Source organism: Sulfurihydrogenibium subterraneum DSM 15120 (assembly GCF_000619805.1).
GTDB classification, from domain to species: domain Bacteria; phylum Aquificota; class Aquificia; order Aquificales; family Hydrogenothermaceae; genus Sulfurihydrogenibium; species Sulfurihydrogenibium subterraneum.
Window position 1 is genome coordinate 1 of sequence record NZ_JHUV01000009.1, and the last position, 56,704, is coordinate 56,704.

A 56,704-nucleotide genomic window follows, 5' to 3' on the forward strand; every position below is an offset into this window, starting at 1 on the left:
TTTCAATTCCTCATAGGCACGCTAAAAACTAAGTATAGAACAAATAAAATTTACGACACTAACAGGTTTCAATTCCTCATAGGCACGCTAAAAACCCTTCTTTAACCTTATTCGGTTGTCAAGGTTAAAATCGTTTATTATCAACTGTTAGATAGTATACTATACTTTTTTAAAAAGTGCAACAGGAATGTAAAAATTCCAGTCGACCTCCAATCCTGCAAAAATCCCTGGAGTTCGACAGTGATTATTTTTCAATTACTTAGATTAATTAATCTCAATTAGCTCACTCTAATTGAGACTCAAAAACTGCCAATTTCGATAGGACGACGACTGCAACTCGGTTTTTTTACTCTACCTATTTACAAAATATTGAAAAATGAAGTATGCAATGGCTATAAATATTAATGTTTTTACTATCATTCTTATGGCAAATCCTACCACCTTCATAACTACAAAAGCCACTATTAAAACAATCACCAGTTTAACCCAATCTAAGTTTTCCATTTTAAATCTCTCTTCCAATATCCTTTTTTAAATACATAATACAGTATTCCAGCTTTTATAAAAGTTTCCATAAACATTGCATAGTAGATGTATAAAACACTTCCAAACATCTTAGAAAAGATATAAGCAGGTATTATTCTAAAAAACCATAAGGAAGCTGTGTTTATTATAAGTGTTAGTTTGGTTGAGCCAGCTCCTCTTAATGCCCCGCTTAAAACAAAACCTATTGCAAGTGGAACTTGTGTAAGTCCTACAATTTTTAGATATAAAATAGCTTCTTGAATTACTTTTCCATCGTCCGTAAACACCATAGCAAAATACTGCGGAAATAAAAACATTAAAACACCCATAAAACCCATAAAAACCGATGCTATTTTTGCGGTTTGCCAGCCTAACTTTTCAGCTCCTTCGTAATTTTTTGCCCCTATACTTTGACCTACCAAAGTCATTGCTGCTATTGTAAAACCAAATCCTGGCATAAATGCCAGCCCTTCTATCCTAAGTCCTACTTGATACCCTGCCAATGTATAAGTGCCATACTCTGCAATCATTTTAACAAACAGTAAAAAAGAAAAGTAAGTTATGACCCTTTCAGCTCCTGCTGGAATACCTATACTTAAAACTCTTTTAGCGTAATCTTTTACAAACTGAGGGTATATAGAGATTACTGTCTTCTTTGATAAAAATACATAAAGATACAATACAAAGCTAATATAATAACTTATAGCTGTGGCTATTGCAGCTCCTTTTATTCCAAGTGCAGAAAAACCAAATTTACCAAATATTAAAGTATAAGCTAAAACTGTGTTTATAACGTTTGCAACAATAACTATTTTTAAAGGAGTTTTTGTGTCTCCTGATGCGTTTAAAGCTGAGTATAGAGCAAACTCTATAAAAATAACAGGAAAGGTTAAAGATATGATAGATAAGTAAGTTTCTCCCGCCTTTACAACTTCTTCAGAAGAACCCATAAATATAAAAACATACTTGGAGAAAAAAACTCCAAGTATAGTAAAAGGTATAGATATTAAAAAAGCTATAACAGAAGACGTAAAAGTGGTTTTTCCTGCTTCTTCTATCTCTTTTGCACCTACAAACCTTGATACAACCGCAGAATTACCAACAGAAAAAGAAGCCATAAATGCGTATAAAAGTCCTAAAAACTGCATAGATATACCAGCTGCAGCTATTGCAACAGGAGAGACCCTACCAAGCATAATCATGTCTACAATAACCTGAATCATATCAAAAAGATTACTAAAAGCAGCTGGGACGGCTAAGGAAAGAATCTTTTTATTTGTTTGACTTAACATTTTTTAATTGCTACCAGCGAAGCTTTATAGGCACTTTCTTGATTACAAGTTATAACTTGTTTTTCTTGATAAAATACAATGTGTAAAGATAAAAATGAGTGTAAAAGCTCATTTTTTCTCAGTAAAAAGTCTTTATTGGTTTTACTTGGAGAGCCTTCTAAAAATGTTTCAAAAATCAAAACTCCACCTTCTTTTAGAGCTTCCCTTATGTAAGGAAATAAAGACCTTTCTAAAAAGTTTAGATTTACAATCAAGTCATAACTGTTTTGCGCAGGTCTATACTCTTTCAAATCTGCGTGAATAGGATTTATGTTAGGATGAAGATTTTTAAGCTTTTCTATCGCAACGTCTGATATGTCCACCGCGTCAACTAAAAAGCCATTTTGAGCTAAAAATAAAGCATTTCTTCCAAGTCCAGCTGCTATGTCAAGGGCTCTTCCTTTGTTTGATAAATGGATAAAATCTTTTAAAATTTGGGAAGGCTCTTCTTTTGGCAAAAAGCCTTCAAGATATTTTTTGTTCCATCTTTCTCTGTCTTTATCGTTCATTCTAAATTACAGTACTTTTTTATTATATCTTTGTATTTACCTTGTATTTTTAAAACAAGGTCTATCACTTCTCTTACAGCTCCGTTTCCACCTTCTTGTTTTGTTATGTATATACAAAGCTTTTTAACTTCTTCTGGAGCTGATGGAACAGTTGCGGGAAAACCAACCCTTTTTAAAACGGGAATATCAACTATATCATCTCCCATGTATAAAATTTCTTCATCTTGTAGGGAGTACTTTTCTTTAATGTATTTATAATGTTGAAGTTTGTTAGAAGAGTTTTGAAAAACTTCAGTTATACCAAGTTCAACTGCTCTTTTGTTTACTATCTCAGAGTTTCTTCCTGTTATTATGGCTGTTTTTATGCCTGATAGATGAAGCATATGTATTCCTATTCCATCTTTTACACAAAAGTTTTTAATCTCTCTACCTTCACTGTCATAGATGATTTTTCCATCTGTAAGGACACCATCTACGTCAAAAATAAACCACTTAATCTTTTTAGCTTTTTCTTCTAACATAGGTAATATTTTATCATAATTAGGAAGGTGGCTTAAAAGCCACCTTTTTGATTTACATAAGAGATTTTATAGCTTCATCTATTCTTTTTTCCAACTCTTCAACAGCTTCTTTAGCCTGTGGATATTTTGTTCCATCTAAAAGTAGAGAAGGTCTTGTTCTGACTATGTAAGTTTTGTCATCACCTTCGTACTGGTATATTGTTATAACAAACGGGGATAAAGCTATAGCGTTAGGGTCGTTAGTTACGATTTTATAAAGAGTTGCCATGCTTGTAACTAAGAAGTTTTGCATGTAGTCAATTTTTAATTTTTTGTAATCAGGGAAGAGTTTTATGTTGTTTGCAAGTGGAGCCACTGGGTCTGTTGTTGTAACTACTATTATCTGTGCAGCTTCTAAGTTTCCTTTTAGAGCTATCATAACATCTCCTGGGTCTCCATCAACTTTATAAACAACCAATCCTTTTCCAGAGTCTGAGCCTTCAGTTTTACTTTGTGTAGAGGAGGTTTGTTGTTGAGGTTTGGTTTCTTTTTTTTCTTTTGCGTAAGATATGGATACTGTTGTAAATAGTAAAAGTGCTAAAAGAGCTCTTAACATAAAAACACCTCCTATTTTTTTATAAAATTATATCAAAATATATTAATGTATTGGAATATAAGCGTACCCTTCGTTTTGCCAGTTGACAAGACCTATAAAGGCATTAGGGATAAGCTCTACGAATGGGTATAAGGTTTTAGGGTCAATTTTTTTACCTTTCATTCCTTGTTCACACATCTGAAACCTTACGCCGTAATTTTTATGAAGGTATTCTAACTTTGCTTGTAATTCTTTTTGTGCTTCTATTAAAGTTTTATCGTCTTTGTAAGGAGAGTTTTGAAGGTCTTTTATGAAAAACTTGTAAGCATCGCCGTGTATTATAACTACTACTTTTAACTCTTTTAGATTATTTTTATAGTATTCTGCAGAATTTGCTACACCACTTAAAAGATACATTTTAAACCTGTTTAAATCCCCTGTGGTAAGGTTGATAACCGCTTTTGGATTGTCCTGTCCAAATGAAAAACCTATAAAAAGAAGGATAAAAGCTAAAAACTTTTTCACAGTAATACCTCCCAAATTATTCAAAATCTTCTAAGTCTAAATCGTTATATATTTTATAAACGTTGGCATCGTTAAATACATCGTACATAACATAATTTTTATAAGGAGAGTTTTGGTTTATGTAAGCTTTTATCTCGTCTAAGGATTTGCCTTGTTCTTTTAGTTTTTTAATTGTATTGCGAGTGTATTCTAAGTAGTTATAAGTAAAGTCAATAGCTTTTTTATCCATAGGTTCGTTATGTCCGCCTAATATTACTTTAGGGTCTAAATTTTTCATCTCATTTAAAACTTTTAGCCAGTTTTTAGAAGAAGCTCCTCTGTCTCCTGCAAAAGGTATTCTGTTTATATAAACTAAGTCCCCTGCAAATAGGACTTTGTCATTTTTTACAAAAACTACTATATCGTTGTTTGTATGGGCTGGGGTCAGAGATATAATTGATAATTCGTATTCTCCTACTTTTAAGGTTTTTTTGTCTGATATCTCAATATCTGCAGGAATAAGTTTTACATTTTTGTATAATCCTCCAAACCTTTGGTTTGAAGCTTCAAGGGTCATTTTTGCTTCTGGTGAGTTATAAAACTCGTTAAGTTTTTTGTGGGCTATAACCGTTGCACCAGCTTGCTTAAATGTAGAAGCTCCATACCAATGGTCTGGGTGATAGTGTGTAATGATAAGGTATTTAACAGGCGATTTTTTTACTTTCATTAGCTCGTCATAAAACTCTTTTGAAAGATCTGGCGTTGATAGGCTGTCTATCACTACCCATCCTTCTTTTGTTAAGATAGCGTAAGCGTTTGACATAAAACCTCTATTTTCTACAGATGGCATAGCATCAACACCGCGAACCATATACATGTTCTTGTGAAACTGCTTTAATTCCATAGCAAAGGTGTTTGATACTACCAAAAGTAGTAAAGCTAAAATAATTTTTTTCATGGTTTACCTCCATTTATTGAGTTGGTAAAATAGGTGGTTTGGTATACTCTTTTGGAATATCTCCTGTTAAACTGTTTAGAAAAGATTTTATAAATTCTACTTGTTCTTTATTCAACTCTTTATTTAGCTGAACTTTAGCCATAATCCATATTGCATCTTCAATATTTTTTACAGAACCATCGTGAAAGTATGGAGCTGTCATCATAACATTTCTCAAGATTGGAACTTTAAAAACATACTTGTCTTCTTCATTTTTAGTAACAACGTATCTACCTTCATCTATATTTTCACTTTTTGTGTAATTCCAGTAAGGTTGGAATATACCAAATTTCTGATACGTATTTCCACCCAGGAGAGAGCCATTATGACAAGATACACATCCTACTTCCATAAAAAGCTTTAAACCCTTCTTTTCTTTTTCTGTTAATGCTTTTGTATTTCCTTTTAAAAATTCGTCAAATCTTGAAGGAGTAGACAGGGTTCTCTCAAATGCACCTATGGCTTTTGCTATGTTTTCTGCTTTTACTGGGTCGTTTTCATTAGGGAAGGCTTTTTTAAAGAGCTCTACGTATTCAGGTATAAATTTTAATTTGTTTTCTACTTCTTCTTTTGATTTATTACCAAAGGCTGCGGGTCCTGTTAAGGATTGTAGAGCTTGGTCTTCTACATCTTTTCTATTTCCTATCCAGTGTTGAACAAACTGACCAGCGGAATTTAGGACTGTTGGAGCATTCCTTGGTTGTAATGCTAATGCACCCATCTGTCTGGCAGCTGGAGATGAGTAGTAGTATTCTATAGCATGGCAAGTAGCACAGCTTATCATATCGTTTGTTGAAAGTCTTCTTTCAAAAAAGAGTAATCTACCTAAATTTACCTTCTCTTTTGTTATCTCATTATCTTTAGATGGAAATGTTTTAGGCAAGGGAGAAAAGTAGTTTTGAGCTTGTTTTAATAAGTCTTTATCTGAATAATCTTTTGATATTACAGTTGTAGCTAAAGCTAAACTTACAATTAAAACTTTTTTCATGGTTTAACCCCTATTTATAACTTTCTTTAACTTTATTTAAATCGTGGACAACTGCTGGTATTAATCTATAACCTTCTTCTTGTAATTTTGCAAGTTCTACAACACCTGCAGGGACAATTATAATAAAAGGTTGCATGTCTTCTTCTTTTAAACCAAAAAATCTCATGGTATTTCTACACACGTAAATTTTAAGTCCGTAGCTTTGTGTCATTGATTTAAGCCTATCTATTACTTCTTTGTGTTTTTCGTAGTTCTTCTTTGCAAATATTAAAACTTCTGCACCGTGGCTTACTATTGCTAACTTGTACTCTCCCATTGGGTTAAACTCATCGTAGGCTTTGATAAAGTTAGATATAAAGTTAGTAGCCATAACGCTGTTCGAAGGATTTTCAAGCGTCCAATCAAAAACAGCTTTAATTTTGTCTGGAAGTGTAGAGTCAAACTGTGGTTTTTCTTGAGAAAAGGATTTTAGAGAAAAAAGCAAAACTACAAAAAGCACAAAAAATTTTTTCATGTCTTTCCTCCTACAAAAAAACCCTTCCTAAAAAGGAAGGGCTGGTAAATCCTTCAGAATATTAATTGTAATCCAACACCTATGTAATCTCCAGCTTTATCTGTTCCGTACCAAGAGTATGGTGATTTCGAACTTCCATCTTGGTTAGCATAATGAATATTTAACTTCATATTGTTTCCTTTTATATACCAGTTTAAACCAATATCAGTAACTTTAAACTTACCATCACCATTTGGACTTGAATTACCACCAGCTTTTAATTCAGAATAGGTTATAGCAGGTTCTAAGATTGTTTTGTTCGGTAATGTAAAGTTATAGCCAGCTCTTATGTGCCATACTTTGTCTTTGTAGTTTAAAGCTGAGTTGTCAAAGTTTCTTTTTAGCTCGTCATACTCTGCGTTAAATGTAAAGTCTTTGTAGTTTGCCAGTATATCAAAACCAAGTAATTGATTCGATTTAAAATCATCTGTTTTTCCTTGATAAGCGTAGTTAATAGCTACGGTTGCTCCATTTCTTTTCCCAAAGTAGTTAACTTTATATCCCATTCCGTATTTTTTCATTTCAGGGTCTCCAAGAGAAAGAGCTACTCTTGCAGTTAAGAGTGGATTCCAATTTTTATCAGTTTTGTATTTATCAGTGTTAAATACTCCAAAGTTGTAGTTTATTCCCCACTTTGCTTTTTCATCGTTGTAAAGACCACCAATATTTATACCTGTTTCACGACCTGGTCCTGTTTTGACTAAGTGCTGTCTTGGATAAAAGTTTGTAAGTGCCTTTTCAAAAGAAGTAACTTCAAATCCTGCTGTAATGCTTTCTCTACCTACCTGTGGTCTAAAATAACCTACCGTAATGTTAGCCCAGTTTTTATGAAGTGCATAAGTGAAAAACGCATCCCAAAGATAGAATTGTTGATTGTTTGAGTTTAGCCCTACTAATCCTATGGATTTTGATGTTTTTGATTTATTTGGACTTTGAGCTGTTTGACTTTGAGCTAAAGCTGTATGTGAATCCAAACCAACGTTATCATAGGCAAACCATACTCTCCAAGATAAATCTTCATTAATTTTACCTTGAAATCCTACTCTTGATCTTCTTAAAAGAAAATCGGCTCTGTTTTTTTCAGAAGTGAAATTTGTACATTTGCCTGTATTGTCTATAGCTGTACATTCCACCCTATCCATCGTGTAAACGCCCCAGAGCTGGTTCATGAAGAAGATTTCTAACTCTTTTCCATCTCCAAAGTAAAACTTAGGAGCTGCTTGAGATGGGTTTGCCAGTAAGGTTGTTGCAGCCAATCCTACAGCTGTTGAGAGAACTACTTTTCTCATGATAACTAACCTCCTTAAAGTGATTTTATTTGGTTATAGTATCTATTACTTTTTTTATTTCTCTGTCTAAGGTTTTTAATGCTTTTATTCCATCTGCGTCAAGGTTCCCCATGTACTTTATAGCGGTTGAAGGTTTAAAAACGCCTATAACTAATCTTCCATCTTTTTCATATGTATAGACTCTTATAGGGAATTGAGATGCAAGTTGTGGATTGTGCTTAAGTATTTTAGAGCATTCTGAAAGTTTACAGACTAAGTAAATGTGCATGTGCTTCCAAAAGTCTTTAACTCCTTGCTCTTCTACTCCTTTTGTAATGTTTAAAACGTGGACTATTTTAAAGTTTGCGTTTTCAAGCTCCGTTCTTAAAAGTAGGTCTAACTCTTGATAGGACATAGTGGTTGACCTTTCGTAAATTTCAGACATATCTTCGTCATCTTCACTACCTGATACGACAGCAGAAGATAAAGCAGAAAGGAAAGATTTTTTTTCTACAGGCTGTTTTTCTTTATTTTCTTTTTGTAATGTAATCTTTTTTTGAGGCTTTTCATCATATCCTGTTCCTAAGTAGTCTCCTGTTTCAAAAGATACGTCTTTTATCGTTCCACCACAGGAAAATAGTAAAATGCTACTACATGCTAAAATAAACTTTTTCATAGACATTTACCCTCACTTGTAGGACATCCACATCCAACGTCAAGTATTTTTACGTTGGATTTTAAAGGTGGATTTACGACTTTAACTCTTTTAAGATAATCAATTGTAATGTCGTAAACTGGTCTGAATTTCTTTGCGTTTTTACCTGCTCTATATAGATTGCCACCCCAAGATGCAACTACATAACTTCTGTTTGGGTCAAGGTCTTTTCCGTTTACTTTGATATTTGATATTCTTTGACCTGTAGGAGCTGATATTTTTATCTCATAATCAAGTCCAAGAGTTCTACTCATATCTCCACCTTGCTGATAAAGAGGATTAGAGTTAAATACGTTGTCCGCTATGTCTTCTAAGAGGTTTTTAATCTGCTGACCTGTAAGTTCAAACCTGTAAACGTCAGGATATGTTATGGCTGTCATACTGTAAACGTCATCAACTGTAATATTTCCTCCCGGAAGAACGGTAGTTCCCCATCTATAACCGGGGTTAAACACTATTTCACAGTCTGTCTCTTCTTTTAAAGCGTCCATTATAACCCTATCAAAGGTTGAGTAGAATGTATCTCTCTTATACAGTATAGTTTGGGTTTTACCTATTACTTGAGAGAGCTGGCTTTCGTATGGTTTATAAACTTCTTCAACTAACTTTTCAACTTCAGGGTCTGGTTTTATAAAGTTTGATGCTACAGGATAGAGTTTAAATGCAAAATTTGTTATTTTTTTGTTTTTAACTTCTAAGTCAAGCCTTCCTAAATATTTACCGTGGCTTCCTGCTATTACTATTATCGTGTTATCAACTATTACAGGTTTTGGAGCTGGGTCGTGAGTGTGTCCTGATAAAATAACATCTATTCCTTTTACCATCTTAGCAAGTGCTTGGTCTAAGGTAAATCCATTGTGGGATAGTAAAACTACAACGTCAGCTCCTTTGCTTCTGACTTCATTAACAAATTTTTGTAATCTTTCTGGTTGAATACCAAACGTCCAACCTTCTATAAATTCTTTTGGGTTTGCAATAGGTGTGTAAGGGAAAGAGTTTCCTATAACGGCAACTTTTACTCCACCTACTTCTCTTATTGTATAAGGTTTAAATATAAGGTCTCCCCACATTTCATCTGCTATGTTTTGAGATATAAACTCTGCTTTTAAGTGTTTGTTTATAAGTTCTAAGACTCTGTCTTTTCCGTAAGTAAACTCCCAGTGTCCTACCATTATGTCTATACCAAGTGCATTTTGAGCGTCTACTATGGCTTTTCCTTGTGTGAAAAGACCTACTGCAGTTCCTTGCCAAGTATCTCCTGAATCCATAAATAAAACTTTGTCAGATCCTCTTTCTGCTTTTATACGGTTTACGAGAGATTTTATGTAAGATACACCACCCATTTTGCCATATTTTTTTGCCAATTCTTCAAAACCTATGTAAGTATCAAAGTAAGCTCTAATAGTGTTTGGTTTTATTCCATAGTACTGCATAAATGATTTTCCACATAAAAATCCCGGCGTTCCTATAAGTTCTTTTGCAGATATTAAAGTAGATGGCTCTCTCCAGTAAAGTGGTTTTAAGTGAGCGTGAAGGTCGCAGATGTGTAAAAGTGTAACGTTTCCAACCCCCTTAAATTCAAAAAAGCTTTCAGGGTTTAATTCGTTCAGCTTTGCAAAAACATTAGATGAGGTTAATGATAATCCCGAAATAGCCGCAAGGTGGAAAAGGTCTCTTCTTGATATGTTCATTGCTGTTTATCCTCCTGTTATCTTACTAATCCTGGAGCTTCTATAGTTGATCCGTTTGCTAAAGATGTAACATAAAGCTCTAAAGCGACCATCTCTTTTGACCCAAGAGGTAAAACTTTCATACTGGCTTGAGACATGCATTGTTGAAATCTTTGTTCTATAGTAACTACCTTACTTTGAGTCATTCTATAACCTGGCCAGTGAGCTGCGGCGTTTGTTCCCTTTATTCCGTTGTATTCAGCTCCTAATGGGTTTAATTTCTGCATTCTTAAAACCATTCCGGCTGCATTTTCGTGACAGACTGCACAGGAAAGATTTCTTTTTCCTCTTTTAAGATTAAAGACATACTTTCCATATTCGTAATATTCTTTTACTACTGAATTGGAAGATGTATCTACGTTTATTTTTTCTCCAGAAGCTATGTATTTAAGGTATGTTAGTAGAGCTGTGTTTTCTTGACTTTTTAGTTCAAATGGTTTATCTACTCCTTGGTTTAGCTTCTGACACATCTGTATTCTCTGTTGTAATGATATTACAGCGTTTAATTTTGGTTCATACTTTGGATAAGTTCCTACTACCTTTTTTAATTTTTCTTCACTGTGGCAAGAAGCACAGGATTTGTTTGATGTTCCCATAGGTTTGTTAAATAATGCACCACCAACTTCTTGAGCAAAAACTTCTCCTGGGTTTATACCTGATTTATAAAGTGCCAAGTCTTCCTCTGATATTGCCTGTCCTGCCTCTTGTGATATAGCTTTATTTACACTGTATGTAGCTATCGCTAACGTAAGTCCAAAAAGCAAGACTTTTCCCTTTAATCTCATAGCTGGTATTCCTCCTTGTTAGAAAATTTTAGAAAAGAGGGCTTTTAAGCCCTCAAAAGAGATTAATCTACTTTTATATCTATTACTTTCTCTGTTACATCACCTTTGTTATCTTTCCAGACAATTTTTAAAGGAGCTGATTTTGTAGCTTTTACATAGAAAGATATAAACGGGTTTGCACTAACAGATCCAGATACTTCCATCCATGTTATCTTCTCATCTCCATAGTAAACTTCTACACTTGTGATGTGATGTGCTGCAATATATTTCCCAGACTCTTTATCTTTTACCAGTCCAGTATCCATAGGATGCATTATTACAGAGTCAACTCTTACTAAATCATCTTTCTTATATTCTTTTGGATTTATTTTTACTAAAGCTTGTCTTGCCATTGTTTAATCCTCCTTTTTTTAATTATCCACATCCACCGATTGTAACTTTAACCGGTTTTTGTGCTTTTATAAAGCTACCGTCTGCAAGTTGAGCAACCGCAACTACGTTCATAGTTTCTGCAAGCCTTATTCTTGTAGATATGTAAGCTTTTCCATTTACAGGAGTAAAGTAAACACTCATAGTTCTTGCATTGTGGTTTTTGTCTGCGAGAATATGTATAGCTTTTACTTGTTCAATAGGTAGTTCTACTTCTACAGTGACAGGCACAACTGCTCCGTTTTCTGCAATTTCAGGAGCTACGAGTTTAACTTTGTCTGAGTCTGATACAGCTTTTCCACCTGTTATCTCTTTTAGAGCCTCATCAAAAGGCTTCTTAGGTGGAGGGTTGTCAACTAATTCTGCTGCTCTAACATTCGTAAACACACCACTTCCTAAAACAGCTGTTGATACAGCTGCTACTGACGTTGCTTTTAAAAATTCTCTTCTGTTCATAAAATACCTCCTATTTTTGTTTCATAAAGTATTCATCCATTGTCATCTCTTTATAGCTTCCAGATGCAAAGTAATTAAGTATTTTAACAAAGTCTTTCTCTTCCCAGGCTCCAAAAATCGTTTTTATTTTACTTCCATCTGGATTTAAAAAGTAAAACATCGGAGTTCCTACAAAGCCATACTTTTTCCTTACTTCTATTCCTTCGTTGCTACACTTTCTAATCTTTACTGGAACAAAATGATTATTAAGCAGTTCTTCTACTCTTTTACTTTCAAATACTGTAAAGTCCATAATATCACAGTAATGGCAAGAAGGAGAGTATATGTAGATAAATACAAGTTTATTCTCCTTCTTTGCTTTTTCAAAAGCTTGGTTATAAGGAACCCAGTTTATCTGGGCATTAGAAAAACCAATTAATACAAGTAAAGCAAGTAAAACCTTTTTCAACTTATCACTCCAAGCTTAAAAGATAAGCAGTTAGCTGGCATACTTCTTCGGCTGTTAACTGTCCTGTTGTGAGCTGAACTGTCATTATGTTATAGTATGGTACACTTTGAAGTTCTTTTGGGATTAAAATTCTTCCGTCGGCAATTTTTTGATGAAGCCAGTCAACTGTTTTTGGCTCTCCTCTGTAATTTGGAGCTTTAAACAGTCCGTTTCTATAACCTGTAAGATCTGGTCCTATGTTTCCACAACCTTTTGCTTCAGGGGCACAGTGACAGGCAACACAGTTTCCTTTTCTCACTTCCATAAATACCTTTTTTCCTTTTTCAGCCAATTTTTTTATGCTTTCTTTATCTGATAAATTACAAGAAGGGTCGATAGCGTATAATCTTGGTTCAGGAGGTACATCTTTTAGCATCATACTTTTTGCTTCTGGATTTTCTATACCAGCATCTTGAAGGGTTAAAGCAAATGCTAAAGCTGAAATCCCAGTTATAGCAGCTGCTGTTGTTAGTAGTAATTTTTTAAATTTCAACTTAATCCTCCTGCATAAGTATTTTGTATTATACTTACGCAACTTTTATGCCAAATTGTAAACATGTATTTACAATTGTTAAAATCTCTTAACATGTCCATAAAAGGACAGAAACTGTCCCAAATGGAACAGTTTAACCAAACATCTCTCTCCATAACCCTTTTGCCCATTCGTGATATCTTTTGACTGTAGATTCTCTTCTTGTGTTGTCTTCTCTGTGAATAGGTGTAATTACATTTTTTTCTCTGTTTATCTTGAAGCTTGTCTCTGACATTATAGCTTCTTTATCACTAACCATAGAGTAGCAAAGTACCATTAAAAGCTCTTCTTGTTTTAATTTTTTACCTGTTATTCTTTCCGCTATGATGTTTGCTACTATCTTGCCTTGCATATTTGCACCAAAACCAGACTTTGGTAAGAATGTTCTTGCAGAGTCTCCTATAACGAAAACGTTTGGAACTTTTGTCTCAAATGTAAACGTTTCAACTTCTACCCATTTTTGATTGTTTTCTAAAAATCCTATTTTTTCTAAGAGTTTTGATGCTTTCATTGGTGGTATTACGTTAGCGAGATCAAATTTAAAGTCTCCGTTTGTTGTTTTTACTACATTATTTGCAGTATCTATCTCCTTAACAGTTGTTCCAGTAATGTAATCTGCGTATCCTTTGTAAAGTTCGTAGTAAGCTTTCATGAATCCTTCTGAGTTAATGACAGGTCTTTCGTTTGCATCTATAAAGTATAGATGGGCTTTGAGTTTTCTTTTTGTTATGTAGTTTAGTATAAGTGCAGCTCTTTCGTAAGGAGCTGGAGGACATCTATAAGGGTAAGAGGGGACAGTTATAACAATATCACCACCATCAAAATTCTCTAACAGCTTTTTTAAATAAAGATGTTCTCCGCCGGGTTTAAAAGCAGGTGGATACTTTACAAAGAAATCTTTCTGAGATTTGTCTATATCGTAGGAGATTCCGGGAGATAAAACTAAAAAGTCGTAAGATATTTTATCGTAAGGAGTTATAACTAACTTTTTGTCTAAGTCTACATCCATTACTTTCGTATTTATAAAATCTATGTTATACTTAGCCTTTAAAGGTTCATATGGAAAACAGAGATTACCAAATTCGTAAAAGTCTCCTAAATATAGATTACTCATAGGACAGGATACAAAGAAAGGATTTTTGTCTATTAGTGTGATAGATATGTCTGGTAGTAGTTTTCTTAGCTGTTTTGCTGTAGATACTCCACCGTATCCTCCACCTACTATAACTACTTTTGCCGATTTTGTAGCCTTAAAATCCGCTTCGTTTGCAAGAGATACATTTGGCATTAGATTAGAAGCTGCTAATGCAGCACTGCCAGCTAAGAACTGTCTTCTGTTAACATTTAATTTGTTCTTTAACATACTTCCCTACCTCCATAACTGTTGCGGTTTCTACTAAACTTTTTGCTTTTTTTGTAGTTCCATATTGTTCTCTTAAATCGGATTTATAGTTATCAAAAAATTCTTCAAACTGGTCTTTACCTAAAACACCTTCTGCATAAAATTTTCCATCTTCAAATGTTAATATGATATTCGCTAAAGGAAGTGGTGCAGGACCCTCTAAAACTATTCCTCCTTGAGAAGGGTCAAAAACAGAAAGGTGAGCACAACATTGAATTACGTTTGATCTGTTTGTGGTTTGGGATTTCTGTTCTGGTGAGTAATAGTTTATAAAAGCGTAATCTTTAGTTGGATAGCTCCACTGGTGAGAACAAATAGCCGAATATGCAACTATGTTTTTCTTTATTCCAACACCTCCTTTAAATTTATAAATACTACCATCGGATAACTTTACATCACATGGAGGAACTTCTTTGTCAAGGTTAATTAAATAGCAAGGTGTAGAAACAAAAGGATAGAAGAACAAATAGTAATTGTATGGTTTTATATCCTCCTCTTTTAAAGGAGTACCGTCTTCCTTTATTAATAGAGCTTTGTTGTACTTTTTTACTAAATTAATCTCTTGAGCAAAAAGTTGATTAAAAAATCCTGGATTAATAGTTGACATAGCCCCTATAACTGTACAACTTTTTATAAATTTTCTCCTATCCATTCTTACCTCCTTATTATAAAACAAAAATGGGTGGTCTTTAAGACCACCCTCCTTTACTTGAATTTTAGGAATAAAAATGTAAAAATTAAAATTAACCAAACATATCTCTGAATAAACCTTTTGCCCATTCTATATAAGCTTTGTAGTTTGATTCTGTAGCGTTTTCGTCAACTTTTGGATCCGCAAAGGAGAATCCTTTTTGAGGATCATAAGCGTATTTAACGTCTATCCATCCAGCTTTTTCTTTTTCAACAGCAGAATAACATAATGTTTCTGGAGATTGCCATGGAATATCTTTACCATTTAACTTAGCTACTATTAGTTTCGCAATGTAATGACCTTCTGAATTTGAAGTGTTTCCACTTTTTGAGAATGGCTGATTTCTTGCATCTCCTGTTACGTATACTCTTTCATCTCCCATAAAGTGATACTTCAACGGATCAATAGATGGCCATTTTTCACCTTTTTTAACAAGTCCAGCTTTATAAACAATTCCAGCAGCTTTACAAGTTGGATAAATACTTCCATCTGTAAAATCCAAATCTCCCCATTGTTCTGTAATAATTTTCTTTTTATACGTTGAGTGAGAAATTAATGCCATAATTAAACCTCACAGTACCTGAAAAAGCTATAACCTATTGCATAAGCATACAAATAGGAAAGAAGCGTTATACCTTTTCTCCATCTACTAAGAGCGTTAAATTGTTTTAACCTTGAAAATATGCTTTCAATAATCTGCCTCTGAGCTTTATCCTCTTTTGTCTCACATACGATAACATTCTCACATCCTCTATACCCTTTGTCCCCTATTACTTCAAAAAAGCTTATAAGTCTTTTAAACCAAATACTGGTTTTTGCTCTTAATCTAAAAGATTTAACTTCATGATAACTTGCTGGATGAAACCAAATATCATAAACTCTTCCCTTTGTATCACAAATTACCATAACAAGCACTCCATAGTATATCTCTTCAAATTTTACTCTTTTTTTGTAGTGTTGACTGTATAGATTTCTTTTTCTTCTTACCCAAAACATCTTTCCATTAAATCTCTTTATTCTCTGGGTTCTTGCTCTGTTTAAATTAGCTACTGGAAGTATTGTACCATCTACTATAAGTCTTGGTTTTTTATTAGATACCAAAACTTCTATAATTACAGACAGTATTCTCATTTGTAGATATATTCTAAGCAGTTCGTATATTCTTTTAATTCTTGACTTTCTAAATATGTGATAAGACTTTATAGAGTCATCAATAAATTGTCTTGCTATTTTCAAAACAGGCATTCCAGTCATGTATGATAAGATGAAAGCTGCTGCTATTTCTTCATCGGTAATTTTTGGTTTTCTACCAGCATTAGATTTAGCTGTATTTTTATAAAAAGAAACTTTAAATGATTGAAAATTTTTGAGAAGTATGTTATAAAACTTTTCCAGTTGCATTTTTGACCTCCCAAAAGTAGTTTGGGTATATTATAACCCGAGCTACTTTTGGCTTTTTATTAGAAATAAAATTGAAAAAATGAATTTCTCACTCAAGGTATTGTTCTGTAATAATTTTCTTTTTATTTACATCAACAGCTTTTATAGTTGTGTTTGGATAATACTCTATATAATCTTTTAGTTTGTCATAAGCAGTTTGGAACAGCTTTGCTTTTACAGGTGCTTGAGCATGTGGGTCTACAAGTACAACTTTACCTTTTATCTTGTTTTCTTTGAAGTACCATGCTATTAATGCAGCTCTTTCATATGGACCTGGTAAACATCTATAATCCATCCCTGGAGGTACTGTTAAAGCAAAAGTACCTTCTTCAAATTCCTGAATTTTTCTTTTTAATGCTAAATGCTCAGAACCTGGAATAAATGCAGCCGGATACCTTTTTCTTGCTATCTCAACATCCTTTGGATCTTTTATCCATTCAGAATATTCATAGGCTATACCAGGAGCAAGTACTAAGATGTCATAGCTAAGATATCCTTTGTCTGTATAAACTCTTCTTTTTTCCCTATCAACATCGTAAACGGTTGCATTACAGAAATGATATCCATACTTATCAGCAGGTTTTAAAAAGTCATGTATAAGGAACTCAAAAGGAAGAAGGTCAACTAACCATAAATTACTCGTTGGACAAGAGAAAAATTCCGATCTTTTATCAACCAAGACTACATCGATATTACTATCTTGAGTTTTGATGTACTTTGCAATAGTTAATCCTGACCAACCAGCACCAACAATTACAACTCTTGGAGAATTGGGACTTGGTTTTTGGAATTTAAGTTCTTCTTCCGAAACATGAGAAGCAAAAACCTTGTTAGAAAAGCCAGTTTCTAAACTTGCTGCAACAATTCCTACACCTGCTGCTTTGAATAAATCCCTTCTGTTTAAACCCATGAGAAATACCTCCTTTTACATTTATTTTTCATGACTTTGGGGCCCCACAAAGCCACTACTTTTATATTTATATTTATGATAATACCTGTGTAAGTTATTGTCAAATACATATTTTCCTTATAATTATTTTTATATGCTAATATCATGATATTAAAACTTTAGAATAATTACAAAAGACCAAAGTTTTTCATCTTGGTTCTAAGTTGTTTTCTTGATATTCCAAGTCTTTGAGCTGCTTTTGTTTGATTAAAATTTTCTTCCTGTAAGACTTTTAGTATTATGTTTTTTTCTATCTCGTAAAGATTTAAACTTTTTTCCAAATTTATCTCTGATACTAAAGGCTTTTCTTTTATTCTTTGAGGTAAATGTTGAGAGGTTATTATCTCTCCTTGGCAAAGAACTACTGCCCTTTCTATTATGTTTTCAAGTTGTCTCACATTTCCAGGCCAGTCGTATTCCATAAGAATCTCAAGAGCTTCTTCATCTATATCGTATATGTTTTTATTGTTTATCTTACTAAATTTCTCTATAAATCTTTTTACAAGTAGAGGAATGTCTTCTTTCCTTTCTCTTAAAGGTGGGATTTTTAAGTGAATTACGTTTATTCTATAAAATAGGTCTTCTCTAAATTCTTTGTTTTCTATCATCTGTTCAAGATTTCTGTTAGTTGCAGATATAACTCTACATCTCATCTTTATCAAAGATGTTCCACCTACTCTGTAAAACTCTCTTTCTTGTAGTACTCTTAAAAGTTTTGCCTGCATAAAAAGAGGCATCTCTCCTATCTCATCTAAAAATAAAGTTCCTTCTCCTGCTAACTCTATCTTTCCTATCTCTCTGTTTCCAGCTCCTGTATAAGCTCCTTTTTCGTGTCCAAACAGCTCATTTTCAAAAAGTTCTGATGGTATTGCAGAGCAGTTAATAGGTACAAAAGGATTTTTCGCCCTTCTTGACCTTTTATGAATAGCTTTTGCCACAAGCTCTTTTCCTGTTCCACTTTCTCCTTCTATTAAAATGTAAGACTCACTTTTACTAACTATTTCTATTTCGTTGAATAACTCTTTCATTTTTTTACTTTTTCCGATAATACCCTCAAATTCTTCTACTTCAAATGGGTTAGATTGTTTTTCTTTGTAAAACTGAATAAGTTTTATAAGGTTGTCTGTATCTATAGGTTTTGGTATGTAATGATTAGCTCCTTTTTTTACAGCTTCTACAGCTCCATTTATAGACCCGTAGGCTGTTATGATTATAAAAGGTGTTATACTATCTTTTTTTCTAAACGCTTCTAAAATCTCTATTCCAGTTCCATCTTCTAATAGATAGTCAGACAAGATTAGATTATAGTTATTTGTATTTAACTTTGTAAGAGCTTCTGACTTACTTTTTGCGGTATCAACTTCATAACCCTCTTTTGTAAGGACTGTTTTAATAATTTTTAAAATACTTTCTTCATCGTCTATCAACAAAACTTTAAACATCTTTATCACTCCTGTCTATTGGTATTTCTATAATAAATTTAGTGTATTTCCCATATACAGATTCAACATTTACAGTTCCACCGTGTAAAAAGATTATTTTATAAACCATTGGAAGTCCAAGTCCTGTTCCTTTTGGTTTTGTTGTGAAAAACGGCTTAAATATCTTTCCTTTGTTTTCTTCTTTTATTCCTATTCCGTTATCTTCCACTATTAATCTTATTTTATCTTTATTTTTCAAGAATCCTGTTGAAATTTTTATAACAGGGTTTTCTGTATTTTTTTCTCTTATTGCATCTATTGAGTTTAATATGAGGTTAACTAAAACTTGTTTAATTAAATTTTGGTCTATAAAGGTTTTTGGAAGGTTATTATCAAGTTTTAAATCTACCTTAATGCCGTAATCTTCACAGTCGTATATTAACAATGCGATAGAATTTTTTATAACCTCGTTTAAATCTTCTTGGGAAAATTTAGGTTCTATAAGTTTTGAGAAGTTTAAAAATGAAACGGTCATATCGTTTAATCTGTAGCTTTCTTCTTTTATGATTTTACCAAACTCTTTTATAATTTCATCATTTGCGTTGTTTTTTATGTAGTTGGCAGCGTTTGAGATTGAGTAAAGGGCATTTTTTATTTCGTGGGCAATCTTTGCACTCATCTCTCCCATTGCAGCCATACAGCTTAGGGTCTCTCTTTCTTTATAAGCCTCTTCAAGTTTATTTATGTAATCGTTTAAAGAAGAGAGCATCATATAAAAACTGTAAGTAAGATTTTCTATTTCATCTCCTGATAACTTTGAAAAAACTTCACACTTAGGACATTCTTTTATAGACTTTTCACCTAAAGAAAAAAGTATCTCCTTTCCATTTTTTGAGCTAAGCCAACACTCTTCTGTAATTCCTTTTACACAGATTACATCAGATTTAGTTTTTGGTTTAAACTCTACAGCTTCTTTAAGATTGTAAAAGCCAGTCCAAAAAAGGTTTAGTATACTTTCTTTTAGTTTTATAAGAGGATTTACTAAAACTGTTGAGATAAAGAAAGTTCCTAAAAAAGATGCCACTATTATAAATCCTACTATTAAAGAAAGAGGATAGATTATTTTCTTTATATCGTTGATAATGTCCTGTTTTATCTCTTTAATATCATACAGAACAACAACCTTTCCAACAGGCTCTGAGTCAACTGAAAGGTTATACTCTATTTTTTGTAAATCTTTTTGTGGAAAGTTAGACTCTGATTTACCTAAATACTCTAAATCTGTACTTCCTATTACTACTTCGTTTTTGTCTAAGATAAACACATTTTTAACAGATTTTACACTTTTTAAAAATCCTACCAACTCATCTATCTTTTCAAGATTTTTTACTATGATTTTATCTTTGTAGCTTTCTGATAGATTTTTAATGTTTTCTTCTAATGATTTTATTCTGTCTTCTAAAAGTCTTTCCTGAAAGTTATATACTGTAAAAAGTATAGACCCTACAAGGACTGCTAAAATGTAAACAGATATTGATAAAGATGTTTTTAACTTTATAGACAGATTATTTATGTACTTCATTTTAAAACAGGGAATAACATAAGGACTTTTCTGTAATTTTTTATAATTTCAAACATTTTAGGCTGAGGTTTTACAAATCCATCAACTTCCATCTGTTTTAAAGTGTTCTCATCTGCAGAAAAAATAGCATTTTCTATATCTTTGTAAAGTTTTTTATCGATGTTTTTTGAAACCATAATTATATGTCTTGGAAATGAAGGTGATTTTGCTATAACTTTAACATACTGCTGATAATCTTTTATACTCTCTTCTTTTACTCCCGCTACATCAGCTATAGAGGATATAAGGGCAAGTATAGCTCCTTTATCTGTTCCAGAGCTCCATATATTAATAACATCATGTTGAGTTATTCCTGCGTTTGCAAGCATGTAAAGGGGCATCACACAGTTGCTCATACATATAGGACTTCCAAGGGTTATCTTTTTACCTTTAACGTCTTCTATACTATTTATAGGACTGTCTTTCCTTACTATTAAAACACCGTTTTCTACCGCTTTACCGTTGATTTTCATTACAGCGACAGCTTCTACATTATACTGTTTTTTAAGCTCAAAATAAACAACAGAACATCCTACTGCTATCTGTGCTTCTTTCTTTTTAAACATTTGAAAAAGTTTTTCTATATCTTCTACTATTATCACATCAACACTTTTGTTTATCTTTTCAGACAGATACCTTGCAAAAACACTGTACCTTTTATACTCTTTTATAGGGTCTCCATAAGATAAAACTGCAAACGTTAACTTTTCTTGAGCAAAGGATGACGAAAGAAAAAGAAGCAATAAAATTAATACCTTTTTAAGCATAAAGATAATATATTATAAAAATGCCGAGTTAGCAAATACTTACATTATCTGTTGGTAAGCTTAGGCTTTTTACCAGATTTACAACTGTTTTATTTACTTTTGGAATGTATCCAACTTTTTCTCCTAACTTTACTATTGCACCGTTTAGAGCTTCTATCTCTGTTTTGTTTCCCGATAACAAGTCGTAATACATTGATGGATAATGGTCTTTTGTAGGTGGGATTAGTTTTGAGTAGAAAAATTCTATATAATCCTCAGCAGATTGAAAATTCAGTTGTATCTTGTTAAGTTTGCATACTTCAAAAATCTCTTTTATAATCTCATTCATTAATTCTCTTGTGTAAGGATTTTCTGCAAGTTCTCCGTATCTTTTCTTTAGTATTGCACCTAATGGGTTTAGGGCGCTATTGTAAAGTATTTTATCCCATAAAATCTTATACACATCTTTTGAAAAGGATGCTGGAATGCCAGAATGTTTTATAGTACAAACAACGTCAATAACATCTTTATCCTTAGCTAAATTTTCTGGATGTCCTATTCTAACGTCATCTGCGTTTACCGTAACTGTTGCATAACAAGGCTGATTTATCTTACTTCCAAATATAACTCTACCAAGCAAAACTTTTTCTTTCGGCAGATAATTTACAGCTGTTTCGTAGTTTCCATAACCGTTTTGAGTTAGTAAAACAAAAGTTTTGTCTTTGACTAAATCTTTTATAGATTTTACAGCTTCTTCTGTATCAAAAGATTTTACTGCAACTATTATTATGTCAAATTCTATATTTAAATCTTCTACTTTATCTACTATATCATCTAACTTTGCTTCGTGTACTCCCCATATACCGTCAACCTTTAGGCTTTCACAGTTATACTTGTTTTTATCTCTAACAAGTCCGTAGACTTTATGACCTGCTTTTTTTAAAAATACTGCAAAAACTGTACCTACTGCACCAAGTCCTACAATAAGTATGTTTTTCATTTTAGCTCTAAAAACCTTGCTATCTCGTTTAAATCTGGTGGTAGTTCAACAGGTTTTTCGCTTGCCTTTATTACAGTGTCAGGGTCTTTAAGACCATTTCCTGTTAGTGTACATACAATAGTTTCTCCACCTTTAAAAAGACCCTTTTTATATGCTTTTATAACACCTGCAATGGAAGCTGCAGATGCTGGCTCACAGAAAACCCCTTCTGTAGATGCTACTAACTTGTATGCTTGTAGTATCTCTTCATCTGATACTGCATCTATAAACCCATTACTCTCCTTTGCTGCTTGTAGGGCAGGTTGCCAGCTGTAAGGGTTGCCTATTCTTATTGCGGTTGCTATCGTTTGTGGATTTTTTATAGGAAAACCTTTTACGATAGGTGCTGACCCTTCTGCTTGCCATCCTATCATTCTTGGCGTTTTTTTAGCTTTACCAAGCTGATAGTACTCTTTATAACCTTTCCAGTACGCCGTAATATTACCAGCATTTCCAACAGGTATAAAATGAAAATCAGGTGCATCTTCAAGATAGTCCACTATTTCAAATGCAGCTGTCTTTTGACCTTCTATTCTGTAAGGATTAACTGAGTTTACAACTTCTACTGGGAATTTTTCTCCTATCTCTCTTACAATTTCAAGAGCATCGTCAAAGTTCCCCATCACAGCTATGATTTTAGCTCCGTAAACCATAGCCTGAGATAGTTTCCCTATGGCAACCGCACCTTTTGGTAGTAGAACGTAAGCTCTCATTCCAGCCCTTGCTGCGTAAGCAGCTGCAGATGCAGAAGTGTTTCCTGTTGATGCACATATTACAGCTTCTTTACCTGTTTCTTTTGCTTTTGATATAGCCATAGTCATACCACGGTCTTTGAAAGACCCTGTAGGGTTTAGTCCTTCGTACTTTAAATAGATTGTAAGATTTTTATCGGGAGCTATCTCTTTTGAGAGGTTATCTGCTTTTATAAGGGGTGTGTTCCCTTCGTGAAGAGTTATAATCGGTGTTTTATCACTTACTGGTAAGTACTCTCTGTAAGCTTCAATTATTCCATTCCATTTACATCCCAAGAAAATTTGCCTCCTTTATGTATTAGATTTTTGAAGTTCTTTCATAAGCTCTTCTGTTATTGGTCCTTCTGGACTTCTGTTTATGAATTGTTGAACGATAGGGTCAGGATGGTTCTTAATCTCTTGTGGAGTTCCTACTGCATAAATAACACCTTTGTGTATCATTGCTATTTTATCAGCTATATTAAAAGCACTTTCTAAATCGTGGGTAACAACTATAGAAGTAACTCCAAGCTCGTCTCTTAATTTTAAAATAAGGTTGTCTATCATTGCAGAGGTTACAGGGTCTAATCCAGAGGTAGGCTCATCGTAAAGTATAATTTCTGGGTCATAAGATATAGCCCTTGCTAGAGAGACCCTTTTTCTCATACCGCCTGAAAGTTGTGAAGGGTAAAGGTCTTCTATGTCTTTTAATCCTACTAATGCTAACTTTTGTGTTGCAAGTTTTCTAATCTCATGCTCTGGCATTTTCGTGTTTTCAAGGTAGTAAAAACCTACATTTTCCCAAATTTTTAAACTGTCAAAGAGGGCTCCTTCTTGGAAAAGATATCCTATCTTTTTTCTAAACTCTATAAGCTCAAAATCTTTTAGTGTTGTTATGTCAACTCCATTGACGTAAATCTTTCCTGATGTAGGTTTAAGAAGTCCAATAATGTGTTTTATAACTGTACTTTTACCGCTACCACTTCCCCCCATTATTACAAAAACTTCTCTTTCTCTTACCTCAAAACTAACATTTTTTAAAACTTCTCTTTTTCCAAAAACTTTTACTAAGTTTTCAACCTTTATCTTAACACTCAAACTAATTCCTCTTTTTTAGAATATAAAAATTATAACATCGATATGTCTATCTGATTAAAACTTTCTACTTGAGTATAAGGAAAATCTTTTACATACTCTGCATCGTTTGGTCTGACCAATCTAATGACTTTCATCCCAGCTTTAGCTGATGCCAGTATCTCATCTGGATTATCTGATAAAAATAATATCTCACTTGGACTTAATCCTATATTTTGTGCTATTTTTGTGTAAGAAAGTGAGTCTTTTTTGTTTCCAATGTTTGTATCAAAGTAGCCTGAAAATAGATAGTTTAAATCTCCGAAGTTAGTATTTGAAAAAAGCAGTTTCTGTGCCTTTACAGACCCAGAAGAGTAAATATACAGCTTAATTCCTTTTTCATACCACTCTTTTAATTTTTCGTAAGCATCAGGATAAACATAACCTTTTAACTCTCCAGACTTATAACCCTCTTCCCAAATAAAACCTTGAAGCTCTTTAAGGGGGGTTATTTTTCTATCTTCTTCTATCCATTTTTTTAAAGTTTGTATTATCTCTTCTAAAGATAACTCTCTTCCTTCTATTTTCTTAACATCTTCCAATATTTTTACTATCTGGGGATTATCTTTGTTTTTTAAAACAAACTCTTGAATCTTTTCGTAAGAATAGGGAAATAAAACGTCTTTTACAAAAGAGATTGGTGTTGTAGTTCCTTCTATATCGGTTAAAACAGCCTTAACCATCAACTACTCCTTTTAGTATGTTGTTATAGGGTCTTCTTCTATTTTTTTGTAGTTTTTAAGCACATAAATGTAATACTGTCTAACTTTGACTTCTCTATATTTTACATCATAGATAGTTTGGAATTCTACAGATTCAAAACCAGATTTAACTTTATCTGTAATAGGATGGTCTGCAACGTATATTCCCCAATATCCTTTGTTTTCATACTTTTCTAATCCTTCCCACAAATCCCACTGGTTCATTCTCCTGTCAACCCTTATGCAGTATACAAAAGGTTTTCCTTCCATATAAAAACTCAGCTCCGATGATATGTGGTAAGAGTCTGAAAAAACAAAACTTTTAGGATAATCTTTTTTTAATTTACTTACAAACGTTCCCAGCTCCTGCCAACCTACAAGTCTTTTTGTAGGGTCTATTTTAGGGGGTAGAAGAATTGTAAGCCCTACTTTATCTAAAAGTGGTGTATAAAAAAGAATAATGATAGACAACAAAGATAATGCCATAGGCATTATTGCTAATTTTAAAAATCTTTTATAAACATAGTATCCAGCTATAATGTATAAAGTAGAGTATCCAAATGCAGGCCAGTTTGCTTCAACATTTTTTTTCAAAGCCATAAACCCAAAAAATAGAAAAATTACTATTGGTGATAATGCTAAGTATATTAATTTTTCATCTTTTTCTTTAAATGGTTTATAAACAGAGTAAATAAAAAATGGCAGTAAAAATACAGAGTTGATACCAATCTGCCCCAGTATATAATCTCCAAAATGTTTAAAGTTTAACTCAAATCCTTGGTCTGTACCTGAGAGCTTCCCTACGTGTTTAAAACTTACAAAGTCGTTATTAAAGTTCCAATAAAGCACAGGCAAAGTAAAAAGTCCAGCTATAAAAATAGCTATGTAAAACCACTTCTCTTTAAATGTTTTCCTTGAAAAAAGTGTAAGGTAAATAAGCATTACATGAAAGAAAAAAACAACTGAATACTTAGATAAAAATCCCAATCCTGCAACTATTCCAGTTAAAATCCAGAATATTGGTTTATTTTCTTTGACTGCTACATAAAAAAGATAAGATAAAGCAAGATAAAAGAAGGCTAAAGGCGTATCAGTAAGAAATAAGATAGATGCTATGTCGTAGGCAGGTATAAAGTATATAAAAACAGAGTTAAAAAAAGCAAGTTTTTCATCTTTAAACAGATAAAGTGAAAATAAGTAAGTTGTTAAAGCTATCAAAAATCCTAAAATAATTGCGTTAATCCTTACTCCTATCTCTGTATCTCCTAAAATAGCTGTTGATAAAAAGTTTAAGTATGCTATCAAAGGTGGCTTTGAGTAGTAAGACAGGTCTAAAAACTTAGACCATAGCCAGTACTGTGCTTCTTCTGGTGATAAGTTTATGTCTCTAAACAGTACATAAAAAACTCTCAAAATTAAGACAGCTATGTGAAAAGCTAAAATTTTTTTAAGCATAATTTAAATTTTCCTGCTAAAATTTTAATTTAAATTGTTTATCTTTCATAAATAAAAAGCTTTGTATCTTTTAAGTCGTACTCTTTTACTAATTTTAATTTTTCTCTTTTTGTGCAGTCGATTAAATAATCCCAGTTATTTGTTAAGTGTGATTTTTTTATAACTTTGTTTAATTTTATATCTAAATATAAGGCAAAGACTTTTTCTCCATAACAGTCAAATGCTATATTTTTTGACTTACTGACTGTTTGGTATATATCTTCCGCTATTGCTTTTCTTGATACCTTTTTTTCCATATATAGAGGGATGCCTATAAACCCTAATAAAAATCTTACAAATACAATAAAAGTAGCAGAGATAAGGAATATTTTAATCCATCTATCTCTACCAATGTTAACTATTAAATAAGCAAAAATTATGGCGACTAGAGGAAATAAAGGCAATACATATCTTCCTGCACTTTTTGATATAAGAAAAGGTATGTAGTTAACTAAAACTAGTACTATTAAAATTTTTATTTTCGGGTCAATCTCAACCTTTTGATTAGCTCTATAAACAGATATTAAAAGCAATAATACAATAAGGCTTGATGGTAGAAGTTGTTTAAAGTTTAGGATAGGGAAAGATATTATATTGACTAGTCGATTTATTAAATCAGTATTCGTACTTGGATGCTGATTAGAATGTAGACCAATTCTAGCCAAACTCTCTTGAAGTAAAAAGTTTAAGTAATTAATAGATTCAGCGGTATTTATTATCCAAATGTAAGGGATAAAAAAAGCAAAAAGTAATCCTGCTAATAGATATAAATTAAAGATTATTCTAATACTCCTTAGATAAAGTATAAATCCGAAAATTGTTCCTAAGAAAAAGACTATAGAAGGAAAACCTTTTAATAAAAAGGATAGTCCAAAGATAATTCCTGCTAGGAGTAAAAAAATATTTTTCTTTTCATAAAAACCTATAAATAAACAGGTCATCATAAGGAAGATAAAAAATGTATATGTAATGTCTATTTCTGCCAGATAACCATACCAGAATATAACATCAAAGAAGGTTACAAACACAAGTACAGAAATTAAACTCAAATATCTATTTTTTAAAATCTTAAATGAAAAAAAGTATAACAGTAGAGAATTTAAACCTAAAAATGTTATAGTTACAAGTCTTCCCGTTAACTCATTCCATCCAAAAATAAAAGAGTATAAAACAATTAGCCAGTTAAATAAAGGTGGTTTTAAGTGATAATTCTCTCCTAAGACTGTAGGCTGTAGAAAATTTTTTTCTTGAAACATCTCGTATGCTATTAAAGCTCTAAGAGATTCTTCTCCTCTAAACTCTAGTATATGTAAGTTAGGAAATAGAGATAATAAAGCAAACAAAATTAGAGTAATTAAGATTTTCTCGTTCTTAAACCACATCCCAGCTTTTTGGAAGAAAATATTTTTATTTATAAATCTTGCAAGTTGTTTCATAAAATATACTCACTTATAATAAATTAAGTAAAGATATTATAAACAAAATTTAACTTTAACACACCTGAACATTTTCATTACAACCCTTGGACTGTTTGCAGAGTTGTAAAACCAAACCCAGATATTGAGCAATTAAAAAAATACGTTGATTATCTTGTATCTATTTCGTAAAGCATTACTGAAGTTAAAAAACGATTTTTAGAAATTAAATTAAAACTCATCCAAGTATTGTATCAAAATTGCCTTTTTCCTCATTTCTTTTAAAGTTTCTATATCATCAGTTGAGTTTATTTTAGCCTTTACATCTTCGGGCAAAACTCCAAACTTCAACTCAAGTATTTCAAATATAGAATCTTTTAGCCCTTGTTGTAGTCCTTGCTGTAATCCCTCTTTTATAAACTTTTCTTTCCCTGTCTTTAAAGCTTTTCCTATTCCTGGATAACTCTCTAACTCTTCCCACGTCCACTCTATCGTTATTGGCATCTCAAAATCCTCCTGCCTTATGTACCTCTTTATCTCTTCCTCTATATTATTCCTTATTTTACTTATTTCAAGAAACAGTGTAAATAACTCTTTCCTATCTTTCGGACTTGCTCTCTTTATCTCTTTTATTACATTCTCTACATAAAACCTTGGGTTTTCTATTTTACACAGTCCTGCAAGTAGTTTGTCTGTGATGTTTGGACTTGATACTAACTCTCTGCAAGGTACATCTTTCATATCTATCAATCTATATCTGTAAGTCCAGTCTGAAAACTGTATTTTGTCTGACATTTTTAAGGGTTCTTTTCCTATGTATATACATACTTGGACTAGGTCTTTTGGTTTGTATTTGTCAGTGATGAGATAAAAGTATTCAAACATTCTGTAAGGCATAGATGGGTCGTTGGTACTTTGGATTTCTATGTGTAATAAAGTATTATCTTCCAACTTAACAACTAAGTCAGCTTCTCTATTTTTAACGATTTTAAGGTCTGTGTCTTGAAGGAGTTGCCAGTTTATTTTTTTACCAAGGATTATTTCTATTAGTTTTGTAGCTGGTTTTTAAACAGATGTTTAAGTAATAGGTCGGTTTTTATTTTTTCCAATAGTTTATACTCCTACTTCTGTTAAACCACATGCCAGCTTTTTGGAATAAATATTTTTTCAAAAGTCTTTATTGCATACCTATCTGTCATTCCTGCTATATAATCAACAGCTGCTTGTTTTGGCTCGTAGCTACCCCATAAATTTAAGTACTTTTCATAGAATGGAATTTCGTAGTAATGTTTTTCGTAGTATTCAAAGAGAGCTTTTAGTATTCCTTTTGCTTTGTCAAGCTCTTTTTTTACAGGGTCTGCAAAGTAAACTTTTTCGTATAAAAAGTCTCTCAGTTTATACATAGCATCGTAAATCTTTTCATCCATAACTATGTATTTGTAATCGTTTTCTATGGTAGAGTTTATAATGCTTATAACAAGGGTTGATATTCTTTTAGATTTTGTATCGCCTAAGATTTTTACTACATCTTCAGGAATATCAGACTCTTTTACCAATCCAGCTCTTATGGCATCTTCTAAATCGTGATTTATGTAAGCTATCTTATCTGCTATTCTTACTATCTGCCCTTCCAAGGTTTTTGGCATGTTTCCTTCTGTTATTAAAGGTGATTTTCCTTTACTGTGTTTTAGTATTCCATCTCTCGTTTCTTTTGTAAGGTTTAAACCTCTTCCTTCATTTTCTAACTTTTCCACAACCCTTAAACTGTGTTTTGCGTGGTGATAGCTTCCACTTTCTTTTAGTATAAACTCTCCTGCGTGTCCAAAAGGTGTGTGCCCTAAATCGTGTCCGTAGCATATAGCTTCTACTAAATCTTCGTTGAGTCTTAGAGCTCTTGCTATAGTTCTTGATATTTGAGATACTTCTAATGTATGGGTTAGTCTTGTTCTGTAATGGTCTCCTTCTGGAGATAGAAAGACCTGGGTTTTATGTTTTAGTCTTCTGAAAGATTTAGAGTGGAGGATTCTGTCTCTATCCCGTTGGAATTTTGTTCTTACACTACATTCTGGTTCTTCTACATCTCTGCTTGCGTAAAGACTTTTAGCAGCTGAAGGGTGTAAGTACCTTATCTCAAATTCTTCTAAACTCTGGCGTATGTTCATATTAGCTCATACTTTATTAAAAGCTCTGCTATTTGAACTGCGTTTGTTGCTGCGCCTTTTCTAAGGTTGTCTCCTACTATCCACATAGATAGACCGTTTTCAAATCCAGCATCTTTTCTTATTCTTCCTACAAATACGTCATCTTTCCCTGCAACTTCAATAGGAACAGGATATACGTTGTTTATAGGGTCATCTTCTACTATTACTCCAGGAGCTTTCATAAGAATTTCCCTTGCTTCTTCTGCTGTTATAGGAAGTTCTGTTTCTATTGTGACAGCTTCGCTGTGTCCTACATAAACAGGGACTCTTACACAGGTTGGGGATACCTTTATGTCTGGCTCGTGCATAATTTTCCTTGTTTCGTTTATCATTTTCATCTCTTCTTTTGTGTAGCCGTTTGGTTCAAAGTTATCTATTCTTGGTATAACGTTAAAAGCTATGTGGTGAGGTAAAGCTTGAGGATAGTAGTATCTGCCTTCCATTACTGCTTTTGTCTCATTTTCAAGGTCTGCTATTGCAGTAGCTCCTGCTCCAGATACAGCTTGATAAGTTGCAACGATTATTCTTTTTATTTTTTTAACTTTATGGATAGGATATAAAGCAACTACCATCTGTATTGTAGAGCAGTTTGGGTTTGCTATTATACCTTTATGCCACTTTACGTCTTCTGGGTTTACCTCAGGGACTACAAGTGGAACATCTGAATCCATTCTAAAAGCAGAGCTGTTATCTATAACAACAGCTCCTTTACTTACAGCGATAGGAGCCCATTTTTTACTCCTTTCTCCACCTGCAGAAAACAAAGCTATGTCAATACCTTTAAAAGCATCTTCACTTACGGCTTCAACTTTATACTTAACTCCCATATACTCAACTTCTTTTCCCGCAGACCTTTCTGATGCTAAGAATTTTATTTCATTTATAGGAAAATTTCTCTCTTCTAAAACTTTAATCATAGTTTGACCAACTGCCCCTGTTGCACCTAAGATAGCTACATTGTAGGATTTCATGATGCCTCCTAAAAAAGTTTTGTTGTAAAATATTTTACAATACTTTGATTAATAAATTGGAGAAAATGAAGAAGTTATACAAAAACCCTGTTTTTATAATTGTGTTTCTTACATCTTTAATGGGCTTGCCTTTTTTAGTTTTTCTTATGGATAAGTATCTTTTAAACCTAAGTGAGCCTGTTTTATTTTTAGCAGAACTTAGTATAATAACTATGGGTATAACTTCTGCAACTATAATTCTTTTGTTTTTCTTTAAAAAATAAAGGGGGTATGAAATGAAAAAGATTTATTTATTTGCTTTATCAGCATTGGTTTTATCTTCTTGTGCTTCTGAAGATAAGATAGTTTCTCTTCAAAGAGAGATTTTAAGCATTAGGCAAGAATTAAATGAACTTAAAGACCAAACCAGGTCAAACACAGAAGCCATTACAAATCTTACTTCAAGGGTAGATAGACTATCCCAAGCTGTATCTCAAAACACTACAGATATAGAAAAGCTAAAAGCGTCTAAGCTGTCTGAAGAAAAGCCTCAAGTCAAACAACCCCCATCTCCTCCTCCTCAAGAGATAAAGAGAGAAGGCAAAGAAGAAGTAGCGGTGCCTCAAAACGATAAACAGCTTTATCAGTACGCCCTTGACCTTTATTTTAAAGGTAATATAGAAGAGTCAAGAAAAGCGTTTGTAGAGTTTTTAAAAAAATATCCAGACTCTGACTTATACGGAAACGCAATATTCTGGGCAGGACAGACTTTTTACGCGGAGAGAAAGTATAAAGATGCTGTAGAAATATGGAATCTTTTACTTCAAAAGTGTGATGAAGGAAAAATTAAAAGATGTGTAAAGTATCCTGATGCTATGTTAAAAATAGGTTATTCTTATATAGAGATGGGCGATGTGGAAAAAGGTAAAAAGTATTTACAAGATTTGATTCAAAAATATCCCGATACAGAAGCAGCTGCTTTAGCTAAGAAAAAACTTGAGGCTCTTAAATGATAGAAAATCTGTATAAAATTCCTAATCACGTTGCTATTATTATGGACGGAAACGGGAGATGGGCTAAAAGAAGAGGTCTTGAAAGGATATATGGACACAAAGAAGGTGTAAAGGCAGTAGAGAGAGCTATAAAGTTTGCTAAAAAAGTAGGAATAAAATATTTAACCCTTTTTGCATTTTCCACAGAAAACTGGCAAAGACCTACAGATGAAGTAAATGCAATAATGTCTTTACTTGTAGAATACATTAACGAAAAAATTCCTATGCTTTTAGAAAATGATGTAAAACTAATTTTTATGGGAAAAAAGGAAGGTCTTTGGGACAGTGTTTTACAAGCAATGGAAAAAGGAGAGAAAGAAACGGCACACTGTAGTAGTTTAACGGTAGTTATAGCCCTAAATTACAGTGGTAAAACGGAGATTTTAGATGCTGTTAATAAAATTTTAAAATCTAAGGTTGATAGTATAGATGAAGAGACTTTCAGACAATTTTTTTACAGACCTGAAATTCCCGACCCTGATTTGTTAATTAGAACAAGTGGAGAAAAGAGAATATCTAACTTCCTACTGTGGCAACTTGCCTACACTGAACTTTACTTTACAGATGTTTTATGGCCAGACTTTGATGAAGAAGAATTTTTAAAAGCCCTTTACGATTACCAGAGCAGAGAAAGAAGGTTTGGTAAAGTTTTAAATGAATGAACTTTTAAAAAGAATTTTATCAGCTTTAATTCTCTCTATTTTAGTAATTGTTGGAATTATATATTTACCTGTTTCAGCTGTTAAGATAGCTATCTCACTTATAACAGTTTTGTGTATTTACGAAGTTTTTAAGTTACTTGATAAAAAGTTGACAGGCATTTACAGTAAACAAGTCTTATTTGTTAGCTTTCTATCTTCTATTTCTCTTTTGTTTTTTTCTTTTTATCTATCAATTATGATTATTACCCTTTACAGCTTCTTTACAGCTGTTAAAAAGTATGATTTAAATTATTTAAGCTACAGTATTTTTGGATTTTTCTACGGTGTTTTTTTTCCATCTTCTTTGGGACTTCTTGCGAGTATTGATAAAAATCTTTTGTTTGTTTTATTTAGCGTTGTCTGGACTGGAGATACTCTTGCTTACTTTGTAGGTAAAAACTTTGGTAAAAATAAACTATCTCCAATTTTATCTCCTAAAAAGACTTGGGAAGGAGCTGTTGGAAGTTTTTTAGGGTCGGTTGTTGGAGGGTTTTTAGCTATAAAATTTTTTAATTTTCAAATTTACTGGATAATTCCTGTTGTAGTTTCTGCTGTTTTACTTCAGGTAGGAGACTTGTTTGAAAGCTTTATAAAAAGGCAAGTAAATGTTAAAGATTCTTCAAACTTAATTCCAGGTCATGGAGGAATATTAGACAGAATAGACTCTCTTATTTTTGCCTCAGCTGTATTTTTTATGTTTTATGAGTTGTTAAAGTCTTTTTCCATTGCATCTTGATAAGAGTATGGACTTTCTGTGGGTATGTTAAAATCGTCAGGATTGTAATTATTGTTTATAAGCCATATTTTTAATCTTCCTCTTGCTAAAATCCAAGCAGTTTTTAGTTCATTAGGTAATTTACTTTTTAAACTTGGATATCTCTCAAAGAGAATATGTATTCTAACTCTGGAATTTTTTATGCTCTTTATCCAAGATTTTCCTGCATTTTCTCCACCAGCTAAGCCTCTAAAGTTATCAAGTTTATACATATGTTCTAAAATAACCGCTAGGAAGCTTATACAGGCATCTAAATCTCTTCTTCCCATATCTTCTATTTCCTCTATCAAATTGTCCCAATCTACAAGCTCGTAAGATTTTTCTTTGAGAAATCTCAAGTTAATCTCTACCCACAGTGGAAAATCTTTATTATAAAGCTGTTTTAACTCTTCTTTTGAAACATATAGTGTTTTCATACTTTACCCTCAATTAAACACTTTCACTATGTTGTAGTAGGTGTCCCTTTGGGCTGGGATAAAGCCTGCGTCTTTTATCTGTTTTGCCATTTTTTCAGGTCTTGGACTTGATACTTTAAATCCTGTAGATGCTACCACATTTTCCTCAATCATAGTGCTTCCAAGGTCGTTAGATCCAAACCTTAAACCTGTCTGTCCTATCTTCATAGTTTGAGTTACGTGGGAAGATTGGATATTATCAAAGTTGTCAAGATAAATTCTTGAAATTGCTAAAACTTTTAGATACCATACAGAAGTTGCAGGTTCTAAATGGTCTAACATTGTATTGCCTTTTTGAAAAGTCCAAGGTATAAACGCAGTAAAACCTCCTGTTTGGTCTTGGAGCTGTCTGACATTTTCAAGATGCTGTATTATGTGTTTCGGTTTTTCAACGTGTCCAAACATCATCGTTGCTGTAGACCTCATTCCAAGCTCGTGAGCTGTTCTGTGAACTTCAAGCCACTGGGCTGTAGTTGTTTTATTTGAAGATATTAAAACTCTAACTTCATCGGACAGAATTTCAGCTCCCCCACCCGGTAAAGACATAAGGCCTGCTTCTTTTAACTTTTCAAGAACTTGTTTTATACTCATTTTTTCTAACTTAGCAATATAGTTAATTTCAGTTGCAGATAAAGAGTGAATCTGTATCTGTGGAAATCTTTCTTTTATCCTTGAAAATAGTTCTACGTAAAAATCTAATCTTAAGTCTGGGTTTAGTCCCCCTTGCATTAAAAGAGTAGTTCCTCCCCAGTCTACAAGTTCCTGTATTTTTGCAAATATTTCGTCAAGGTCAAGTACGTAAGCATCTTTGTCAGATTTTCTTCTCTGAAAGGCACAGAACTTACATCCCGCAACGCATATATTTGTATAGTTAATATTCCTATCTACAACAAATGTGGCTATGTTATCTGGATGTTTTTTCTGCCTTACAAAATCTGCAAGTCTTCCAAGGGTTAAAAGGTCATAGTTTTCCAGCATATACAGAGCTTCTTCTGGAGTTATCCTTTCTCCTTCTAAAACTTTATCAATTAAAACTTTTTCTTTAAGCATTTACATTTGCCTCTACTTTGTTTTTAGGATTTCCTTCTAAGTAAGATTTAAGGTTATCTAATGTTATATCAAGTATTCTATATAAAGCATCTTTTGTGTTATAGGCGTTATGGGGTGATACTATAACGTTTTCTGAATGTAATACGTAAAAAGATTCTAACGCTTTTTTTAGTTTTATTGCAGGAATATCATCTCTTTTTAGATACTCTTCTTCTATTAAAACTTCTTCAGCTTCAAATGTATCTAAACCTACTCCACCTGCAAGTCTACCTTCTTTAAGCGCTTGAACAATAGCCTCCATCTCAACGACAGGACCTCGAGAAGTGTTTACAAGCATTGCATCAAGTTTCATAAGTTTAATGTTAAATCTATTTATAAGATGATGAGTAGATTTGTTATAAGGAACGTGTAATGTGACTATATCAGACATTCTAAGTAAATCTTCAAGTCCTACGTACTCAACACCGTATTTATCTATCAACTCTTTATCTTTATACCTATCATAAACAAGTATTTTCATACCAAAGCCGTATGCAATCCTTATAACGTGTTTTCCTATTCTTCCTGCTCCGATTACGCCGATAGTTTTCCCCATCAAATCTATTCCTGTTAAACCATCCCTTGAAAATATACCTTTTGAAGTCCTTTCTATCATTGGTTTAAACTTCCTTGCAAGTGCAAGAATTAAGGCAAAAGTGTACTCTGCAACTGTATTGTTTCCGTACCCAGGAACGTTGCAAACAGTTATGCTATTTTTTGATGTGTATTCAACGTCTATATGGTCGTATCCAGTAGAACGGGTTATAATAAGTTTTAAATTGGCCATCTTACTTAAAACGTCTTTATTAAGTTTTGAGTATATAAACACTATAGCCACATCTATATTTTTGTAAAGCTCTACATTTGTATCATCAAGAGGTTCTTTTGTAAATTCAACTTCAACATCTAATCCCATGTCTTTTATCTTCTTTTCTAGATAAAGTCTTTCCCAATCTTCTACTTCAAAAAAGTGAACTTTCATAGTCAACCCTCCTTGGGTTTTACTTTATTATACTATAAATGTACTGATTCTAAATCTAAAAACACCATTATAAATCTATCTAATCCTAGTGAAGCTCCTGCTGACTGAGGAAGATTTTTAACGGTTTGAATAAACTCTGTGTCTAAAGGATAGTCAAATCCTTCTTTCTTTTTAATTTCTATATCTTTAAGTAGTCTTTTTTCTAACTCTTGTGGGTTGTTTAACTCATCATAACCGTTTACAAGCTCTATACCGTGTATATAAGCTTCAAACCTTTTTCCTTTACCATTTTCTACTTTTGCAAAGGCTGAAAGCTGTGGCGGATAATCGTATACAAAAATTGGTTTTTCTAATCCTAAATTTGGCTCTACATAGAAAGCGTATATATGAAAAAATAACTCTTCCCAGTTATCACTTCCTTTAAAGTAAGGTTCATTTTGTTTTAAAAACTCATTCATCTTTTCAATGTTATCAGGATATATTTTTGTGTACCTGTAAAAAGCATCATCTACTGTTATTTTTTCCCAGTTTGTTAAATCGTAGTTTTTCCCTTTATAAGTAATAAAAGGTTTTCTATACAAAGATATTGCTGTTTCTATGAATATGTTTTTAGTGTCTTCCATTAGGTCTTCAAGGTTGTAATTTACTCTGTACCATTCAAGCATCGTAAACTCTATCTTATGCTTGTAAGAGCCTTCAAAATTTCTAAAGACTTTTGTTATTTGAAAAATGTCTGACTTTATTTGAGAGATGATTTTTTTCATTTTAGGCTCAGGAGATGTATGAAGAAACTTTCTTATCTTTTCTTTTTTTTCATTGAAAACAAAAAGTTCTACTGGATATATATTACTATCTAAGTTGGGATAGTCTAATAGAATGTCTGTGAAAACCTCTATTGCACCTGTTTTGTAAAAATAATCTCTGATAGACTGGTATATTTTGGATTTTTTTTCAAAGATCTCTTTCATAGATTAAAGCGGGCTTACTAGCCCGCAAGAGTTTAACTTTCTACAGGATATACGCTTACAACTTTTTTACCTTTAGATGTTTCAAACTTAACTTTTCCATCAATTAAGGCAAAGAGAGTGTAATCTTTTCCCATTCCAACATTTTTACCGGGATATACCTTTGTTCCTCTCTGTCTTATTAGAATGTTACCTGCTCTTACAACCTGCCCATCGTATCTTTTAACTCCAAGGCGTTTAGATATACTATCACGACCGTTACGTGTTGAACCACCACTTGCCTTTGATGCCATATCATTTCCTCCTTAAGCTATTTCTTCAATCTTTAATAAAGTAAAGGGTTGTCTGTGTCCGTTTAATCTTTTGTAGTTCTTCTTCCTTTTGTATTTGAATACTAAAACTTTTTTGTGTTTTCCGTGTTTTAATACAGTTGCCTTTACTGTACCTTCTGTTTTCAAGTTTCCTTGATCATCTTTTACACATATAGCAGGGATCTCTATCTTGTCCCCTTCGTTAGCACAAAGCTTTTCAACCTTTAAAAGTGCTCCTGACTCAACTTTATACTGCTTTCCACCTGTCTTTATAACAGCGTACATAAATGCCTCCTTTTTCTGGAATGTTAGATTAGATAGTATATCACAAAACTTATTCTTGTAGCAACATCTTTGCAACAGATTCAAAATCGTATAAATCATTACTTATTTTATCAACATTTTTAAAGTCAGTTGCTTCAAATAGTGATATATACTCATCTTTAAGTTTAGACACTATAAAGTCGTAAGCTTGTTTTTCTTTTGTTATAAACGGAACGTCAAATTTTGCGTCTTTTATTACATGGAAAAGCTGAATCTTTTGAGTATCGTGATCTATAAATGAGTAATAAGAGTAGTCTCCCATGATTATTCCTTCAAAATTTTTCCAGAGTTTATAAAATTCTCTATAAAACACAGGATAAAGCTTATCTAAATTTTTAAAATAAACTATATCAAAACCTGACAAGTTTTCTATCAGTAAAGAGTCTGGACTTTGAATAGATTCACAAGGTATTACAATGTAGGTTTTAGATGATAAACCTACCTCTAAGTCGTTTAAAAGGTAATTTAAAAGGTATCCTGTAAATGCAGTATCTTGCGTTCTTAAAATTAATCTGTTTTTTCTACCACTACCAACTTTTTTAAATTCTTCAATTAAGTCTACAAAGCTTCCTGTTTCTGGAAAGGCCTTTTTACAGTTTATCGTGTAGTTTACTGGTGAAGGAGTTCTTAAAAATGGTTTTATCTTCAAAGCTGACAGTATTTTATTAACGAAAAATACTATCTCATTTAAGAATTCAACCGCTTCATTTAAAGACATTCCAAATCTTCTGAGTTTGTTGTAAAGTATATATCCACTTTTTTTATCGTTGTAAACAAGATAGTTTAAACCTAAAAATATTAAGTAAAAGATATAAGCTCTTTTTAAGTTTCTGTTAGAGAGATTTAACTGCTGAGATTGTAAGGACAGTTGAGGGTTAAGGATTAAATGTGCCAGCTTATAACTGTCGTTTACTTCAACTAAAAATTTAAATCTTCTATTTAGGAAATCTTTATTCATAGATAAAAAATCTTCTCCAAAAAAGACTTTCTCATAAATCCTTGTTATGTAAGAGTAAAGTTTTACAGTGTTTTTTATTAGTTTTTTATATTTTTCATCTTTTTTTGCAAATAGGATAACGGAAGAAGATATAAGCTCAAGTAAAAGTAAAAGCAAGCCTGCTTTCTTTTTAGGTTGAAAAGATATTAAAGGTGGGAGTTTCTTAAAAAGCTCTACTTTAGTTAAATTAACTTGATTAAATTCTTCAAAGTCTGGAAGTGGAGATTTGTAAGTGGTTATAAACAGTTCAAAATACTGATAAACTAACTTTTTTAATTTTTCTAAACCAATTCTTGATATAGCTGTTGGTAAGTCTTTTATTTCTTCAACAGCTCCTTCTGAAATAGAATTCGCCGTTTCAATTATCTTATTTTTTAATAACGTTAAAGGATTGATTAAAAAAGCTAAACTTTCTGCATCTGTGTTAGGGTCGTCAACTTCTGCTAAAAGGTTTATAAGGTTGATAAATTCGGGAGATAAATTTATACTGTCAAAATCCTTCTCTGATATAGAGTACTTTTTAGTTGTTGAAAAGGTTTTTAAGTATTTTGTATTTTTCTTTATAAACTCTACATCTTCAAAATCTTGTTTAAAAACAAGGTCAATCCGTGTTTCTGTTATCTCTTTTACAAAGCATCTATACTCTTTTCCATTTATTTTAACTGGAATAGTTAAACCTTCTTGAATTAGGTTTGTTTTTTTATCTGTTTTTATTCTAAGTAGAGTTTTTGATATAAACTCAGCGTATCCGTAGTCTTCTATCTTTATGTTTTCTAAATAATACTTATCCCAGCGTAATTCAAACTCTTCCATTTTTTCCTCATTTAATAATGATTTTACAAAATTTTGGCATATATTTATTTTTTAAGATTATATCATAACAGGTGATACACAATGAAAGTACAAGCATGGTTATCAGAAAAAAGGAAAGAAAATAAAGTTTTATGTAAAGCATGTTCTCAAAGGTGTGTTTTAGATGTTGGAGAGTATGGTAAATGTGGTATAAGAAAAAACGAGGATGGTCAGCTTTACTTAACAGTTTATGGCTTGGCAGCTGCCTATAATATAGACCCTATAGAAAAAAAACCATTATTCCATTTTCTACCCAGTACAGATATTCTATCCGTTGGAACTGTAGGATGTAATTTTAGTTGTAAATTCTGTCAAAACTGGGAGATTTCTCAATATCCGAAAGAGCATAACTTTGATGTTTTTGGCGAAAATCTTATCCCACAAACCATTGTAAATATAGCAAAAACTCAGAATATTCCTTCTATAGCTTTTACCTATAACGAGCCGGTAGTTGTTTTTGAGTATGCTTACGACACATTTAAACTTGCTAAAGAGTACGGTATTAAAACTGTTTTTGTTAGTAGCGGTTATGAAACCAAAGAAGCTCTTGACACTATAAGACCTTATTTAGATGCGGCAAACATAGATTTAAAAGCTTTTACAGATAAATTTTACAGAGAAATCTGTGGTGCAAGATTAAAACCAGTTTTAGAGGCTATAGAATACGCATACAAATTGGGTATATGGATAGAGATTACAACTTTAATAATACCAGGAGAAAATGATAGTAAAGAAGAGTTAAGAGATATAGCAAGATTTATAGCATCTATAGATAAAGATATTCCTTGGCATATATCAAAATTTTACCCTATGTATAAGATGAAAGACCATCCACCTACACCTATATCTAAACTTATTGAGGCTTACGATATAGGAAAAGAAGAAGGATTAAACTATGTATACGTAGGAAATGTATTAGATGAAGATAGAGAGTCAACCTACTGTCCAAACTGTAATTTTAAAGTTATAGAAAGGTCTGGATACGTTGGACAGTTTGTTAAAAACCACCTTGTAGATGGTAAATGTACTAAATGTGCTACTGCTATAAAAGGAGTTTGGAAATAATCACTTAACTATAAGGTTTAAAATCTTTCCTTGAATAAATATAGTTTTAGTAATCTGTTTTCCTTCTGTCCATTTTTTAACATCGGGATTGTTTAAAGCTATATTTACAACATCTTCCTCAGTAGCATCTACTGGAACTTTTATTGTAGCTCTTAACTTTCCATTTATTTGAACTGGTATCTCTTTTTCTTTTTCTATCAGTAGATTCTCATCGTAGGTAGGATAAGGATAGTCTATAGTAAATCCGCTGTTGCCCAATTTATTCCAAAGATAATCTGCCATAAACGGAGTAAAAGGAGATATTAAAAGTATAAATTTTTCAAAAACTTCCCTTAGAACTTTAGAGTTTTTACTTTTGTAGTCATACAACTCATTTAGAAGCTCCATCATTGCAGCTATTGCCGTGTTAAACTGAAAGTTCTTCTCTATATCAGACTTTACTTTTTTAATAGTCCAGTGTAGTTTTTTCCTTATTTTTAAATCTTCTTCTGATAAGTTTTTAAAGTCTTCTTCCGTATAAGATACATCTTTAACTAAATCTAAATGCTGAGTAATGTAGTTAAAAAATCTTTTTACAAATCTGTGAGCTCCTTCTATACCACTTTCTGTCCAGTCAAAGTTGTTTTCGGGAGGAGCTGCAAAAAGTGTGTAAAGTCTTACAGTATCAGCTCCGTATTTTTTTACCATTTCATCTGGGTCAACGGTGTTATGTTTTGATTTAGACATTTTGTCTGATTTTCCATAGGTTTCTTCAAGTTTTGATAAAATAGACGTATCTACTGCTAACTTTTCAAGTAAAAGCTTTGCATTATCATTTATATTTAGATGGTTTTCTTTTAAAAAGTCCTTTATTTTCATTAAGGGTACCTCTTATATGTTATTCTTGGTCTTGGGCTTCTTCTTGGTCAAATTCAAACTCTATCTCTTTTTTAGGTGCGATGGTTGTTATAGCGTGTTTATAAACTAATACCTGTCTTGGTCCTTCTTTGAGTAGTAATGTAAAGTTATCAAAGTATTTTATCTTTCCTTCTAACTTTACTCCATTTACAAGATAAACATCACATCTAACTTTTTCTTTTCTTATTGTGTTTAAAAACTTTTCTTGAAGTCTGTTGTCTTTTTGTTTTGCCATATTAAACCTCCTGTCAGTGTAGTGCTACTTCATAAAGCTTTTTTGATATATCAATAATATACTCTTTTTTCAGTAGATTTTCCTTCCATCTTTCTGGTATTGACTCTTCTGAGTTATAAGCCCCTGCAAATAATCCTGCTAAAAGAGCTATACTGTCTGTATCTCCTCCGTAATAACCATAACTGTTAGCGGCTTTTACTATAACAGTTTCTGTATCGTGAGGTGTTTTTAAAAATATAAACAGTGCTTGAGAAAAAGATTCTAACACAAAACTTCCGTTTCCAAGCTCGTTTATAGCTTTTTCGTAATCTGCATCTTCTTTTAAAAGGTTTATAACTTTGTTTAGGTAATGTTTTGTCTCATTTTTAAATGTAAAGTTTTTAAGATGCTTTACAAAGTACTCATTTTCATCTGGAAGGTAAAATTTATCTTGAACAAGCTCAGAAAGAGCTACACATATTGCTGATGCTACGTCTAAAACAAGTTCGTTTCTTGTTGTAAGCATACAGGCAGTTTTTGCAGCTTCTACTGCCAAGTAAGGATTTTTATAGTGGTAAAGTCCTATTGGGACTGCTGGTAAAGCGTGGTCTATAGTTGACCCACCTTTTTCTATGTCTTGACCTTCTATTATAGACTCAATCGCAAGTAAAAAGTGAGGGTCTACATAGCTATGGACTTGGGACCTCTCAAACCACTGTATGTACTTTTCTATTATGTCTTTTATGTCTATCATCTTTCTATCTATTATTGATTTTGCAACTATTGTGATAATTTCAAACTCACTGGTGTTTTCTCCTGGTCTTAGGAAGTAAGAGGGAGATGATGGATGTGGAACCATTAAGTCTTTAACAGGCTCTCCATAAAACTCTATAACGTCATCTATAGGGAGCTCTTCTACCATCATTCCAAGACTATCACCAACTGCAGCTCCTAAAAAAGCTCCTATGAATTTATCTTCCATTTTACTTTCCTTCTGGTCTTAAAGTAGGGAATAGTATAACTTCTCTTATAGATACACTGTCAGTTAACATCATTACAAGTCTATCTATTCCTATGCCTTCACCTGCAGTAGGAGGAAGTCCGTACTCAAGTGCTGTTAAAAACGTTTCATCTACGTCCATAGCTTCTTCATCACCCATCTCTTTTTCTCTTATCTGTTGGATAAACCTTTCTCTTTGGTCAAACGGGTCGTTTAACTCTGTGTAAGCATTTGCAAGCTCTTGTTTGTTTATAATAAGCTCAAATCTTTCTACTAAGTCTGGGTCATTTCTATGGGTTTTTGCTAAAGGAGATAGGATTTTTGGAAAATCTATAACAAAAGTAGGCTGGACTAAATCTTCTTCTACAAAATGCTCAAAAAGTTTGTCTAAGATTTTCATATGGGTTAAGGTGTCTGCTTTTGGTATTCCTACTTCTTTTGCAAAGTTTTTTGCTTTTTCATAATCTAAGAAAAACTCTTTATCTTTTCCTGTTTTTTGTTTTAATGCTTCAAAGAAAGGAAGTCTTCTAAATGGTTTTTCAAAGTCTATCTCTTGGTCTTCCCACTTTATCTTTAAAGTTCCAACTGTATCTAATAAAATTTTTCTGAAAAGCTCCTCTGTCAACGCCATTAAATCGTTATAATCAAGGTAGGCAGCGTAAAACTCTACCATCGTAAATTCAGGGTTGTGAGTTGTGTCTATTCCTTCGTTTCTAAAATTTCTACCTATCTCAAAAACTCTGTTAAAACCACCTACCACAAGCATTTTTAAGTAAAGCTCAGGAGCTATTCTTAGGTAAAGGTTCATATCTAAAGCGTTATGGTAAGTTATAAAAGGTTTAGCCAAAGCTCCAGATGCAACTGGTTGTAAAATTGGAGTTTCTACTTCTATAAACCCTTTACTTTCTAAAAACTCTCTGAGACTTTTTATTGCTTTTGACCTTAATTTAAATATCTCCCTTGACCTTTGATTTGCTATTAAATCTAAAAATCTGTATCTGTACCTTTCCTCTATGTCTTTAAGTCCGTGCCACTTTTCTGGTAAAGGTCTTAAAGATTTTGAAAGCATCTGATAGCTATGGACTTCTACTGTAAGCTCTCCAGTCATAGTTCTAAAGAATTTGCCTTTTACTCCAATAATGTCTCCTATATCTATCAGTTCCATTGCCTTTTGATAGTTTTCTTGTCCTAAGATGTCTGCATTAAAATAGATTTGTAGTTTACCGTCTGCGTCTTGTAGGTGTCCAAACGCTGCTTTACCTTGGTCTCTTAAAGCAACTAACCTTCCAGCTACTGCAACTTCTTTACCTTGAGGGTCTTTATCGTAAATCTGCTTTACCTGTGAAACGTCTTCACCTTTTTCTTCAAAGTAAACCTCATCTGCTATAAGAGTAAGTTTACCGTCAACTCTTTTTAACTTTCCTTTAAAAGATGCAAATGTATTTGGAGATAACTTTTCTTTTTGAGGGAAAATAACTAAAATCTCAGAATGTCCGTTTAAATCTTCAAACCTTATTACGTAATCGTTATCTTTTTTAGAGACTCTTTTTATTTTTCCTTTTAATATTACTTCTTTATCTTCTGGGTCAAACTCTAAGCCTTCTCTAACAGATTTTAAATTGTGGGTTGTCTCAAATTTATGAGGATAAGGATTTATGCCTTCTTTTTCCATTTTTTTTAATCTTTCTAATCTACTTTCTAAAATCTCTTCTGACATTAAAACCTCCAAAGCTTTTAAATATAAATATAAATTTTACCACATTCTTCTAAGCCTTGACTTTCTCATAAGTTTTATCCATACTTATATTTGAAAATCTAACAAGAGGGTAAAGTATGAAGGATTTAGAAAGAGAAAAGATAATAAACTACTTTAACTACAATATAGCACTTGAACACTCTGCTATCATTCAGTATCTTTTCCACGCTTATACAATAGGAGAAGCAGAAACGGAAAACGAGATTGAAGAAATAGCAAGAGAAGAGATGAGACATTTAAGAATGTTTGCCCACAAGGTTGTAGAATTAGGAGGAGAACCTGCTATATCAGAGAGGGCTTCTGTTTTCTTACACGCACCTACATTAGAAGACCTTATGCAACTTGATATAGATGCAGAATTAATGGCGATACAGGAGTATTCAAAACAGTTAAAAGACTTAAGTGATGAATCTGCAAAAAGGATTTTATCAAGAGTTATAAGTGATGAAGATGCCCACAGTAAAATTTTTACAAAAATGAAAGAAAATCTAAAACAGATGGTAAAAGACAGCTCCTCTGTTAAGGAACAAGAAAGATTAGAAATAGCTCAGCTGCTAAATGATATACTTCAAAGACAGTACAAAAAAATCCTTGAAGAACTTTACCAATCCTTTATAACACGATTTAAAAATCCTCATTTAAGTGATGAATTGGAACAAAAGGCAATAGATAAGATGAAACACTTTGGATGGATTGCAGAAGAGTTAACTGAAAAAGGTTATCAAATAGATGTTTCTTTACCAAAAATTGATAAAGTTAAAGATTCAAACGATATTGTTAATTACAATATTAAAGAAGAGATGGAAAGCAAAGAACAATTTTTATCCTTATCTCAAAAAACACAGCTCCCAGACCTACAGTGGATATTAGAAAGGATAGCAAACAGAGAAATCCACTATACAGATTTGAAAAAGTTCTTAGAAAACAATCAGCTGTCTGAAAAAGACTACGGTAAAATTTTATCTGCCTTTACAGTTGGAAGTTTGTTTAAAAAGTAAAGATTAGATAGCTGCTTTACTTAAGACTTCCTCACAAGAGCAGTTTAATTGAAGGGGAAGTCTATCTATAAACTCTAAGATTAAATGTTTTATATCTTCTGTTTTTTCTTTCATCATTTGTATGACCTCTTCAGAGGTAAGGTTATGCTGGGAGATGCCTGCTGCAAGGTTTGTAACGATGTTTATCGAGGCAAAATGGATATTAAGCTCCCTTGCAAGAACTATTTCTGGAACCAAAGTCATTCCTACAATATCGCCACCTATTAAAGATAACATTTTTATCTCTGCTGAGGTTTCTAACCTTGGACCTTCTGTAGCTACATAACAGCCTTTTGTATGATGTCTGTATCCTTTTTCTTCACAGATATCTTTTATTAAACTTCTCATATGAGGACAGAAAGGGTTTGTAACGTCAATGTGAACTACTCTTTTATCTTTTAAAAACTGCTTAACTTCGTTCTGAAAATCTGTATCGTCTTCTTTTGATAAAATCCCTTCGTAAAATGTAGATATTCTTGACTTTGTAAAATCAATAAATTGGTCAGATATAACAAAATCTCCCGGCTTTAAAAGAGGGTTTATTCCACCTACAGCTGATATAGAGAGTATTTTATTTACTCCTAACTTCCTAAAGCCCCAAATGTTAGCCCTGTAATTTATAAGATGGGGAGGATACTTATGTCCTTTACCATGTCTTGGAAGAAAAACAGCTTTTTTACCTTTATACTCTGCTACTACATACTTATCAGACGGTTCTCCAAAAGGAGTGGATACATTTATTTCATCTATGACTTTTAATCCTTCTATGTCATAAAGTCCGCTTCCGCCAATTATTCCTAACATATACACTCCTTACTTAGATTCGTAGAAAAGGTATCTTCCACAGTTTGGACATCTTAGGAGCTGATTTGATTTTAAAAGTTCAGTGAATATTTTTGGTGGTATAACCATATAACAGCCAGTACATACTTGGTCATCTACAATAGCTATAACCTTGGTTTTTACTTTTTTCTTTATCGTTTCATACTGAAGTAAATCTTGAGGTTTTATCTGTTTAGTTAACTCTTCTCTCTTTTCTTGAAGTTGTTTTAACTCTTCTTCTAAGTTTTTGATTTCTTGTTGTTTTTGATTTATTTGATTTTCTATCTCTTTTATCTTTTCTTCTTTTTCTTTCTCTAAAACTTTTATCCTTTGTTGTAAATCTTCTATCTGTTGCATTATTTGAAGGATTTCATCTTCTAAGTGAATAATAGCTTCTTCTGCCTGTGATTTTTCTCTTAAAAACGCTTTATATTCATCGTTGCTTCTTACGGTGTTTAGTTTATCTTCAATCTTTCTTATTCTATCTTGAAGGGATTGAATGTCTATCTCTTTTTCTTTTTTAGAAAGCTCTAACTGTTTTTTCTGTTTTAGGGTTTCTTCAAATTCGTCAATAACTTTCTGTTTTTCTTCTTCAAGTTTTTTTATCTCTGCTGGAATTTTTTCTATTTTAGACTTAGCTTCTTCAATTTTAAGGTCTATCTCTTGTAGTTTTAACAGGTTCTGTGCCGTGATACTATCCATTGATACCTCATTGTAAGATTCATTATGGGCCCGGAGGGACTCGAACCCCCGGCCGGACGGTTATGAGCCGTCTGCTCTAACCAACTGAGCTACGGGCCCTTTACTTTTGAGATAAATAATATATATCATTTTTTAAAAGTTGTCAAATAGAAAAAAATGTTTTATAATAACTTTTACTTAAGGAGGTATTGATATGAGTAAGTTATTGAAATTGGCAGTTATTTTATTAACAGTTTTTATTTATAAGGCTCAGGCAGAATTTATTAATCCAACGGCTGTAAGTGAAAATGTAGAAACTGTGGTTGAAAATTCAAAATCTATGAAAGATTTAGAAGAGTTTCTCTCTAAATCGGATGATCTAATGCTGGAAACAAAGTTAAAAGAGGAAAAGAAAATTTTACTAAAATCAAAGAGAAAAGAAATTGAAAGCTATCTTGAAAATGGTAAAAATATTTTACCTATTATCGTTAAAACTCTTGTAGAACATAATCTACCAAAAGAACTTGCGTTTATACCTATAATTGAAAGCCATTATATAAATGGTTTAAAATCTCCTAAGGGAGCTGCGGGTATATGGCAACTTATGCCACAAACAGCAAGGAATCTCGGGCTTATTGTTAACAAAGAAGTAGATGAAAGATTAGACCCTGTTAAATCTACGTTGGCAGCTGTTAAGTATTTAAAAAAGCTCTATGGTATGTTTGGAGACTGGAAGTTGGTTTTAGCAAGTTATAACGCTGGACATAACAAAGTTATAACTAAAACAAGTTATCACGGGAGCTCTTTTGCAAGTATTAAAAATTTCTTACCAAAACAAACACAAAATTATGTCTTAAAGTTTTTAGCGGTTGTAGAAGTTGCCATGATGATAATGGAAGAAAAAAAGCTACATAAAAACGAACCTTCTTTTGAAGTTGTAAAAGTAAAAGGTGGCTACTCGTTAGATAAAATTGCGTCATTGATATACGTTGAAAAGGAAAAATTAATAAAGCTAAATCCCCACTTTTTAAAGAAAAGAATTCCAGACGATGGAAACGAGTATAACTTATATGTACCAAAAGGTTATGGAAAGTTGGCAGAAAATTTGTTAAATAATATGTCGTGAAGATATACGCAGGAAATAGCTCTTATCCAGAATACTTTATAGTTAAAGAACCTTTTAATAGAGCTGTTTTTATTGTAAACTCTGAAAAAAAAGCAAAAGAAAGTTTTATTAATCTTACTTCTTACAAAGACTTTTTTAACAGCTCCAAAGAAATTCTATTTATACCTTCTTCAAAAGATGTGTTAGATTTAGAAAGTCAGATAGAGAGAAACTACTCAATCTACAGATGGCTAACTACTCAGGAAGCTATCTTAGTCCTATCAAAAGATGCTTTAGATGTAAGATTAAGACCCTTAGAAGATTTTTATAAATCTTTGATAAATTTACAGAAGGGAGATAGTTTAGACAGGGAATTTTTAGTTGAGAAACTTTTAAAAATTGGCTACATAAAAGAAGATTATCCAGAAAATGAAGGAGAGTTTAGTGTAAAAGGAGGATACATAAGTATAAACGTTCCAAAGGTTGGAATAGTTGACATTGACCTTTTTGGAGATGAGATTGAATCTCTATATTTAAAGTCTAAACTTCTTACAAAAAAAGAGATAGACAAGATTTATATTTATCCCCTCTACGACTTTGATGTTTTATCTAACAGCCCTTTAAAGCTTGAAGATGAAAATTTTGTTTGTCTTAAAGATTATATAAAAGAAGATATCTACACCTTAGATATTTTTGAAGACATAAATCAAAAAATATCTTTTTTCAGTAATCTAACAGATAAAAATATAGGAAGTTTAAAGGATGTTGATGAAAGTTTTAAAGTTAGTAAAATACCAATTAAAAATCCCCTTGTTCTATTAGATGAAAAAGTAGTATTCCTGCCAGAAACTGAAGATAAAAAGTTAGATTTAGACGTAGAGCCTATAAAAGAGGGAGATTACATAATACACGAAGATTATGGAATAGGTATATTCAAAGGTATAGAGACAAGAGAAATAAGGGGAAAAGTTTACGATTTTATGATTTTAGAGTATGCGGAAGGAGAAAAGGTATACGTCTCTTATCTTCACTTTGATAAGATTCACAAGTATAAAACCCAAGGCTTTATAAAACTTGATAAAATAGGAGCTCCTTCTTGGAAAAATCTTAAGAAGAAAGTAAAAGAATCTTTAAAAAACTTGGCAAGACAGCTTATTCAGCTTTACTCTGAAAGACAGAGCATTAAAAGACTACCATTAGATGTAGAAAATGAGCTTATAACAAAGTTTGAAAGAGACTTTCCATACGTTGAAACACCAGACCAGCTTAAAGCCATAAAAGATGTAAAAAAAGACCTGTCAAAAGAAAGACCGATGGAAAGGCTCATATGTGGAGATGTAGGATTTGGTAAAACAGAAGTTGCTATTAGGTCAGCATTTATTCACGCAGTAAACGGTTATCAAACGCTGGTTTTAGTCCCTACAACTGTTTTAGCATACCAGCACTATGTAAAGTTTAAAGAAAGGTTAGAAAAATACGGCTTGATTGTAGAAAACCTATCAAGATTAAAAAGTAAATCACAGCAAGAGGAGATAATAAAAAAGTTAGAACAAGGAAAAATAGATATAGTTGTGGCAACCCATAAAGCGTTGTCTGATGACGTAAAATTTAAAAATCTTGGACTGCTTGTAATAGATGAAGAACACAGATTTGGAGTAAGAGCAAAAGAAAAGATTAGACAAATGAAAAAGAACATAGACACCCTCTACTTAACTGCAACTCCTATCCCAAGAACCTTAAATATGGCACTATCTGGATTAAAAGATATATCTGTCATAAACACTCCACCTGAAGGTAGATATGAAGTTAAAACTTTTGTATCACCTTTTGACGAAGAAATACTTAAAAAAGCTGTAGAGTTTGAACTCAGCAGAAAAGGACAGGTTTTTTACGTCCATAACCGAGTAGAAACGATAGAAGTGAGAGTGAACTATCTTAAAAATCTATTTAAAAACGCAAAAGTGGACTTTATACATGGACAGATGAAGCCTTCTGATATAGAGAAGAAAATACTTTCTTTCATAGAAGGTAAAATAGACATTTTAGTGTCAACCTCAATTATAGAAACAGGAATAGACATTCCAACTGCTAATACTTTAATAGTAGAGAGAGCTGACCTTTTTGGACTTGCACAGCTGTATCACTTAAGAGGTAGAGTAGGAAGAGGAAACATTCAGGCCTACTGTTATCTTTTTGTTCCAAAAGAGATTACAAAAGATGCAAAAAGAAGACTTGACGCAATCTTAAAGTTAACAAGACCGGGGTCAGGGTTAAAAGTATCAATAGAAGACCTTCAAATAAGAGGTCCAGGAAACATTTTAGGTATAGAGCAGAGTGGTTTTATAAAGTCTGTAGGATTTGATATGTACGTAAAACTTTTAAAAGAAGCCCTAACAGAAGCTTCAGGAGAAAGTGAGTTTGAACCTCAGTTAGACCTTGACTTTGATTATTACATACCACAGTCTTTCATAAAAGACCCACAGGAAAGAATGAACCTATACTTAGCTGTCTCAAAAGCAGAAAGCTATGAAGATATAGAAAAGTTAAGAAATTATCTTAAAGAGTTTTACAGTGAACTACCATCTATCTTTAACCTATACCTTACTGTTGAAAAGATAAAAAGAATGTTAAAGGCTTTAAAGATAGAAAAGCTTTCATTAAAAGAAGGTAGAGGGGCTTTAGAATTTTCAGAATATACAAAACCAGAAGTTATACATAATCTAATAAAATACCTTGAGCCTTATAGAGTAGAGTCAAATAAAATCCATTTTTATATCCAAGATATAGAAGAGTTAAATTCGGTATTTGAAAAAACAGTCAAAAGCGTTAAAATAGAATAAGCAAAATTAAAGGATTAAACAATGTATAACCTTACCATAGAAGAGGCAAGTTTTTTAATAGTTGACTTAGAGACTACGGGATTAAACCCAGAGAATAGTGAAATTATTGAAATAGCAGCTCTCAGAGTAGAAGGTGGTATAGTTGTAGATAAGTTTCATACTCTTGTAAAGCCATCAATTGGTTTTATTCCACCTTTCATTACAAAACTAACAGGGATAACAAACGCACTCGTTGTAGACAAGCCTACGATAGAACAAGTTTTTCCACATTTTTTAAAATTTTCTGAAAACTCTATAATAGTAGCCCATAACGCCCAGTTTGATATGTCCTTTTTAAACAGTGTATCCTATCAGATTACAGGAAAATCTATTCAAAATCCAGTTTTATGCACTCAAAATTTAGCAAAAAGACTGTTTCCAGACCTTCCAAGTAAATCCTTAGTAAATTTGGCATATCACTTTAACATTCCTTACAATAAAAAACACAGAGCATTAGAAGATGCTTTAGTTACTTTTGAGCTTTTTAAAAAAATTGTTGATTATCTATACAGGTTTAACATAAACAAAGTTATGGATTTAGTTAGACTTTCAAACGGTAAGGATTTAAATCAAACTTCAAAAAGGAGAAGGTATGTTTAAAGTAGGTATAATAGGCTGTGGAAATATGGGAGAAGCCATAATAAAAGGTTTGATAGAAAAAGCAGGAGTTAACTCTACTTCCATAGTTGTAAACGACATAAATAAAGAAAGGCAAAATTACATAATAGAAAAGTATAATGTAGCAGGGTCTGATATAAAAAAGGTTGTAAATCTATCAGAAATAGTATTTTTAGTTGTAAAACCAAAAGATTTAGAAGAAACTTTAAATCCTGTAAAAGATGTATTTAAAGAAAATCAGATTTTAATATCAGTTTTAGCGGGAGTAAAGATAAAAAAGATAAAAAGCATCGTAGAAAAACCTGTTATAGTTAGAATAATGCCAAACACACCTGCCTTAATAGGAGAGGGTGTTATAGGTGTGTCTTTTGAAAGAGAGATAGAAAAAAAACAGGAGATAATAGACCTTTTAAAAAGTCTTGGAGAAGTCTTTGAGGTAAAAGAGGAGCTGTTAGATGTTATAACAGGGCTGTCTGGAAGTGGTCCTGCTTACGTTTTTACATTTATAGATGCTCTAGCACAAGGTGGAGTAAAGATGGGTCTATCCTACCAAGATGCGTTAAAGATAGCTACTCAAACGGTTTTAGGCTCTGCAAAATTACTAAAAGAAACACAAGACCATCCAGCAGTTTTAAGAGACAAAGTAAGCTCTCCAGCAGGAACAACCATCTATGGTCTTCATGAACTTGAGAAGAAAAACTTTAAAGATGCGGTAATATCAGCTGTAGAAACAGCAACAAAAAGAAGCAAGGAGCTGTCGGGAGATTAGGAAGGGTTTTACAATGAAAAATGTAAATGAAGAATTAGATTATTATATAAATATGCCTTATACAATTGAGCTTATACCTGATGTGGAAAGTGGTGGTTTTGTGGCTAAGATTGTTGAACTTGAAGGGTGTATTACATTTGGAGATACAAGAGAAGAAGCTCTCCAGATGTTAGAAGATGCTAAAAGAGAATGGATTGAAACCGCTTTAGAAGAAGGTTTTGAAATTCCACTGCTTAAAACAGCAAAAAGAAAAATAAGACCTCATTTATTGTAAAGATTTGATTATTTGATAGTTTTTTCCAATTCTTTTATGTTTTTAACTTCTATTAGGTTTTTGCCTTTCCTTGCTTCCTTTATAACTTTTCTGGTTTTTTCATTTGGAAGTTTTAATTCAAAAGGTAGTCCTCTATGTTCTTTTACCATCGCGACAAATATGTTGAATGCTTGACTTACATTTAGTCCTAATCTATTTAAAATTTCTTTTGCTTCTTCGTAATTTTTTTTATCTACTCTTAGAGTGGTATGTATTTTTGTACTCATTTTTTACCTCATCTGTTTTTATACTTTTAATATATGTCAAATAGCATACAAAGTCAATTTTAATTTTCTTTGCTTAATTCTCTATCTACTGTTTTTTCTATAAGTTCTGCAATGTTTATATTTGGTATAATTCTGTCTTGTGGTGAGATGTAAGAGCATTTTTGGAAGATTAAACCTCTTAAAAATCCATAAACAATAGAAAGACCGTTGTATAAGAGCATCATTGCTCTTTTTTCTTTGCTTAAATCTCCGTTAAATTCAAATATAGCTACAAGTTCAGTTTTTATTTTTAATTTTACATTTTTTAATCTATCATTTATTTTTACTTTTACTAATAGTCCATCAAAGTCTTTTTCATTTTTTTTAATTAAAATAGGCTCAAAGTCCATGTCTATACTAAATTTATTTTGCCCTTCTAAATTTTCTTCTAAAATAAACTCTTTTATGTGTATTTCTTTAAGCTGCAGTTGAGAGAGATTTACTTTCATTTGTTATCTCCTTCTTTATTACTTTGAATAAATCTCTATTTGGAGCTGTTTTGTAGCTGATTTTTTCCCTATCAATAATTTTTATTCCAGCATCAACTTCAAGAGCTGATAGTATTTTTGCAACGGTTTTTAGGGATATGTTTTGACCGCTAAATATTTTTGTAATGTATGCAGGAGATACTCCCATCTTTTGTGCAAGTTGTTTTTTGTTAAGTCCTTTCTCTATCATTAATTGTTTTAGATAGTAGGATAAATCAAGCATTAAACCGTAATATATGTATTCTTCATCGTATTTATATTCTTCTAACCAATTTTTCAAACTCATCTCTTAACCTATAAGTTAAATCTATTGTAAATTGTTTTTTATTGCAATGTCAAATTTTTACAGCTCCTGTGCTATGTTATTGGTGGTTTCTTTTTTTAATTTTCTTTCTATTCTTTCTATTTCTTCGTCTGTTAGGTTGTAGAGCTGATAGACAAGCTGGTCTATCTGGGAGCTGTATTCGTTGACTTTTTGTTGTAGGGTTGGGTTGGTTTCGTAGTCTGGTTTGCTTGTTAGCTCTAATATTTTATCTACAAGGTCTATAAATGGTTTTTGCTGGTCTAATGTAATTTTTTTAACTGGCAATTTTCCCATATAGTATTTATCGAAGTGCATAGTTCTAATTGCTCTATTAAATACAAACCAATAAAAATACCATTCTGCCAATTTTGAATTTAAAAGTGCAAGAATATATTGATAACTATAATTTTGATTAGTGATAAAAGTATTCATTACAGTATCTAATGTTAAGATTCCTTCCTTATCTAATGTTGCCATAATTATAATTCTATCATAGGGATTCATAACATGTGCGACAATGTTTTGAGATATAATTTTAGGCTTTAAAATTTCCTTTACTTTCTTTTTTCTTAATTCTTCTGTAGTTAAAGAGATTTTATCTAATTCTCCGTAAATTGCATATTTTTTTATATTTTTACCTCTCAGAATATATAGATTTCCATTTTTAGAGATTTTTCTTTGAAAAGGAAGCCCTCTTGATGTTTCGGATATACTATCAAGCATAATACTGTCTTTAAGTAATTTATTTAAAATCTTAAGTTTTTCATCATCTATATATACTGGAATAGTGTTCAAATTTTGTGCTAAAGATTTTGTGGAATAGCCTTTTATTTCTATTTTTGAAATCCAATTATCCCCTGTTAAAAATTTATAATCCTTTTCACTTTTATATTTTTCATAAATTATTATCACTTGTTCAAGTCTTACACGCTCAAAGGCTTTACTTACATCAATAATAGTTTTTAAAGTGTTTTCATTTAATATTAATTCTCTTGTTTTATACCAACCTTCTGAAAAAGTTAAAGATTTGGGTACTATATAAGCAACAATTCCTTTATTTTTTACAATTTCAGATGCTTTTTCTATAAAAAATGAAGCAGAATTCTTTTGCTTATCATAAAACTTATAATATTGAGATTGAGAATTAAATTTTTCTACTTTTACTCCATACGGCGGGTTTCCTATGACTATGTCAAAACCATCTTCTACTCCAAACATCCACTCTGGGTCAAACCAGTCAGCTGAAGAAAGCTGGTCAAAAATGTCAAATTTCGCTATTTTTTCCGTTGCTTCATCAGAAAATCCTATACTTTTTAGCTCTTTTGCTAACTCTTCTCTAATCTTTTCAGCTTTTTCCTGAATCCTTTTCTTTTGACTTCTATTACTTGCAGAAAAATAACTTTTCATTAACTCTTTATATTTCTCTTCTAAATTCTTTATTTTCGGTGTCTTAAAAAGTGAATGGGTTTTAAATTTATCTGGTTTTTCTAATCCAATAAGTGTGTTAGCTGATACAAATTTTGTCTCAAGGTTTGGAAGTGGAAGTATTCCATAGTTTTCTCTGCTTTTATCAACTTTTTGGTCTATTAGCAAAGATAAGAAAAACCTTAATTTTGCTATCTGAATAGCTATTGGCTGTATGTCAACTCCGTATATTGAGTTTTCTATCAAAAAGAGCTTCCTTGCGTAATCTATCTCATTTTTAAATGCTTTTTCAAGCTCCTCTTTTTGATTTTCAATATCTTTTAGTATCTCTTCTCTTATTTTTACATCCTGTATCAAATATGCATCTTGTTTTAACTTTTCTAATCTGCTTATCTGTTTTTCTTTCCACATTTTATTATCAGGGTCTGTTTTGTGTAAGATGTGAACAAGCTTATGAAGTATTCCCATAGGAAAAGCTCCAGAACCAACAGCTGGGTCTATTACTTTAAGCTCATCAATAGCAGTTATTACTTTTTCTCTCTCTTCTTGCGTTAAAGAGTGATTTTCATCGTAAGAGATTAATTCTCTTATTTTTTCTTCTGGTATGCCAGTTTTATTTACCAAGTAATAAGTTAATGCCTCATCTACCATAAACTCGACTATCTCTTTTGGAGTGTAGTATGAACCTGTTGCTTTTCTTGCCGTTGTCTGGGTCTCTGGATTAAAAGAAGCAAGCAAGTTTTCAAATATATGACCTAAGAGCTCTGGGTCTAAAGATACTTCTATATCAATTGGGCTACTTTCATCAACTGTAAAGTTATACTCTTTTAGTATGTTAATTATGCCTTTTACTTTTGCTTTTTTATTTTCTCCGTAGAAAAATGAAAGGTCTACATCTTTTTCATCTGAAAAGAATAGATAATCTGGAAGTTTTGCTCTTTTTTTCTCATTTCTTGAAAAGCCGTCTATGTATATGTATATGTTATCTTTCTCTTTGTCAAGGCATTCAAACAGTCCTCCGTTAATAAACGGCACTTTTTCAAGCAGTTTTATAAATTCTTCTTTTGAGATTTTTAATTTACTCGAATACCTGTAAAGAATTTTTATTCCAAAATGCTTTCTATTTTCTGGAAGGTTGCCTTCGATTGCAAAATCTCTATCTTTTGGTGGCCTGTTTAGTGTTGCAAAAAATAGGTTTTGTAAAATTGCGTTGTAGTAGTTATCTGCTTTTTTAAAATCTTTAACTATGTTTTCTAAACTTTTTTCATCAAATATTTCTTCTGGAATAAGTTTTTTCTCTTTTAAAAACCATACAAAAATTAACCTTGTTATAAGTCTTATTAAATTTTCTTCATCTCTTCCACCAGGAAAACTTCCTTTTTTATCCTGAAACTCCTTTAAAGCCCAAGCATACCAGTTTTGTATTTCGTTGTAAAACTCTTTTGTCAGCTGTTTAACGCTAAATGCTTCTTTTATCTCGTCTAACGATAAAAACTTGGCTAAGTCTAACCTTTCTATAAAGGTTCTATTAGGCTGGTCTTTGCTTACAAAGTAAGTGTATCTTTTGTAGTGGCTAAAATCTCTTTTTTTGCCTTGATACTCTGCAAAGACAAAAGAAAATCTAAAATTTCCTTCTTCATCGTAAAAAATAAATATTCCTGCATCTTTATTTCTTAATTTTAAAAGGTCTTTTGCTATCTCATACTGCTGTCTTTTACTGCTT

At 32.2% G+C, this 56,704-nt stretch carries 62 protein-coding genes and 1 tRNA gene (1 of these 63 cut by a window edge); 11 read left to right on the plus strand and 52 right to left on the minus strand.

Going from position 1 to position 56,704, the window contains the following annotated elements:
* Positions 1 to 351: 351 nt before the first annotated feature.
* The 34 genes from Q385_RS09380 to Q385_RS0103220 form a co-directional block, all read right to left on the minus strand.
* Positions 352 to 504, minus strand: a complete 153-nt coding sequence (locus Q385_RS09380; protein ID WP_169733165.1) for a hypothetical protein — start codon at positions 502 to 504, stop codon at positions 352 to 354.
* Positions 492 to 1,817 carry an MATE family efflux transporter gene (locus Q385_RS0103060; protein WP_028950255.1) on the minus strand — a complete coding sequence of 442 codons (1,326 nt, stop codon included), beginning with the start codon at positions 1,815 to 1,817 and terminating at the stop codon, positions 492 to 494. Before Q385_RS0103060 ends, Q385_RS09380 begins: the two co-directional genes overlap by 13 nt.
* The gene (locus Q385_RS0103065; protein ID WP_028950256.1) at positions 1,811 to 2,365 is read right to left on the minus strand and encodes a class I SAM-dependent methyltransferase; all 555 of its coding nucleotides are present in this window, start codon (positions 2,363 to 2,365) and stop codon (positions 1,811 to 1,813) included. Before Q385_RS0103065 ends, Q385_RS0103060 begins: the two co-directional genes overlap by 7 nt.
* Positions 2,362 to 2,886, minus strand: a complete 525-nt coding sequence (locus Q385_RS0103070; protein WP_028950257.1) for a KdsC family phosphatase — start codon at positions 2,884 to 2,886, stop codon at positions 2,362 to 2,364. Before Q385_RS0103070 ends, Q385_RS0103065 begins: the two co-directional genes overlap by 4 nt.
* 52 nt (positions 2,887 to 2,938) lie before the next feature.
* Positions 2,939 to 3,481 carry a DUF302 domain-containing protein gene (locus Q385_RS0103075; protein WP_028950258.1) on the minus strand — a complete coding sequence of 181 codons (543 nt, stop codon included), beginning with the start codon at positions 3,479 to 3,481 and terminating at the stop codon, positions 2,939 to 2,941.
* A gap of 42 nt (positions 3,482 to 3,523) precedes the next feature.
* Positions 3,524 to 3,985 (minus strand): DsrE family protein, encoded by a 462-nt coding sequence (locus Q385_RS0103080; RefSeq protein ID WP_028950259.1) that lies wholly within the window; start codon positions 3,983 to 3,985, stop codon positions 3,524 to 3,526.
* Between the two features lie 16 nt (positions 3,986 to 4,001).
* Positions 4,002 to 4,922: an MBL fold metallo-hydrolase gene (locus Q385_RS0103085; protein ID WP_028950260.1), complete on the minus strand. Its 921-nt coding sequence runs from the start codon at positions 4,920 to 4,922 to the stop codon at positions 4,002 to 4,004.
* 13 nt (positions 4,923 to 4,935) lie between these two features.
* Positions 4,936 to 5,949 (minus strand): cytochrome-c peroxidase, encoded by a 1,014-nt coding sequence (locus tag Q385_RS0103090; RefSeq protein WP_028950261.1) that lies wholly within the window; start codon positions 5,947 to 5,949, stop codon positions 4,936 to 4,938.
* A gap of 10 nt (positions 5,950 to 5,959) precedes the next feature.
* Complete coding sequence (locus Q385_RS0103095) at positions 5,960 to 6,463, minus strand: DsrE family protein (RefSeq protein WP_028950262.1); 504 nt, start codon at positions 6,461 to 6,463, stop codon at positions 5,960 to 5,962.
* Positions 6,464 to 6,516: 53 nt separating this feature from the next.
* Entirely contained in the window at positions 6,517 to 7,791 is a 1,275-nt protein-coding gene (locus Q385_RS0103100) for a porin (RefSeq protein WP_028950263.1), read from the minus strand.
* Positions 7,792 to 7,816: 25 nt separating this feature from the next.
* On the minus strand, positions 7,817 to 8,446 hold the full coding sequence (locus Q385_RS0103105) for a DUF302 domain-containing protein (RefSeq protein WP_028950264.1): 630 nt from the start codon (positions 8,444 to 8,446) through the stop codon (positions 7,817 to 7,819).
* Positions 8,443 to 10,176 (minus strand): thiosulfohydrolase SoxB, encoded by a 1,734-nt coding sequence (gene soxB, locus Q385_RS0103110; RefSeq protein ID WP_028950265.1) that lies wholly within the window; start codon positions 10,174 to 10,176, stop codon positions 8,443 to 8,445. The genes Q385_RS0103105 and soxB overlap by 4 nt, the downstream gene beginning before the upstream one ends.
* Before the next feature lie 17 nt (positions 10,177 to 10,193).
* Positions 10,194 to 11,000 (minus strand): sulfur oxidation c-type cytochrome SoxA, encoded by an 807-nt coding sequence (gene soxA, locus Q385_RS0103115; RefSeq protein WP_028950266.1) that lies wholly within the window; start codon positions 10,998 to 11,000, stop codon positions 10,194 to 10,196.
* 62 nt (positions 11,001 to 11,062) lie between these two features.
* Positions 11,063 to 11,392: a thiosulfate oxidation carrier complex protein SoxZ gene (soxZ, locus tag Q385_RS0103120; protein WP_028950267.1), complete on the minus strand. Its 330-nt coding sequence runs from the start codon at positions 11,390 to 11,392 to the stop codon at positions 11,063 to 11,065.
* A gap of 22 nt (positions 11,393 to 11,414) precedes the next feature.
* Positions 11,415 to 11,885, minus strand: a complete 471-nt coding sequence (gene soxY / locus Q385_RS0103125) for a thiosulfate oxidation carrier protein SoxY (protein ID WP_028950268.1) — start codon at positions 11,883 to 11,885, stop codon at positions 11,415 to 11,417.
* Between the two features lie 10 nt (positions 11,886 to 11,895).
* Positions 11,896 to 12,333, minus strand: coding sequence for a thioredoxin family protein (locus Q385_RS0103130; protein ID WP_028950269.1), 438 nt, complete (start codon positions 12,331 to 12,333; stop codon positions 11,896 to 11,898).
* A gap of 4 nt (positions 12,334 to 12,337) precedes the next feature.
* Positions 12,338 to 12,865, minus strand: a complete 528-nt coding sequence (gene soxX, locus Q385_RS0103135) for a sulfur oxidation c-type cytochrome SoxX (RefSeq protein ID WP_028950270.1) — start codon at positions 12,863 to 12,865, stop codon at positions 12,338 to 12,340.
* A 133-nt stretch (positions 12,866 to 12,998) separates the two neighbouring features.
* On the minus strand, positions 12,999 to 14,267 hold the full coding sequence (locus Q385_RS0103140) for an NAD(P)/FAD-dependent oxidoreductase (protein ID WP_028950271.1): 1,269 nt from the start codon (positions 14,265 to 14,267) through the stop codon (positions 12,999 to 13,001).
* Positions 14,242 to 14,958: a Rieske (2Fe-2S) protein gene (locus Q385_RS0103145; protein WP_028950272.1), complete on the minus strand. Its 717-nt coding sequence runs from the start codon at positions 14,956 to 14,958 to the stop codon at positions 14,242 to 14,244. Before Q385_RS0103145 ends, Q385_RS0103140 begins: the two co-directional genes overlap by 26 nt.
* A 91-nt stretch (positions 14,959 to 15,049) precedes the next feature.
* Positions 15,050 to 15,559: an FCSD flavin-binding domain-containing protein gene (locus Q385_RS0103150; RefSeq protein WP_028950273.1), complete on the minus strand. Its 510-nt coding sequence runs from the start codon at positions 15,557 to 15,559 to the stop codon at positions 15,050 to 15,052.
* 2 nt (positions 15,560 to 15,561) lie between these two features.
* Complete coding sequence (locus Q385_RS0103155) at positions 15,562 to 16,398, minus strand: hypothetical protein (RefSeq protein WP_028950274.1); 837 nt, start codon at positions 16,396 to 16,398, stop codon at positions 15,562 to 15,564.
* An 88-nt stretch (positions 16,399 to 16,486) separates the two neighbouring features.
* Positions 16,487 to 17,347 carry an FAD-dependent oxidoreductase gene (locus tag Q385_RS08825; protein ID WP_037919573.1) on the minus strand — a complete coding sequence of 287 codons (861 nt, stop codon included), beginning with the start codon at positions 17,345 to 17,347 and terminating at the stop codon, positions 16,487 to 16,489.
* Positions 17,348 to 17,514: 167 nt separating this feature from the next.
* Positions 17,515 to 18,828 carry a sigma-54-dependent transcriptional regulator gene (locus Q385_RS0103165; RefSeq protein WP_028950275.1) on the minus strand — a complete coding sequence of 438 codons (1,314 nt, stop codon included), beginning with the start codon at positions 18,826 to 18,828 and terminating at the stop codon, positions 17,515 to 17,517.
* Positions 18,821 to 20,389 carry a sensor histidine kinase gene (locus Q385_RS0103170; RefSeq protein ID WP_028950276.1) on the minus strand — a complete coding sequence of 523 codons (1,569 nt, stop codon included), beginning with the start codon at positions 20,387 to 20,389 and terminating at the stop codon, positions 18,821 to 18,823. The genes Q385_RS0103165 and Q385_RS0103170 overlap by 8 nt, the downstream gene beginning before the upstream one ends.
* Positions 20,386 to 21,171, minus strand: a complete 786-nt coding sequence (locus Q385_RS0103175; protein ID WP_245596354.1) for a phosphate/phosphite/phosphonate ABC transporter substrate-binding protein — start codon at positions 21,169 to 21,171, stop codon at positions 20,386 to 20,388. The genes Q385_RS0103170 and Q385_RS0103175 overlap by 4 nt, the downstream gene beginning before the upstream one ends.
* Positions 21,172 to 21,223: 52 nt before the next feature.
* A complete protein-coding gene (locus Q385_RS0103180; protein WP_028950278.1) occupies positions 21,224 to 22,174 on the minus strand; it encodes a ketopantoate reductase family protein in 951 nt (316 codons plus the stop codon).
* Positions 22,171 to 23,241 carry a threonine synthase gene (gene thrC, locus Q385_RS0103185; protein WP_028950279.1) on the minus strand — a complete coding sequence of 357 codons (1,071 nt, stop codon included), beginning with the start codon at positions 23,239 to 23,241 and terminating at the stop codon, positions 22,171 to 22,173. The genes Q385_RS0103180 and thrC overlap by 4 nt, the downstream gene beginning before the upstream one ends.
* Positions 23,242 to 23,256: 15 nt before the next feature.
* The gene (locus Q385_RS0103190; protein ID WP_028950280.1) at positions 23,257 to 24,042 is read right to left on the minus strand and encodes an ABC transporter ATP-binding protein; all 786 of its coding nucleotides are present in this window, start codon (positions 24,040 to 24,042) and stop codon (positions 23,257 to 23,259) included.
* A 29-nt stretch (positions 24,043 to 24,071) separates the two neighbouring features.
* Positions 24,072 to 24,761: an acireductone synthase gene (gene mtnC / locus Q385_RS0103195; protein ID WP_028950281.1), complete on the minus strand. Its 690-nt coding sequence runs from the start codon at positions 24,759 to 24,761 to the stop codon at positions 24,072 to 24,074.
* A gap of 12 nt (positions 24,762 to 24,773) precedes the next feature.
* The gene (locus Q385_RS0103200; protein WP_028950282.1) at positions 24,774 to 26,234 is read right to left on the minus strand and encodes an ArnT family glycosyltransferase; all 1,461 of its coding nucleotides are present in this window, start codon (positions 26,232 to 26,234) and stop codon (positions 24,774 to 24,776) included.
* A 38-nt stretch (positions 26,235 to 26,272) separates the two neighbouring features.
* Complete coding sequence (locus Q385_RS0103205) at positions 26,273 to 27,709, minus strand: ArnT family glycosyltransferase (RefSeq protein ID WP_245596355.1); 1,437 nt, start codon at positions 27,707 to 27,709, stop codon at positions 26,273 to 26,275.
* Positions 27,710 to 27,919: 210 nt separating this feature from the next.
* Positions 27,920 to 28,639 carry an RpnC/YadD family protein gene (locus tag Q385_RS0103210; protein ID WP_028950284.1) on the minus strand — a complete coding sequence of 240 codons (720 nt, stop codon included), beginning with the start codon at positions 28,637 to 28,639 and terminating at the stop codon, positions 27,920 to 27,922.
* A 179-nt stretch (positions 28,640 to 28,818) separates the two neighbouring features.
* Positions 28,819 to 29,850: a deoxyguanosinetriphosphate triphosphohydrolase gene (locus Q385_RS0103215; protein ID WP_028950285.1), complete on the minus strand. Its 1,032-nt coding sequence runs from the start codon at positions 29,848 to 29,850 to the stop codon at positions 28,819 to 28,821.
* The gene (locus Q385_RS0103220; protein ID WP_028950286.1) at positions 29,847 to 30,860 is read right to left on the minus strand and encodes an aspartate-semialdehyde dehydrogenase; all 1,014 of its coding nucleotides are present in this window, start codon (positions 30,858 to 30,860) and stop codon (positions 29,847 to 29,849) included. The genes Q385_RS0103215 and Q385_RS0103220 overlap by 4 nt, the downstream gene beginning before the upstream one ends.
* Before the next feature lie 65 nt (positions 30,861 to 30,925).
* Between Q385_RS0103220 and Q385_RS0103225 the strand changes: the two genes are divergently transcribed.
* The 4 genes from Q385_RS0103225 to Q385_RS0103240 are packed head-to-tail and all read left to right on the plus strand — an operon-like array spanning position 30,926 to position 33,328.
* Complete coding sequence (locus Q385_RS0103225; protein ID WP_028950287.1) at positions 30,926 to 31,123, plus strand: hypothetical protein; 198 nt, start codon at positions 30,926 to 30,928, stop codon at positions 31,121 to 31,123.
* Positions 31,124 to 31,135: 12 nt separating this feature from the next.
* Positions 31,136 to 31,852, plus strand: coding sequence for a tol-pal system protein YbgF (gene ybgF, locus Q385_RS0103230; RefSeq protein ID WP_028950288.1), 717 nt, complete (start codon positions 31,136 to 31,138; stop codon positions 31,850 to 31,852).
* Positions 31,849 to 32,553, plus strand: a complete 705-nt coding sequence (locus Q385_RS0103235; RefSeq protein ID WP_028950289.1) for an undecaprenyl pyrophosphate synthase — start codon at positions 31,849 to 31,851, stop codon at positions 32,551 to 32,553. The genes ybgF and Q385_RS0103235 overlap by 4 nt, the downstream gene beginning before the upstream one ends.
* Positions 32,546 to 33,328 carry a phosphatidate cytidylyltransferase gene (locus Q385_RS0103240; protein WP_028950290.1) on the plus strand — a complete coding sequence of 261 codons (783 nt, stop codon included), beginning with the start codon at positions 32,546 to 32,548 and terminating at the stop codon, positions 33,326 to 33,328. The genes Q385_RS0103235 and Q385_RS0103240 overlap by 8 nt, the downstream gene beginning before the upstream one ends.
* Here Q385_RS0103240 and Q385_RS0103245 read toward each other — a convergent pair.
* Genes Q385_RS0103245 through Q385_RS0103275 form a run of 7 tightly spaced genes read right to left on the minus strand, consistent with a single transcriptional unit; the run spans position 33,292 to position 39,303 of the window.
* Positions 33,292 to 33,783 carry a DUF29 domain-containing protein gene (locus Q385_RS0103245; RefSeq protein WP_028950291.1) on the minus strand — a complete coding sequence of 164 codons (492 nt, stop codon included), beginning with the start codon at positions 33,781 to 33,783 and terminating at the stop codon, positions 33,292 to 33,294. The genes Q385_RS0103240 and Q385_RS0103245 overlap by 37 nt on opposite strands.
* Positions 33,784 to 33,792: 9 nt before the next feature.
* On the minus strand, positions 33,793 to 34,872 hold the full coding sequence (mqnC, locus tag Q385_RS0103250) for a cyclic dehypoxanthinyl futalosine synthase (protein ID WP_028950292.1): 1,080 nt from the start codon (positions 34,870 to 34,872) through the stop codon (positions 33,793 to 33,795).
* The gene (locus Q385_RS0103255; protein WP_028950293.1) at positions 34,865 to 35,893 is read right to left on the minus strand and encodes a hydroxyacid dehydrogenase; all 1,029 of its coding nucleotides are present in this window, start codon (positions 35,891 to 35,893) and stop codon (positions 34,865 to 34,867) included. The genes mqnC and Q385_RS0103255 overlap by 8 nt, the downstream gene beginning before the upstream one ends.
* Positions 35,894 to 35,925: 32 nt before the next feature.
* Positions 35,926 to 36,861: an elongation factor P--(R)-beta-lysine ligase gene (epmA, locus tag Q385_RS0103260; protein ID WP_028950294.1), complete on the minus strand. Its 936-nt coding sequence runs from the start codon at positions 36,859 to 36,861 to the stop codon at positions 35,926 to 35,928.
* Between the two features lie 32 nt (positions 36,862 to 36,893).
* Positions 36,894 to 37,151 (minus strand): 50S ribosomal protein L27, encoded by a 258-nt coding sequence (rpmA, locus tag Q385_RS0103265; RefSeq protein WP_028950295.1) that lies wholly within the window; start codon positions 37,149 to 37,151, stop codon positions 36,894 to 36,896.
* Positions 37,152 to 37,163: 12 nt separating this feature from the next.
* Entirely contained in the window at positions 37,164 to 37,454 is a 291-nt protein-coding gene (gene rplU / locus Q385_RS0103270) for a 50S ribosomal protein L21 (protein ID WP_028950296.1), read from the minus strand.
* A 49-nt stretch (positions 37,455 to 37,503) separates the two neighbouring features.
* Entirely contained in the window at positions 37,504 to 39,303 is a 1,800-nt protein-coding gene (locus Q385_RS0103275) for an HDOD domain-containing protein (RefSeq protein WP_028950297.1), read from the minus strand.
* Between the two features lie 81 nt (positions 39,304 to 39,384).
* Here Q385_RS0103275 and amrS point away from each other — a divergent pair, with 81 nt between their 5' ends.
* Entirely contained in the window at positions 39,385 to 40,407 is a 1,023-nt protein-coding gene (amrS, locus tag Q385_RS0103280; RefSeq protein ID WP_028950298.1) for an AmmeMemoRadiSam system radical SAM enzyme, read from the plus strand.
* Here the strand turns inward: amrS and Q385_RS0103285 are convergent, their stop codons facing one another.
* The 4 genes from Q385_RS0103285 to lysS are packed head-to-tail and all read right to left on the minus strand — an operon-like array spanning position 40,408 to position 44,235.
* Positions 40,408 to 41,265: a class I tRNA ligase family protein gene (locus Q385_RS0103285; protein WP_028950299.1), complete on the minus strand. Its 858-nt coding sequence runs from the start codon at positions 41,263 to 41,265 to the stop codon at positions 40,408 to 40,410.
* 19 nt (positions 41,266 to 41,284) lie between these two features.
* Positions 41,285 to 41,539, minus strand: coding sequence for an RNA chaperone Hfq (gene hfq / locus Q385_RS0103290; protein WP_028950300.1), 255 nt, complete (start codon positions 41,537 to 41,539; stop codon positions 41,285 to 41,287).
* A 13-nt stretch (positions 41,540 to 41,552) separates the two neighbouring features.
* Complete coding sequence (locus Q385_RS0103295) at positions 41,553 to 42,500, minus strand: ADP-ribosylglycohydrolase family protein (RefSeq protein ID WP_028950301.1); 948 nt, start codon at positions 42,498 to 42,500, stop codon at positions 41,553 to 41,555.
* 1 nt (position 42,501) lies between these two features.
* Entirely contained in the window at positions 42,502 to 44,235 is a 1,734-nt protein-coding gene (gene lysS, locus Q385_RS0103300; protein WP_028950302.1) for a lysine--tRNA ligase, read from the minus strand.
* Between the two features lie 116 nt (positions 44,236 to 44,351).
* On the opposite strand from lysS, the gene Q385_RS0103305 reads away from it, so the two are divergent.
* Positions 44,352 to 45,272, plus strand: coding sequence for a ferritin-like domain-containing protein (locus tag Q385_RS0103305; protein WP_028950303.1), 921 nt, complete (start codon positions 44,352 to 44,354; stop codon positions 45,270 to 45,272).
* Between the two features lie 3 nt (positions 45,273 to 45,275).
* Here the strand turns inward: Q385_RS0103305 and mtnP are convergent, their stop codons facing one another.
* The 3 genes from mtnP to Q385_RS0103320 form a co-directional block, all read right to left on the minus strand.
* Complete coding sequence (mtnP, locus tag Q385_RS0103310) at positions 45,276 to 46,115, minus strand: S-methyl-5'-thioadenosine phosphorylase (protein WP_028950304.1); 840 nt, start codon at positions 46,113 to 46,115, stop codon at positions 45,276 to 45,278.
* Positions 46,116 to 46,124: 9 nt separating this feature from the next.
* Positions 46,125 to 46,835 carry a zinc ribbon domain-containing protein gene (locus Q385_RS0103315; RefSeq protein WP_028950305.1) on the minus strand — a complete coding sequence of 237 codons (711 nt, stop codon included), beginning with the start codon at positions 46,833 to 46,835 and terminating at the stop codon, positions 46,125 to 46,127.
* 25 nt (positions 46,836 to 46,860) lie between these two features.
* Positions 46,861 to 46,934, minus strand: a tRNA-Ile gene (locus Q385_RS0103320).
* 94 nt (positions 46,935 to 47,028) lie between these two features.
* Between Q385_RS0103320 and Q385_RS0103325 the strand changes: the two genes are divergently transcribed.
* Genes Q385_RS0103325 through Q385_RS08830 form a run of 5 tightly spaced genes read left to right on the plus strand, consistent with a single transcriptional unit; the run spans position 47,029 to position 52,459 of the window.
* Entirely contained in the window at positions 47,029 to 47,940 is a 912-nt protein-coding gene (locus Q385_RS0103325) for a lytic transglycosylase domain-containing protein (protein WP_028950306.1), read from the plus strand.
* Positions 47,937 to 50,759, plus strand: coding sequence for a transcription-repair coupling factor (mfd, locus tag Q385_RS0103330; protein ID WP_028950307.1), 2,823 nt, complete (start codon positions 47,937 to 47,939; stop codon positions 50,757 to 50,759). The genes Q385_RS0103325 and mfd overlap by 4 nt, the downstream gene beginning before the upstream one ends.
* A gap of 21 nt (positions 50,760 to 50,780) precedes the next feature.
* Positions 50,781 to 51,398: a 3'-5' exonuclease gene (locus Q385_RS0103335; protein WP_028950308.1), complete on the plus strand. Its 618-nt coding sequence runs from the start codon at positions 50,781 to 50,783 to the stop codon at positions 51,396 to 51,398.
* Positions 51,391 to 52,185: a pyrroline-5-carboxylate reductase gene (gene proC, locus Q385_RS0103340; RefSeq protein ID WP_028950309.1), complete on the plus strand. Its 795-nt coding sequence runs from the start codon at positions 51,391 to 51,393 to the stop codon at positions 52,183 to 52,185. Before Q385_RS0103335 ends, proC begins: the two co-directional genes overlap by 8 nt.
* A 13-nt stretch (positions 52,186 to 52,198) precedes the next feature.
* A complete protein-coding gene (locus Q385_RS08830; protein ID WP_051524383.1) occupies positions 52,199 to 52,459 on the plus strand; it encodes a type II toxin-antitoxin system HicB family antitoxin in 261 nt (86 codons plus the stop codon).
* Positions 52,460 to 52,467: 8 nt separating this feature from the next.
* Here Q385_RS08830 and Q385_RS0103350 read toward each other — a convergent pair whose 3' ends face one another.
* From Q385_RS0103350 to Q385_RS0103365, 4 genes are all read right to left on the minus strand, one after another.
* A complete protein-coding gene (locus Q385_RS0103350) occupies positions 52,468 to 52,725 on the minus strand; it encodes a type II toxin-antitoxin system RelB/DinJ family antitoxin (protein WP_028950310.1) in 258 nt (85 codons plus the stop codon).
* Between the two features lie 59 nt (positions 52,726 to 52,784).
* Positions 52,785 to 53,213, minus strand: a complete 429-nt coding sequence (locus Q385_RS0103355; RefSeq protein WP_028950311.1) for a hypothetical protein — start codon at positions 53,211 to 53,213, stop codon at positions 52,785 to 52,787.
* A complete protein-coding gene (locus tag Q385_RS09115; RefSeq protein ID WP_051524384.1) occupies positions 53,182 to 53,532 on the minus strand; it encodes a helix-turn-helix domain-containing protein in 351 nt (116 codons plus the stop codon). The genes Q385_RS0103355 and Q385_RS09115 overlap by 32 nt, the downstream gene beginning before the upstream one ends.
* A gap of 63 nt (positions 53,533 to 53,595) precedes the next feature.
* On the minus strand, positions 53,596 to 56,704 hold the 3' portion of the coding sequence (locus Q385_RS0103365) for an Eco57I restriction-modification methylase domain-containing protein (RefSeq protein WP_051524385.1). 236 nt of this gene lie beyond the right edge of the window; only the last 3,109 of its 3,345 coding nucleotides appear in the window; its start codon lies beyond the right edge, outside the window — the gene reads right to left on this strand; its stop codon occupies positions 53,596 to 53,598.

Bases quoted from the DNA above. Each gene is read 5' to 3' on its own strand.
- Q385_RS0103060 (WP_028950255.1), bottom strand. From the start codon at position 1,817: ATGTTAAGTCAAACAAATAAAAAGATTCTTTCCTTAGCCGTCCCAGCT.
- mqnC (WP_028950292.1), bottom strand. From the start codon at position 34,872: ATGCTTAAAGAAAAAGTTTTAATTGATAAAGTTTTAGAAGGAGAAAGG.
- Q385_RS0103150 (WP_028950273.1), bottom strand. From the start codon at position 15,559: ATGGCATTAATTTCTCACTCAACGTATAAAAAGAAAATTATTACAGAA.
- epmA (WP_028950294.1), bottom strand. From the start codon at position 36,861: ATGAAAGAGATCTTTGAAAAAAAATCCAAAATATACCAGTCTATCAGA.
- Q385_RS0103235 (WP_028950289.1), top strand. From the start codon at position 31,849: ATGATAGAAAATCTGTATAAAATTCCTAATCACGTTGCTATTATTATG.
- Q385_RS09380 (WP_169733165.1), bottom strand. From the start codon at position 504: ATGGAAAACTTAGATTGGGTTAAACTGGTGATTGTTTTAATAGTGGCT.
- Q385_RS0103155 (WP_028950274.1), bottom strand. From the start codon at position 16,398: ATGCAACTGGAAAAGTTTTATAACATACTTCTCAAAAATTTTCAATCA.
- Q385_RS0103065 (WP_028950256.1), bottom strand. From the start codon at position 2,365: ATGAACGATAAAGACAGAGAAAGATGGAACAAAAAATATCTTGAAGGC.
- hfq (WP_028950300.1), bottom strand. From the start codon at position 41,539: ATGGCAAAACAAAAAGACAACAGACTTCAAGAAAAGTTTTTAAACACA.
- rpmA (WP_028950295.1), bottom strand. From the start codon at position 37,151: ATGGCATCAAAGGCAAGTGGTGGTTCAACACGTAACGGTCGTGATAGT.
- rplU (WP_028950296.1), bottom strand. From the start codon at position 37,454: ATGTACGCTGTTATAAAGACAGGTGGAAAGCAGTATAAAGTTGAGTCA.
- Q385_RS0103255 (WP_028950293.1), bottom strand. From the start codon at position 35,893: ATGAAAGTTCACTTTTTTGAAGTAGAAGATTGGGAAAGACTTTATCTA.
- Q385_RS0103220 (WP_028950286.1), bottom strand. From the start codon at position 30,860: ATGAAATCCTACAATGTAGCTATCTTAGGTGCAACAGGGGCAGTTGGT.
- Q385_RS0103275 (WP_028950297.1), bottom strand. From the start codon at position 39,303: ATGGAAGAGTTTGAATTACGCTGGGATAAGTATTATTTAGAAAACATA.
- Q385_RS0103295 (WP_028950301.1), bottom strand. From the start codon at position 42,500: ATGGAAGATAAATTCATAGGAGCTTTTTTAGGAGCTGCAGTTGGTGAT.
- mtnP (WP_028950304.1), bottom strand. From the start codon at position 46,115: ATGTTAGGAATAATTGGCGGAAGCGGACTTTATGACATAGAAGGATTA.
- Q385_RS0103095 (WP_028950262.1), bottom strand. From the start codon at position 6,463: ATGAAAAAATTTTTTGTGCTTTTTGTAGTTTTGCTTTTTTCTCTAAAA.
- ybgF (WP_028950288.1), top strand. From the start codon at position 31,136: ATGAAAAAGATTTATTTATTTGCTTTATCAGCATTGGTTTTATCTTCT.
- Q385_RS0103140 (WP_028950271.1), bottom strand. From the start codon at position 14,267: ATGTTAAAGAACAAATTAAATGTTAACAGAAGACAGTTCTTAGCTGGC.
- Q385_RS0103355 (WP_028950311.1), bottom strand. From the start codon at position 53,213: ATGAAAGTAAATCTCTCTCAACTGCAGCTTAAAGAAATACACATAAAA.
- soxB (WP_028950265.1), bottom strand. From the start codon at position 10,176: ATGAACATATCAAGAAGAGACCTTTTCCACCTTGCGGCTATTTCGGGA.
- Q385_RS0103350 (WP_028950310.1), bottom strand. From the start codon at position 52,725: ATGAGTACAAAAATACATACCACTCTAAGAGTAGATAAAAAAAATTAC.
- Q385_RS0103145 (WP_028950272.1), bottom strand. From the start codon at position 14,958: ATGGATAGGAGAAAATTTATAAAAAGTTGTACAGTTATAGGGGCTATG.
- Q385_RS0103180 (WP_028950278.1), bottom strand. From the start codon at position 22,174: ATGAAAAACATACTTATTGTAGGACTTGGTGCAGTAGGTACAGTTTTT.
- Q385_RS0103090 (WP_028950261.1), bottom strand. From the start codon at position 5,949: ATGAAAAAAGTTTTAATTGTAAGTTTAGCTTTAGCTACAACTGTAATA.
- Q385_RS0103085 (WP_028950260.1), bottom strand. From the start codon at position 4,922: ATGAAAAAAATTATTTTAGCTTTACTACTTTTGGTAGTATCAAACACC.
- Q385_RS0103075 (WP_028950258.1), bottom strand. From the start codon at position 3,481: ATGTTAAGAGCTCTTTTAGCACTTTTACTATTTACAACAGTATCCATA.
- Q385_RS08825 (WP_037919573.1), bottom strand. From the start codon at position 17,347: ATGGGTTTAAACAGAAGGGATTTATTCAAAGCAGCAGGTGTAGGAATT.
- Q385_RS0103200 (WP_028950282.1), bottom strand. From the start codon at position 26,234: ATGCTTAAAAAAATTTTAGCTTTTCACATAGCTGTCTTAATTTTGAGA.
- Q385_RS08830 (WP_051524383.1), top strand. From the start codon at position 52,199: ATGAAAAATGTAAATGAAGAATTAGATTATTATATAAATATGCCTTAT.
- Q385_RS0103335 (WP_028950308.1), top strand. From the start codon at position 50,781: ATGTATAACCTTACCATAGAAGAGGCAAGTTTTTTAATAGTTGACTTA.
- Q385_RS0103225 (WP_028950287.1), top strand. From the start codon at position 30,926: ATGAAGAAGTTATACAAAAACCCTGTTTTTATAATTGTGTTTCTTACA.
- mtnC (WP_028950281.1), bottom strand. From the start codon at position 24,761: ATGGTTAAGGCTGTTTTAACCGATATAGAAGGAACTACAACACCAATC.
- Q385_RS0103240 (WP_028950290.1), top strand. From the start codon at position 32,546: ATGAATGAACTTTTAAAAAGAATTTTATCAGCTTTAATTCTCTCTATT.
- Q385_RS0103285 (WP_028950299.1), bottom strand. From the start codon at position 41,265: ATGAAAATAAAGGACTTTTTAAAAGAAAACCATCTAAATATAAATGAT.
- lysS (WP_028950302.1), bottom strand. From the start codon at position 44,235: ATGTCAGAAGAGATTTTAGAAAGTAGATTAGAAAGATTAAAAAAAATG.
- Q385_RS0103245 (WP_028950291.1), bottom strand. From the start codon at position 33,783: ATGAAAACACTATATGTTTCAAAAGAAGAGTTAAAACAGCTTTATAAT.
- Q385_RS0103165 (WP_028950275.1), bottom strand. From the start codon at position 18,828: ATGTTTAAAGTTTTGTTGATAGACGATGAAGAAAGTATTTTAAAAATT.
- Q385_RS0103205 (WP_245596355.1), bottom strand. From the start codon at position 27,709: ATGAAACAACTTGCAAGATTTATAAATAAAAATATTTTCTTCCAAAAA.
- soxZ (WP_028950267.1), bottom strand. From the start codon at position 11,392: ATGGCAAGACAAGCTTTAGTAAAAATAAATCCAAAAGAATATAAGAAA.
- Q385_RS0103070 (WP_028950257.1), bottom strand. From the start codon at position 2,886: ATGTTAGAAGAAAAAGCTAAAAAGATTAAGTGGTTTATTTTTGACGTA.
- Q385_RS0103100 (WP_028950263.1), bottom strand. From the start codon at position 7,791: ATGAGAAAAGTAGTTCTCTCAACAGCTGTAGGATTGGCTGCAACAACC.
- amrS (WP_028950298.1), top strand. From the start codon at position 39,385: ATGAAAGTACAAGCATGGTTATCAGAAAAAAGGAAAGAAAATAAAGTT.
- Q385_RS0103215 (WP_028950285.1), bottom strand. From the start codon at position 29,850: ATGAACATACGCCAGAGTTTAGAAGAATTTGAGATAAGGTACTTACAC.
- soxY (WP_028950268.1), bottom strand. From the start codon at position 11,885: ATGAACAGAAGAGAATTTTTAAAAGCAACGTCAGTAGCAGCTGTATCA.
- soxA (WP_028950266.1), bottom strand. From the start codon at position 11,000: ATGAGATTAAAGGGAAAAGTCTTGCTTTTTGGACTTACGTTAGCGATA.
- Q385_RS0103305 (WP_028950303.1), top strand. From the start codon at position 44,352: ATGAAGGATTTAGAAAGAGAAAAGATAATAAACTACTTTAACTACAAT.
- Q385_RS0103325 (WP_028950306.1), top strand. From the start codon at position 47,029: ATGAGTAAGTTATTGAAATTGGCAGTTATTTTATTAACAGTTTTTATT.
- Q385_RS0103105 (WP_028950264.1), bottom strand. From the start codon at position 8,446: ATGAAAAAGTTTATTTTAGCATGTAGTAGCATTTTACTATTTTCCTGT.
- Q385_RS0103315 (WP_028950305.1), bottom strand. From the start codon at position 46,835: ATGGATAGTATCACGGCACAGAACCTGTTAAAACTACAAGAGATAGAC.
- Q385_RS0103170 (WP_028950276.1), bottom strand. From the start codon at position 20,389: ATGAAGTACATAAATAATCTGTCTATAAAGTTAAAAACATCTTTATCA.
- proC (WP_028950309.1), top strand. From the start codon at position 51,391: ATGTTTAAAGTAGGTATAATAGGCTGTGGAAATATGGGAGAAGCCATA.